Genomic DNA, 49,402 nt, shown 5'->3' on the forward strand with positions numbered 1-49,402 from the left:
GGAGGGCTTCAATTCACGGGCAATTTGTACCACCTCATGGTCATAGAAGTATAGGCCCGGCACGGCGTAGTGGCTCTTCGGTTCGGTCGGTTTCTCTTCAAGGGAGATGGCTCGTCCGTTTTCATCAAATTCGACTACGCCATATGCAGATGGATCTGCGACCCGATACCCGAATACGGCTCCACCGCTGATGTTTTCGAAGCGGCGCAGCTGGGTGCCCATTCCCCGGCCGTAGAATATGTTGTCTCCCAGCACCAGTGCTACAGGTCCATTACCAATGTGACTTGCACCCAATATGAAGGCCTGAGCGAGTCCGTCGGGCGATGGTTGCTGCGTGTAGGTGAGGTTGATGCCAAACCTACTGCCATCCCCCAGCAGTCGCTTGAACTGATCGGCATCGTGGGGTGTCGTAATGATCAGAATATCCCGGATGCCAGCCAACATAAGCGTGGATAGCGGGTAGTAGATCATGGGTTTGTCGTAGACCGGCACCAACTGCTTGCTGATGCCTAGAGTAATTGGATGAAGACGTGAACCGGTTCCCCCGGCGAGGATTATTCCGCGCATTCCCACATTTTCGCTTGCGTTACGAATTCAGCCAAATCGTGCCAGCGTGAAACGATGGGCTGATGCAGAAACTCTTTGTCACCGGCGGCGCCGGCTTTATTGGTTCCAACTTCGTTCACTATGTCCTTGAGAACACGGGTGACCGTGTCACCGTCTTAGACAAGTTGACCTATGCCGGCAACGTCGGATCCCTCAAGGGCCTATCCGAAGACAGGTTCGCATTCGTCCAAGGCGATATCGCCGACGCAGGCCTTGTGGACGGCCTTGTAGCCGAGGCTGATGTTGTGGTTCATTATGCCGCGGAGTCGCACAACGACAACTCACTGCATGATCCCCGGCCGTTCCTGGACACAAACATCATTGGCACGTACACGCTGATTGAGGCGGCCAGGAAACACGGCAAGCGCTCCATCACATCTCTACTGACGAGGTCTACGGCGACCTCGAGCTCGATGACCCGGAGCGGTTCACTGAACAGACCCCGTACAACCCGTCGAGCCCGTACTCCTCGACCAAGGCCGGCTCGGACTTGCTGGTGCGTGCCTGGGTGCGGTCCTTTGGGCTCCAGGCCACCATCAGCAACTGCTCGAACAACTACGGTCCTTACCAGCACGTGGAGAAGTTCATTCCCCGCCAGATCACCAACGTGATCGACGGGATCCGCCCGAAGCTTTACGGTAAGGGCGAAAACGTGCGCGACTGGATTCATGCAAATGACCATTCGTCCGCGGTTCTGGCGATCATTGCCAAGGGCAAAATTGGTGAGACCTATCTGATTGGCGCGGACGGTGAGAAGAACAACAAAGACGTTGTTGAGCTGATCCTCAAGCACATGGGACAGGCCTCTGACGCCTATGATCACGTGGTGGATCGGCCAGGGCATGACCTGCGCTATGCCATTGACTCCAGCAGGCTCCGCACCGAGATCGGCTGGGAACCACAGTTCTCCAATTTTGACGCTGGCATCGAAGACACCATCGCATGGTACCGCGATAACAAGGACTGGTGGAGGCCGCAAAAAGCAGCCACGGAAGCTAAATACAAAGAACAGGGCCATTATGGCCTGGGGAAAGATCAGGGCGTTTAGGCCCGTTCTTGGGCGCGGCTGTCTTGAAGTTTCATCAGGGCGACAGAAGTAAGCATCGCACCAACGGCAGCTCCCGAGGCATTTGTGACGAGGTCTATAGGGCTTGCGAAGCGGTTTTGAAGAAACAGGAGCTGTCCCAGTTCCATACAGCAGGAAGTTAACAGTCCCCAGATACCAATTTGCCACCACCGTTGCTCGGGATAAGCGAGCGAACTCACCATGCCCGGAGGCACAAAAACGGCGACGTTGGCGGCAGCTTCGAAAAAGTTGTAGTTGAACCAGGACGGAATTCCGTGGCGGTGCAGGAATTGAAGGATGGTGGCTAGCTGGCCTTGAACAGCATGGTCGACGGGACTAGGCCAGAACGCGATCAAGGCCAGGGGCACCAGCATCAACGAGAGTACGATCCGCCAGAGCGTGCGGTTGCGAAGGTGCCTCACGTCGGCCTCAAACGGTATGTAGAAGGGTTATCGCTGCTATGCCTAGGTTAGCTGCCGGCAGCAATGTTAACAGGACGTGGCGAGTTACATGAAGACAGGGGAGCGATACGAAGAAATGGAGCGCTCTCCGTGTTCCTCGCCAATGTCCCCTTGTAGCCCTCATACCTACCATATCTGCCGAATTCCGTTGTTCAGCTTGTCGAAAAGTTAAATGCGAAAGGTGGGGGGTTCTCCATTCCTAGAGAACTCCCCACCTTCAGTTGCGCTCGTATGGCGGTGATCTATGCAGCTACCTCGGCCTTGGCGCGCCGGCGAACAACAACTACTGAAGTTGCGCCTGCAGCTAATGCGCCAGCCCCTACCAAGGTCCAGAGAACCAGGCCGGAGTCAGCGCCGGTATTGGCAAGACCGGAACCAGTGTTTGCCAAGGGAGCACCGCCGGCGTTACCGCCTGTGTTGGCCAGGGACACTGCCACGGTAACCGTTACGGGACCAACTGTGTTTCCAGAAAGATTGCCAGTCGCGGTCAGGCTGTATGTGCCTGCCTCGCTGAAAGAGATAGGAAGGGAGAAAGCGCCCTGCGCATTAGCTGTGGTGCTCAGGGTTTGGGGCGCCTGAAAGATGCTGACTTTCGTTGCGACTGACTGGGTCCCGGCTGCCGGCGCCGCTGCGTCGACCGGAGTTACGGTGATGGTAACCGGTTCGCCGGGAGCCATGCCTTGCCCACTGAAGATCAGCTGCTCACCAGGTGCAACTGTGGCGTCAGATACGGTAGCCGAAGGCTCCGGAGAAACGTATGCCTGTGCCGAAACGGCGCCGACCAATGTGATAGATCCTGCGAGTGCGAGTGCTGCGAGTGTTTTTTTCATGTGTCCCCCCGGAGACCTTTAAGTTTCGATGTACCCGATTATTGGGGAGTTTCCCCTCCGCACGAGACCTTGTGCAGAACTACGGATAATTATCCCAAAAAAGACGCTACCATCTTCTCTTCGGTGTGAGCAATCTCAATCAAGTCGGTTTACATAGTGTTAACCTGCTGCATGTGTCCCTTTAGCCGCAGACCATGCTTTTTGTCGGTAAAATCACATCATTGACAGGTTGGACGGTTGGTGTGACCACTAACTCGGGCTCGGTGTGTTGCACGATCTTGCCGAAGGTGAATTCAACTGTCTTAGTTTCCCCGGGTGCCAGTCGGAGGGTAAGGACGGCCACAGGGCGGTTGCTATGGAAGTACGGTGCAAAGTCTGTTCGCTCACCGTTAAGACTTGCAGTCTCCACATGCGCTTGGACGGGGCCATAGGCAATAACGTTAGTTTGGACGGAGCCAGCCGGCACGCCGAAGTTACCGGCACCCGTGACGTATGCCGGTAAGGACGTAGCCGCGTCCAGAGGGGCCGTGTTAGTGCTAGTAATCGATACGGTCGTCTGCCCATAGCCGTCTTGTTGGCATTCCTTTATCATGTGCACCGTGCGCTTGACGTAGTAGTCCATCTTGGCGCCAGTTCCGTCGTTAAAGTAAACGCCAAATTCAGCGGGAGAGACACTCGGTCCTACAACCGAGCCGCTCAAGGGATACTTAGCGATAATGGCCTGTTCCTCGGGCTTTGCCGACCAGACGAGGACTCGTCCTTCTGCCGTTCCGCGTTGCATTCCGTCAAGAAGAACCTTGGCGTCACCGTTTCCGTTAGAGAGCGCAGCGAAAATTTCTTTAGCCACGCCAGCGAAGTAAGCGTCCTGAAGCCCTGGCTCCTCGATCTTGGCGTAAACCTCCGACAACAAGGTAGCCACGACGTTCTTCCCGCTCAATTCTGTTGGCATAACCCCGTTCGTAAGACGGGCTAGCTCAGGACTGCTGATCTTGATTGGCCCCGTCCCGTCCAATACGTATCCCAGAGCCACGGGATCTAATGAGATGACCCCATCGAGTCGCTCGCCAGTCCTTTTCTCCCACATGGCTCGGGCGCTGGCGGCTGCAGTGGGAAAATCGGGCGTGAGGTTGACGTCTTGCATGTATTTGCCGAGTCGATCCGAGTAGATCGCTCTTTGTTCAGTAGGGACGGGCACACTAGGTGATATGACACCGACGTCGCCGGCGCTGCTTTGTGCCGACAGGGTCAATTTACCCTTATCGAGGTTCAGTACGGCGAGGGCGCCCGGGATGCCACCGGAGGCGCGGGCTTCGGCATTATTTTGAATCATCAGCAAGTAATTGCGCGACCCGTCTCCCCCCATCATGCTAGGCGCGACTTGAGACGTGTTGGCTGCAGTGTCCAAGGCTCCGGTGACGCTCGCTAGTTGCTCACGAGCTCGTTCTAAGGGTTCTGCTACCTGCCCCAATAGGCTGCTAGATTCAATGGAATCTAATCGTTCCGCCGATGCCCTAACTGCATGTGCTGCGGCTGAAATATGGGGTGCTGCCGTCCTTAAAGGTTCCAAGTTGGCCCCCGCACTGCTCGGCAGCAGAGCATCCCAATTGAGGGTATCTAGTACTTGCACAAGAGGCATAACGCCCAAGGTGGATACATCATCTGCGGAACGTGTTATTTCAGTTACAGCACTGAAGTTAGCCCCTACAGCCGGGATTGCTGATGCTAGTGTCCAGAGCGGGTCCTCAGCTGCTTCTCGTGCCGCTGCCGTGTGAAGTTGCAGCCGCTCTGCAGATTCCGCAGTTGCCTTGGCATCGTTGTCGCTGGCAGCTTGCATAAGTCGGGCAACTTCGTGGACGGCTGAGGTCAATTCGGACCGGATAGTCGATGCTCGTGTGCCAAGCCAGGCCAAACCTGCTGCCAACGAAAGCGCAGCAACTGCAGTCCATGTAACTCCGACCACAAATCGACGGCGCGGTCGTCTAGGAGTCTGCTTGGTCGGACCACCGTCAACTCTGCTAGTTCGCTTGGAGAAATATTCAGGCATATCTGTCATATTGTGGGCATTCCTCTAATTGGGGCAGGAAAGTGATGAAATCGTCAATACGCCCCCGAGTTGTGAAACACTGCGCGTGCAGTACGGAGGATGATGACAAGATCACTAGCCAACGACCAGTTTTCGACGTAGTAAAGATCTAGCCGTACAGAGTCCTGCCAAGAGAGATTGGAACGTCCGCTAACCTGCCATAGCCCGGTCAAGCCCGGCCTCACAAGCAAGCGACGACGCACCTCGTGCTCGTAAGCCGCGACTTCTTTCGGCAGCGGGGGGCGGGGTCCAACCAGACTCATCGATCCGCTGAGTATATTGAACAGTTGCGGAAGTTCGTCCAGGCTGTATGTCCGTAAAAACTTACCTACGCGAGTTATTCGTGGGTCGTTCTTTATCTTGAATAGAACACCAGCGCCTTCATTCAGGTTCGAGAGACTTTCAAGTCGGTCTTCAGCATCCGATACCATCGATCGAAATTTGAGCATGTGGAAATGCTGGCCTTCAATCCCCACTCGCTCCTGCTTAAAGAGCACCGGCCCGCTGCTATCAAGCTTGACCATCAGAGCGACGACTGCCATGAGGGGTGAGGTGACAAGGATCAGCAACCCAGAGACAACCACATCGAAGAGGCGCTTGGCCACACGCTGGCCTCCTTCAAGTGAAGGAGTTGTCACGTGGATGAGTGGGAGGCCAGCTACCGGCTGCGTGTGGATGCGAGGCCCTGCGATGTCAGTCAGGGCGGGCGCCATAATGAGCCCTACATTCTGCGCTGCAAGTTCCCACCCTAGGAGCCTCAGAGTTTGGGGATGCAGTTGAACACCGGCCGAGATAGCCACAGCGTCCGCTCTGGACGCCCGGATCGCTTCCATAATTGCATGCGTATCAGGGTCGCTTCCTAAGATAGGAAGCCCAGATTTGGGTTCAACCGGTGGTGGATTGGAAACTCCGGGAGTATAGGCTGCGACGGGAAGATAACCTGCTTCCTTAGACCGCTCAAGAGACGCGGCTAAATGCGAAACGGCACTCGGGCCGCCTAGAAGCAGCAGTCTTGACATGCTAGAACCGGCCATGCGAGCAACATGCAAGTGCTGCCGAAGCAACCACCGAGACAGAATTAGTCCGATAAGGCCAACGGGCAGAGCGAAGCCAACAAAACCGCGGGCTGTGTCTATTCTCAGAACGTAGGAAAAGATCGCTATGAGACCGAACAGCCACAAGGAAGCGGCTATCACTCTCTTGTACTCGTCGCTGCCGGCGCCGAGGATCCGACTCTGGCGACTGCTCCACGCCCCCAGCATCAACCACCACACCACAATTAAGCACAATGAAAACAGACGGTAATTAGCTTCGTTGCCTACAATCGTAAAGTCAGGTTCTAAGCCAAACCGCACGACATACGCGCCAACCACTGCCCAAACGATCACAAAGGCATCCACTGCTTTCAACCGGCGCGACGCCCGGAGACGCCAGTCTTCTACTTCCCCCAAAGACGCAGCACCTTTCATATCGAAAAATTTCCTGTAAGCCGTTTACTCATGCTGATCCAAGGCCCAAGCTCTTAGTGAGCCATCATGCCGTAAATCTGGGCTAGTGGGTGCCCGGCCTTGACGTTGGTCATTCCACAAGCTTGGTCACTCGAACCAAGACCAGTTGAAACAGACGGGCTCTTGCCAATAATCACTGGATTCCCCTTGTTCGCCCCCGGGCCAAGGCCAAGCTGATCGGATAGCAGGACTGGGAGAATCAAGGGTCGAGGGCACCCCCGAGGAACACCGCTAGTGAGATATTTCTGCAACCTGAAGCGCCCAGGCTACTGAATTGACCTCAGTTCTGAACTCTTCGCCGCGCTTCTGGGCTTTCACCGTGCAGAAGTGCATCAAATTCTGAGGGCATAGTTTTCGCTGCCCTCGCGGCGGAAACTTTCGGTTTCATTGGGACGGAATCGTAGTTGTAATAGGAATACGCATAGGAGTCTGGCCCCTTTGCCGGGAGCAAGTTGAGTACTGCGCCAAGGACGTTTGCCTCGATCATTTTCAGGGCGGCCATTGACTTCTGGAGATCCTGCGCGCTGACGCGCGACGCACCCACTACTACCACAACTCCACCCACCTGTTGAGCTAGCACTGCCGCGTCCGTCACGGGAAGAAGTGGCGGTGCATCAATGATGACGGCGTCGAATGCTTGTTCAAGGCGCCCTATTAGTGATGCCATCGCTGCGGACCCAAGTAGTTCGCTTGGGTTCGGTGGTATTTGTCCCGAAGTCAACACATAGAGACTCTGTTCGCCCCAAGGCTGTAGGAGATCGTTGACGTCGGCAGCTCCAATTAGAGCTGTCGTTAAGCCGACATTTCTATCCAAGCCCAAGTAGTCGTCGACGCGAGGTCTGCGAAGATCGGCGTCGATAAGCAGAACGGATTGTCCGGCCTCAGCCATTGCAATCGCAATGTTTGTCGCGGTTGTCGTCTTTCCTTCTCCCGGCAGTGACGACGTCACCAAGACTGCCTTCGATTCATGGCTCACATGTGCGAACTGCAGATTGGTTCTGATCTGCCGAAAGGACTCGGCCCTGGGGCTTTGGGTTGGAGCTTGTGTTAACAAGGGCTTCTTAGCGGCGTCAACGTCGTAGGAAATTCCACCAAGAATTGGTACCTCGGTCACCCGGCGTAGGTCCGCCTCGCCGCGCACTTTGGTGTCCATAGTAGAGCGCAGTACGGCTATCCCCACCCCGACGATAAGACCGCTTATAAGTCCAAAGGCTAGGTTCATCTGGGAGTTAGGGGCGGAAGGGGCAGACGGGGCGGTCGCGGGGGTAATCACGGAAAGCTTAACCGGCGACGGGCCGTTCTCAAGTGAACCCTCAAGCTTTTCGATGGCGCTGACGAGGCTGTCGCTCACGGCTTGCGCGATCGCCGCTGCTTGCACCGGCGAGGTATCGACTGCAGCTATGGAGATGATCACGGTGTTGAAGTCTGCGCTTGCTTCAATTTTGCCACTCAATTCCGCAGGCGTGATGTTGAGTCCAAGCTTCTCGATTGCTGGTTGCAGAACGACGGGGGTGCCAACTGTCTCAACGTAGGATTGCACCCGCGCCTGGCTGAATGTGTTTCCCTGTTGGAGTTCAGCAACGGAACCTGAGCTCTGAATAGCAACGAAGAGCTTTGTCTGAGCAGTGTACGTGGGCTTGAGTGCCAGAGACACAGCTCCAGCGACTATAAGGCCGAGGAGGGTGCACGCGACGATAGTTATCCAGTTGCGGCGCAGCACGCGCAAGTAGTCGCTAAGCTCCAAAATTGAGACCTTTCGTATTCTGTTTCTGGGCATCACAAGGAGCCCATTCTTGATTGTATCCCGCAATTGGCTTCCCCCTGACGCTCCGACGAGACGCAGCAACGGCAGATCCCTGCGCGCGTACCAATGCCGCAATAAGGCATCAGTTCTGCGCTTATCGCTTCCGTCCTGTAATAGTCCGCCCTCAGTTTGTTACTTCTGTGGCGCAGGTGCTACGGGCTGCGATCGGAAGATCTTCGTTGCCTGGGGGTCGCGGCAAGTGACCAGTGGTAGGGCCGCCGAGACTTCACCAGCACGGACTATAGTGTGCAAGACGAGTCTTGTGCACTAAGCATCAAGTAACTCTCCGGCGGCGTGCATGCGGTAGTCCTTGCCCCTGGCTCGATAGGCCACGGAAGGCTGGTTCTGACAGCCTTGATACACGATGGCAAAATCAATTATTGAGACCTTAGAAATGAAGGAGTACTCGGGCTGTGGCGCGATCAGTGGCAATAGTGGGAACTCGTGGTTATCCGAGCTATTACGGCGGATTTGAAACGGCTGTACGTCGCTTAGCGCCACACTTGATTGATGCGGGATGGGCGACAACGGTCTACGGGCGGCCTGGGGGAGCTCGCTTAGATGATCCGCTCTGCGATCCGAGAGTCAAATCAGTTGTTACAAAAGGAATCGAAACCAAATCGCTAAGCACCTTATCCTTTGGCCTGACCTCGGCCCTTCATGCTATTTGGACAAAACCGGAAGTAGCTCTCGTGATGAACGTCGCGAACGGATTTTGGTTGCCTCTATTCCGCATGCGCGGTATTCCGACAGTCGTTAATGTCGATGGTATGGAGTGGGAGCGAGCCAAGTGGGGCAGAATCGCTCGCCAGGTCTTCAAGGCCGGAGCGTTGATGACAGCCAGGTTTGCTACCACAATCGTGGCAGACTCCCGCGAAATTCAGCGTCGCTGGAAAGAAGAGTTTGGACGCGACGGGGTTTTTATTCCCTATGGGGGCGATGTTTCGTCCGTGCTCGGGGTAGAAAATGGACTAACACATCGCGGTTATATTCTTCTGGTCGCTAGGTTCGTTGCCGAAAACTCAATACAAGAATTCTTCGACGCGGTACGGCTTATACCGTCGAACTACCAAATTGTTATGGTTGGTTCTTCTGGATACGGTGGACATTTTGACACGGTCGCAGCCGAACTCGCAGATGCGCATGCCAATGTTTCGTGGCTTGGCCACATAAACGATCATGAACGGCTCCTATCTCTCTGGCAGCACGCAGGCGCGTATTTTCATGGGCACAGCGTTGGGGGTACGAATCCTGCACTGGTGCAGGCCATGGCATGCGGCACGCCAGTAGTCGCGCGTGACACTGTTTATAATCGGGAAGTGTTGGCAGATGCGGGAACGTTTACAGGCGTCGATCCCGACCGGATTGCCGCAACGCTGACCCAGATGATGGAAAGTCCTGAGCTTCAAGAACGGCAGAGTCAGGCGGGCATAAGGCGATTCGAGGCGGAATATACCTGGGAGTCTGTGTGCGATAAGTATGTAAAGGAGCTGGAAGTTGCGAGTTCTCTTTGATGCGCACTGGTGGATCGACGGGCCTCCGTCCAACAAGGAGGTCATGCGCAGAGTAATTGAGACTTGGGCGCGACTATTCCCGGAGGACGAGCTGATTGTCGCCTTACGGCGCCAAGATGTGGACGTAGCAGGTAGTCAGATACCTGCGAAAGCAAGAGTAGCCAAGACTTACCTGTCGCTTCAAGGATTGAGTGCCATCCTGGAGTTGCCAGTCCTGGCGCTAAAGCACAAAGTGGACGTCACCATTAGCCACAATTTCACGCCCCTTTTTGGTCCCTCTGCCGTTTTCATACAGGACTTTATGTTCTTGAGCAATCCGGAGTGGTTCACAAGAAAAGAGCGTGCCTATTTCAGCCTCATGCGGTACAGCATGCTTAGCGCGGGTGTGGTCTTCTCTTCCTCGCAGACCGAGGGTAAACGCATTGCGAAGTACGCAATTCGAAAAATTAGTCCTGTTCCCATTGGGCTCGCCGGCAATGCCGAACTTCTACAGGCGCTACCGAAACGCCCGGAAGGAATTGGAGTCGTTGACGGTTTCCTCTTGTCTGTTGGACGCCTCAATGTCAGGAAGAACTTAGAGACCATACTCATTGCTGCGTCAACATCGGGAAAAATATCAGAGCGATTCCCGCTTGTGATAGTAGGTGAGCCGTCGGGAAAAACCGCGGACCTGCCAAAGCGGGTCGCTGATGATGTCGCAAATGGGTCAATAATATTTCTCGGGTTTACCCCGGAAGATGAGCTTGCCTGGCTATACGCCAATACGAATCTTTTCATATTCCTATCGTTGGATGAGGGTTTTGGAATGCCGTCTCTCGAAGCCGCAGCATTCGGTGCCGAACTGCTAGTAAGTGACTTAGAAGTTTTTCGAGAGATACTAGGGGACTCGGCATCGTACGTGGATCCTCTCAACGCGGATGCCGTTTCAGACGCGATTCGCTTGTTAGCACTCCCTAATCGAGAAAAGGGTGCTTTGAGCAGTGAATTGTCAAATCGGTACTCATGGAGGAGCTGCGTGGAGAGAATGAGGGCCGAGGTCGACAATTATGTTGTGGGTCAAAACGCGAGGAGCTTGAGTTGATGATTTCCGTAGTCATCGTAACCTACAATAGTGCACACGTTATAGGTGACTGCCTCAGGGCCCTAGTACCGGCAGCGGAGCTGGAAATCATAGTAGTGGATAACGCTTCTAGGGATGAAACTCTCGACATTGTCAGGGCTGAGTTTCCGGCGGTTATTATCATTAGAAATCGGGAGAATCGCGGGTTTGCTAAGGCCGTCAACTTAGGAGCTGAGTCGGCTTCTGGCGACGTGATACTTCTCTTAAACCCTGACGCTACTATCGCATACGAAAACGTGCTGTCTTTGTCTGCTAGTCTTCTGGCGGATACGGGACTGGCGGTAATCGCTCCGGTCCTCTCGGATGGAGCAGGAGAGTTTCGTACCGTGTCAGCAGGCATGGCTCCAACGCTCCGAAACATGCTCAACCATTCAGCTGGCCTCTCCCGTTTCGGAGGAGTTATTCCACTGTTCCGGGGGCACTACCTTCTTTCTAAAGATCTCCGTGCCGAGTCCGTGGACGTTGATTGGGTCAGCGGTGGATGTCTGATGGTTAAACGGGACGACTGGGAGGCTGTTAACGGACTTACCGAGCGATGGTTTATGTATGCAGAGGACATAGAATTCTGTATGCGCATACGGGAGCGAGGTCGTCGCATACGGATCCAACCGAACTTACTTGCGTCCCACTCAATTGGTGGTAGTTCAAGTAACGTTGACGGACGGGTGAACACCCTCTGGATAGAGAACCTGTTTGACCTCTACTGTTGGCGCCTTTCACGATCAAGATTTGACCGCGAGCTTTGGAGGCTTGTGGTATCCGGGGGCTTCTTTGCGAGGGCAGCCTTCTATAAGTTGCGGTCTTTGCGTCACGGAAGAACGCTACGGGAATCCACTCCAGAGAGTGCGAAATATTTCAAATTTGCATACGCTCTCCTGCGGTCGAAAGCGGCTACTGAGACTGTGGGATCGAGCTCCCCGCGATGATTCATACCGGAAGCTGTAGGCCTGAAATTCACTGAGCGCCGATGCAGGTGCCTGCTGCGGACTCCCTCCATTGTTTGGGCTGGCTGTCGGGGATCTGTTGGTCGTGTTGGGTCGGGTACGCCAAGCGCAAGGGGGCCCTTCGAAATTGAGGGTGCGACATGTTCTGTGTCTTGAAAGCTGAAGGGCTCGTAGCGCTGTGGTGGTGGAAGTTCTATACAAATTCATCAAGTCAGGAGCTACGAGCCTGGATCGAGCATGCTTCTCTGCTCCCCGATGCTGCTACCGCGATTTTCAACCTGCGCGACTAGCGCGTCACGATACTGAAGTCATCGCCTTCGGGCAGCACCAAGTCAATGTCGAAGCATCGCCGAGGCCGGCTGCGAATCGTGGGCTCTCCGTGAGATCACGGGCTCTACCCGGTTCATGGGGAAGCAATTCCCCATGAGTGTCAGGCCGCCGTCCGGGCGGCACTTCTCATGAGCATAGCCGATTTGTAGTTGGCACGGTTCCGATTTTGACTCCGGTGCTGTTTGCTTCGACTTTGCCGGTTGTGGTGCCGGTGACGATGAGGGCCTTCGATCTCGTTCCACCATATGAGGACGGTGCGGTGAGCTTGTTGTTTCCGGTCGTCCTACCCTTTCGGCCAGGGCTTTGAGTTCCTCCTTCCCTTCGGGAGCGCCGGTCGGTGAGCTTGTGCGGAGCAGTTGCCGCAGTAGTTCCTTGACCTTCCGTACGGCTTGCAGCTTGCCGGTAACGTCGCCAGCTGTGAAGATGCCGGCTAGGCGGTGGCGTCGTCCGTGAGGGTGGCACTGGCGCGTAGGAGGAGCAGCCGGTGCACGCTCAGACCTCGTCGATTCCCCGTCCCCGCCGGCCCTTGACCTGCTGGGACTAGTTCTGCCGGGCCTCGCTCACTGTCTGGTTCGCCAGCGAAACCGGATGGAAGTGGTCAGCGGCCACGGCTGTGCGGAGGAGCCATACCCGCAGCGCCTTTCGGCACGCTGCGGACGGGTCGATCGCCACGACTTGGACGCCCAGTCGACAGGCCAAAGGCGGGGCGAAGAGCCAGTCCCCAACACCCTTGTGGTCTCGGCCGTCTGCAACTCCCGGGACTTTGCGGGGCCGAGGTCACCAATGGTGGTCATCCACCGCTCATGGATGACCCACGATCAGGACTGGGCGTCACCGAAATACGGCACCGATCGGAAGCGATGCTCGTCAAATGCGCAGCATCCCCGGCCGAGGCCATCGGCGCCGGGGAGTGTGAGGAGACAGGCTTTGGTCAGCGCTGCCCGGACCATCCACCAGGACACGGCGAAGGCGGCCGCGGTCTCGAACGTGGCACGGCCGGAATTGATGACCGCGTCCACGACTTGGTCCCGGAGCCGGACCGTGGATCCCGGAGCCGGTCCGTGGAGCGGGCTTGGCTCCGGGACTAGGGCGGCGGATTCAAAAATTCGACAGCCGCGCGCACACGGAGTCCTCGCAGAGCCAGCGGTAGTTGGACCAGAGGAGTTCCACGTGACCCGCGACAGGAATGTCCTGGATCCGCTGGAAGCGGCCTTCTTTCCGCCGTGTTGCCAGGACACCGTAGCTCGCGCAGCTGGGCGGTCGGTCAGTGTCAATCACGATCCGGCGACTGCAATCAGAAAGGACGGTCACGGAAATCACAGGGTGACTGGGCAGGTTGAAGATGCTGGTAGCAGGCTCTGTCAAGGCTCGTGGCTCTGTTTCTGGTTTGACTGCTTAGACCCACCATTTCAGCAGGGCCACACGGGCCCTTTTGTCATCTACGACACGAACTCATTTACCCAGTAACGACGAAGAGGCCGATCAACGCGCTGGAATCACTCAGCGCGCCGGTGGACAAGCAAACGAGAATTCTGGTCTACAGCAGCCCGGCTTTCCTGCCTTCGATCTCAAGGTCGTTAGCCACCATGCGTGCAACTATTTCTTCGAAACCCATGGTCGGCTCCCATCCCAACTCCTTGCGCGCTTTAGATGAATCACCGCGCAATTCAGCGGCGTCAACGGGTCGAACAAAGCGAGAGTCAACGGCCGTGTACTTTTCCCACTCGTGCAGCCCTGCAGCCTCGAAGGCACAGGAAACAAACTCAGCGACGGTATGTGATACACCAGTCGCTATCACGAAGTCGTCCGGCAACTCATGTTCGGCCATCAAGACCAAGGCCTCTACATAGTCAGGAGCCCAACCCCAGTCTCGCTTGGCATCGAGGTTTCCCAATAGCAGCTGGGAGTCTATACCGAGAGCGATTCGGGCCACCTGGGAGGTGATCTTTCGAGTAACGAAGGACTGCGGACGCCGGGGAGATTCATGGTTATAAAGGATCGCCGAGGACGCAAAAACACCGCGCCTCCTATAGACCCCGACCATATGGTGAGCTAGGGCCTTCGACGCACCATATGGGGAGATAGGGCAAATGCTGGTTCTTTCAGTTTGAGGAACCTCAGCAGTCCCGCCAAAAAGTTCAGCGCTAGAGGCCTGAATGAATTTGACGGGAGTTCCGGAAATATCCTGAATCCGGGATACAACTTCTAAAAGACCAGTTGTGGCAACTGCATTTGTTGAAAGAACGTCAACAGGGCATTCCCAAGACTTAGCAACCGAGCTCACGCCTGCAAGGTTAAAAAGCGCGTCGGGTTGAACATCCAGGAGGATGTCGGCCATCCGGCGTTGATCAGAAACATCGCTTTCATGTAGCCTCACGGACTGCGGAACACTGATCGGCCCAGGAGTGGATTGCGGCTTTACCAAGGCATGTACGATCCAGCCCTTTTGAAGCAGTCGGTCTACAAGGTAACTTCCGTCCTGCCCCGACGCCCCGGTGATGAATGCCGTTGGCATATCAGCGGACCATCGACGATTGCTCATTCAGATCGTTTTCCACCATCATGCGAACAAGGTCAGAAAACGCTACTTTTGGCTTCCACCCAAGGACCGCTCTTGCTTTGGCGGGATCACCTATTAGCAGGTCCACCTCAGCCGGTCGCATGTACTTCGCATCCTGCTTAACATAGGGAGTCCAATCCTCGATTCCGACGGCTTGGAATGCTGCGTCCAGCAATTCTCGGATGGAGTGCGTCTCACCGGTGGAGATAACGTAGTCGTCGGCTAGAGGCTGCTGCAGCATTAGCCACATGGCCTCGACATAGTCACCAGCGAATCCCCAGTCCCGTTTTGCATCCAAGTTGCCCAGAATGACCTCATCCTGGAGTCCCAATTTGATGCGAGCCACCGCCTGCGAGACTTTTCTAGTAACAAACTCAGGCCCGCGCCGCGGCGATTCGTGATTGAATAAAATACCACTCGAGGCATGCATGCCATACGACTCGCGATAATTGATGGTCATGTAGTGGCCGAAAACTTTAGCGACGCCGTAAGGGGAGCGAGGCCAGAGAAGCGTTGACTCAGTCTGGGGCACCTCTTGTACTTTACCAAACATTTCAGACGATGATGCTTGGTAGAAGCGAACCCTGCCAGGATCATCGCCGGCATAAAGGCGCGTGGCCTCAAGCATATTGAGGACTCCCTTACCGGTTATGTCACTCGTCAGAGATGCATTCTCCCAGGAATATGCAACGTAAGAAATAGCACCGAGGTTGTAGACCTCGTCCGGTTGAGACGCATTTAATACCCGGGTTAGACCAGCGACATCAGATAGGTCACCCGCTAAAAGGCGAGCCTCAGGAATAGTCCTGCGGACCAAGTCCAGCTTCGGATTGTTCTGCCCACGAATGAGCCCGAAGACCTCATAACCCTTGGAGATCAAGAGTTCTGCCAAATACAGACCATCTTGCCCCGTGATACCTGTGATAAGCGCTCTAGGCATTCTTCCCCCTAATATATTGGCTTCGAAACTCACATCCCGGCCACGCTGGGAGTCAGTAGTGTTAGGCAGGCCACTCAGACGCTCTTTGGAGCAGCAACGGTACCTAAAGAACAGGTGAGTCGGTTCCAGGGAATAGGCCCGAAAAATCGACCGCCGCACCGCCAGCGACATCCGCCTCTACGAGATTCTAACTGCCAAGACCTTGCTGAAGGGAATCCAAACTCAAGGTTGCGAGGTTGTATAGGAGAGCCTCGGAGACGCTGGTGAGGTTCCGAGTGCTACTGACACGGCAAGGCGGCCGGAAGGCCCTTGAACAAGAAGACATTAGGCTCAGGTCTGGACTGCAGACGTGGAAGGCACACCCGCTGTGCCCGTTACCCCTCCACGCCATGAAGTAGCCGCAATTCGGGTTTAGGAAGCCTCAGGCCCCGACTTTCGTGGCGCCCCATTACCTTCATCGCGTTCCGGGCCGTGCCCTAAGGGTGTCTTCGTGAACAACCCACGCTGGAAGCGCTAGACTCACTAGGGCGGCTATCGTTACTCCTCCGCTTGAAACTTGCTCAAAAATGTCGAATGGGCGGGAATGCAGCCGAAATTTCGACGTTCACTTCGTGATGCCTGTCAGTATGCGGTCATCCACCAATGACAAAGAACGACAAAACGACATTGAACCTTGCGGAGAAGTTGGTCCCTAACAGCCCGTCGTCGATAATGGTCGGGAGAATCGTCAGCAGCGCCTTGAGTCTGATTAACGCGCCGCTTATTGCGCGCGCCTTAGGCCCGGACGGCCGGGGAGAGACGGCAGCGGCAGTTGCAACTTTTTTCTTGGTGCCAATCGTCCTGAGTGTTGGGCTTCCCTTGGAGGTTCGCCGACTAGCAGCCAAGGGAGATGCGGCATCTGCTTGGCGCGCGGCTAGATTTGTGGCCCTTATGGCAGTCCCATTGGCTTTAGCTCTCAGCTTTCCGCTCAGTGTTCTATTCTTCGGCTCATTGGCTGGCGTCGAGCGTCTGATAGTGATTGTCGGAATTGCGATGGGACCGCTCATGATCGCGTGGATGTGTGACGAAGGGGTTCTCCTTGCGAGGGAGAACTTCAGGTCCGTGGCCATACTGCAATTGACGCAACCTGTTGTCAACACTGGCGCCGTGGTTCTAGGAGCCAGTCTGGGGCTACTGTCTGTTGCTTGGGTTTTAGTGTCATATCTGGCAGGCCTTACGTTGACGACCGTAGTCGGAAATGCGCTCGTGCGCATCTCGTGGTCAGGTCCTCGGTACTCGATCCGCAGGCTGCTAAGGGGTAGCCTCTCGTTCGCCGGCAGTTCCGTTTCGGAGGCCATGGCAAATCGCATAGACCAAGTCATAGTTCTGCCTTTGATAGGGGCATTCCAATCAGGGCTTTACGCGGTTGCCGTTACCATTGGGACCATACCAATTGGTCTTGCGCATGCTTTGGGCGCAAGCGAATTCAGAAAAATTGCACGAAGCGAACCATGCGAACGTAACCGGGCCCAACAAGAGGCAGTACGGTCAGCCGTGGCCGTGGGTGGCGTCTTTTGCTTAGTACTCGCCTTAGGTACTCCACTCGCAGTTGGTATACTCTTCGGCGACAAATTCTCCGAATCCGTTGCATCAGTTTGGATACTTTTATTTGGCAGCATCTTCATGATTGGGAGTTACGTCGCATCCACGGCCCTGGTGGCAGGGAACGCGGGCATACGCATGACCTCCGCGCAGACCGCAGGCGCCGGAGTGGGTGTGGTTGCACTCTTAATATTAGGCCCTCCACTTGGTGCATCCGGTGCGGCGGCAGCTGCCTCAGTCGGGTACGCCACCACCTTCATCTTATTGATTGTCTCCATTGGTGGCCCGTTCACTAGATTCATTCCGTATCCCGCAGATGGCGTACGGGCGGCCAGAGTTTTGTTTGGCAAAAAAATCGCCGATGATAAGGATCTGAATTGAATGTGGATTCCCGCGCCCGCAACTTAGGTTCCCCCACGGAAGCAAATAGTACAGGTCGAAAGCTATCCCTACGCACGCTATTTATCGTAGTGTCGATTCCACTCCTAATGTTTGGAATATTCGGTAGCCTGCCGATGGCTTTCGTCACAGCCTTTGGGTTGATCTGGATCTACTTCGCCGTTCTCATTGAACCTGTTGCATCTAAAGGTCTAAGCGCGGCCCGACTATATGTGCCAATATTCATCATCTATAATGGAATTGCCCTGACCGCCCCAGGCCTACGGCACGGTACTGACATACTATTGATGACGCTGCTTTCGGCCGTTGGCTTCTTGTCCGGTTGGCTAATCGGCCTCCCGAGGCGCTCGAAAATCTGCCCCGCTGGGATTGATGGAACCCGCAGGAATGATACCGTTTTCCGGCGCCCCGTAGTGCTTCTTGCGACATTTGTCACGATTGCTGTCTACGGAGTTTTTCTTGTCAGGGCCGGAACCCTGCCGATCTTTACTGCAAACCCCAATGTGGCACGAGTGGACTTTCTGCCTAACGGATATGTGTCCACCGTTGTCGTCATCGGCCTACATATAATGATTGCCTGCGGTCTTGTAGAAGCTTTTCTTTTACGGTCTAGGCGCGCTAAACTAGTGCCACTCGCACTACTCGTCGTCGGTTCCGCTATGGCTTTTGCAATGGGAAATCGTGGGGTTGCGATCAATCCGATAGTCTTCGCGACTCTTTTCGTACTCTGGCAGAAGAATTTCAGCCTCCGAAAACTAATACCAATTGGTCTTATTGCCGTCTTAGCCCTGAGTATTGCTGGATACTTTAGGAATTTGTCGTCTTGGGGACAGACCTATGTTAGCGACCTCGAAATGCAAGGCTTCTCAGGTGCCGGGGTTTGGTTAGCTCCGGTGATGAACTACGTCTTTGGCACTGCTCAAACATTTGATACCACAATCACCTTTTTTCCTGCTACTATCCCTTTCCAATCGGGCGCTCAGTTCTTCTCACCCTTCCTTCTCGAACAAAGTGCCGACCTTTATCTAAAGCAGGTCTTTGGACTCCGGTTCGACGGCGGTGGACTTGCACTCGGTTCGGTGAACGCTTTCTACCTCGACTGGGGATTCCTAGGGACTTTTCTCGGCCCGGTCATATATGGTTTTGTAGCGGCATGTATTTACCGACGTGCCCTGCTAAGTGCCGATATGAAATGGTCTTTTTTGTATTGCTTCATTTTGATGCAATTGATCTTTAGCGTTTATGGTCATCCTTTCGCATACCTGACCTACTTCATCGAACCGTTTCTTTTCTTTTGGCTGATAGTGCCTGTCCAGGCTTCTCCAGCGAGTGCTTTGGCGTCGACCAAGTTCCATCCGGCGCGGGGTATGCCGTCGATGCGGGGGGGGCGGTAGCCTGCGACGTCCGATTTTCTTGACCGCAGTTTTGTTGGCCTCGACCTTGCAAGTATCGAAAGACGCTCCTTCTCATTCCACGTGGTGAAGTTGTAGAACCAGTTCGTCTTTGGCCCTGGGGCGGCCATGACCATTTTCCCGGGTTTCCCTTTCGCGTCAGCGGCGTCGTTCAGGGAGCCAGTACACAGTAGTGTTCTTAGCTGCCTCCCTGTCTTCCAGGCTGGCCAAGGCCGCGTCACCAACTGGTCCCGGAGCCCCTCCTGGTACAACGGGCACGGCGTGGGACCTCCGGAATGGATCAGAAGAACGACATGCGTCGCCGGCCCTCCGCATTACCATCGGTGTTGGACAAGGGCGCGTCCACCGGGCCGGCGGACAGGAATATCGAGGAGGTGTCCGCGTTCCTTCCGCCCAGAAGCGCTGACAGATCTCCCAGCCGCTGGTCGGACTGTAAGACAACCGCTGGCAGCTGGTAGTAATAGTTATTGAATCGACGGCTCTTGGATGTAGGCGAACACATTTTGGCGGATGCTGGCAGCATAAGCTGCGACCCCGATAGGTTTTGGTCACAGAGACAAGACCGTGCCCGGCCCACGCGCGCCAACTCCGATGCGCCCTGCTCGAAGCCGTTATCGGTGCAGACAGGCCCCGTCATTCGGCCGCTCGTAATGAGCGGTCAAGGAAGCGCTCAACTCGGCCGAGATGACGTTGCGATAGGTCCACACCCTGGGGCTGGCCCATTGAAGACGCGTCGTCACTCTCGGGGGCCATCAGCCAATGGGCCGGGAGACGAAACCGCTCGGGCTTGTTCCGACTCTGATCCACTTCTTGCAGTGCTTTCCTACTCGGTCGCTACTGCTCGACACACATACATTGGGCTCCTCCAGATGTTTCGGGAAGTCATGATCAGGAACATGAAGCGACCCCTTTGGGCAAACGCCACTTTTAAGATTGGTACTCACCGAGATGTGCCGTCTTGACGAAACCTTGTGTTTGGTACAGTGGATTTACGGCTATTACCGGGGGGATCGATGGCCAGTCCGAATGGTCAGTTCACGCAAGCGGCTGCGTCTAGCACTGTGTCACGGGATGGTGTCATTGACATCATTCGCGGTTATTGCATTATAAGTATGGTCACTGCACACGTAGCGGGGCTGTCTCCCCTCGCCTCCGTGGTCCACATTTTTCCAAAGTTCGATGGCGCGTCTGGTTTTGTCCTTCTTAGTGGTCTTGTGCTGGGAATGGTGCAAAGGAGACGTGTTCACAGGTTAGGCCTCGGTGCAGTGCAGCGAAAGAGCTTCCACCGCCTGTTGACCATCTACGCAGCTCAGGTTTGCCTTGCAGTCTTGGGCGTCTTCGCCGCACTACATGGGTGGATTAGTACGAACTTCCCGGATATGGACAAGTTGTCCAAGGGGGACATCGTCGGTCATTCGCTGATGATGACGTTGGCCCCACCAGGCGGTGACGTGCTGCGGCTGTACGTCTTCATGCTTGCCCTCGCCATGGGCGCATATCTGCTGCTTGTCAAAGACCGCTGGGTGGCTGTCATCGCCATATCAGGTACAGTCCACATCGCTGCTCAGGCTTTCCCGTTGTCGACATCCTTTAGCCCCTTTGCGGAGCAGGCAAGGTCGGCGGGGTGGGCGGGGTGGCAGTTCCTGTTTCTCAGTGCGCTTGTCTTGGGGTGGTATTGGAAAGACCTGGGGGCGGCCTCGTGGTTGGACCGATACGCAGCTAAGGTCCTTGCGACCTGTATAGGAATTGTGGCCGCCGCTTCGGGGATTAGCCTTATGGTCCCTTCGGCTGTGGAAGAAGCACTATTTAGCAAGTACACCTTTCCCGTCGGGCGCTTGGTGGTGGCTTATGCTGTTGTGACTGCTCTATACGTGACGCTACGTTGGACTATGCGCAAGGTTCCCGAACAATGGCTTCGTCCATTGGCGATGGTCGGATCCCGCAGCCTCGATTCTTACATTATTCAGGCTGTAGTAGTGGTGCTTGTGTACGGTTTTGCAACCTTGGATTCGAAGTCGCTGCTTGCCCAACTTCTTGCCGTTGTCACATTACTTGCATGCTGGTTGTGGGCAGAGCTTCGGGCGCGGATAGGCCGACTCAACCTGAATGCCATTCGAAGCACGCGTTAGTTATTCACCGAACCTGCCCTACTAGTTTAGGCAGGCTGCCCGGTCGTACGGGTAGTTGCGACATCGCATGGGAGTCTGCCCACGTCTGCAACGGGGACGCATTCAGTACAGCGAACTCTCTCGGCCCTCGGTGCCCTAAGAATGGCGTTCGGACCCCTGTTCCACGCTTGTCCGTCGCAGTTCCGATATGCGAACTGTCGGTGACGGTCGAAAAGTGAGCCATTGTGACGGCTTGGCGTCTAGCGGTCGTTGCAACACCTGAGGAATTAGGATTGCAATTGGCAGAGATGAAAAGACGGAGGAAGTCCCGGGGAGCGCCTCCGAAGAACGCTGCACGTGCTCATTATGATCAGCTGATGAAACAGGGAATGGGCAATTCCGAAGCCTGCAGGATCGTGGGAATCAGCCGTAGTTCGGGCACCCGATGGCGGCATGGCCATACCGTCGTTCTGAAGTCCGGAGACATCAAGAAGTACGCCCCCATCTCGCTCCGGAGGCCACCGGTCATCTCCGCCCGGTTCCTCTCTGAGTCGGAACGGATCACGATCGCAGACCTGTTGCATAGCGGCCGGAGCATCTGTGCCATTGCCAGGGAGCTCGGACGGAGTTCATCGACGGTCAGCAGGGAGATTCGCCGCAACACCCGTGAGCCCTCGGGTAGTTACCGTCCGCGAACTGCTCAGTGGAGTGCCGAGCGCAGACGGAGCCGGCAGCGCACCGGAAAAATCGCCGGCAACCCGGTCCTGCGCGAGTTTGTAAAGGAACACTTGGAGCAACGCTGGAGCCCCCGCCAGATAAGCAACCGTTTACGCACTGACTTCCCCGGACAACCCGAGATGCCCGTCGTGCCTGAGACCGTATATCAGACCCTGTACGGGCGCGGAAGCCTGGATCTGGCGGTGGATCCGGCTATCGCACTCCGAAGCGGACGGACCGGTCGCCGGCCTCGCCGACGGAAGGAGCACCGGACGAAGCGTTTTCCCGACATGGTCATGATCCGGGACAGGCCAGCCGAAGTGATCAGCAGATTACTACCAGGGCATTGGGAGGGGGATCTAATGATTGGAAAAGGTGGCCGATCTGCCATCGGCACGTTAGTCGAACGGACAACCCGCTTTATTGTCCTCGTGCATCTGGCGGGCAACCGCGGCGCCGAAAATCTCCGCGACCGGCTGGCAGCCACAATGGTTCACTTCCGGCCCATCTCCGCCGTTCCCTGACGTGGGACCAGGGCACCGAAATGGCCTGCCATCAAGATTTCACCCGGCGCACACTCATCCCCGTCTACTTCTGCGACCCCGCCACTCCATGGCAGCGAGGGTCGAACGAGAACACCAACGGCCTGCTCCGGCAGTACTTCCCGAAAGGCACAGACTTGAATGTCCACAGTCCAGAACACCTCGCCCAGGTTGCTGCTGAAGTCAACCGGCGCCCACGCGAGATCTTGGGCTGGCAAAGTCCTGTAGAACGACTGGCTAGACTTTCTTCACCTGCGGTAGAACCATAAATTGTTGCAACGACTGCTGGAATCCGCCGCCCGCAAAATGGCTCACTTTTCGACCATCGCTGACACGAACCGGCTCTACTTGGCTGGTGGGGAATTAAGGGCGTGTCCTTGAAGACAACGGGCCCGTAGGCCCTGCTGGGATGTGTGTATCCAGAAATCCAGAATTCAACCTGGAACAGGACCACGTGCCTTGATCGAGCCGACCGAGACTGCAGCTGATGCTGCCCCCATTATCTTCAACCTGCCTGTCTAGCACGTCATTTCCACTACCATCGCTGCCGCCGTCGGCAGGTCATTATCGAAACCGACCAGCCGCCCGGCTGTCCAGCTGCGGGGTCACCTCCTTCCGCCGAGAAGAGCGCCGCTTCGGCGACTCCGCAACATCCCGTCGCCGGACCAGTGGAGGTGTTCTGGTCCAAGTACCGCTGGTACTGCGAAGGGACTGCGTGTGACCGCCTTTCATTCTTCAATCCACGCCGCAGGTGCCGCGCCATGCCCACGCCACTTGCCAACTGCCGGACCATCTTGTGGACGCGGTCAGCCGATGCGTCAGAGCCGCGGCCGAAACAGGTGCCGGCTTCGCCGTGTCGAGGTGATGGTGCGGGCCGCGGTAACCGAGGCCTGCCTGCTGGAGCTGCCCGACGTGGACAACCTCAGTTCCCGGATGCTCGCATCGACGAAGACCGGTTCCGGTCCGTTCGCTACTTTTCATGACTCGACAACAAATGCGTGGACAAGGTTCGAGCCGTGGATGACGACGGTCCGTGACCGGGACACCGGCTAGTTCCTGGGCGTCGATGGCCGCGATCACGAGGTGTCTGCGACTGTCTGTGGCCCGGTTCTGGAGTCGCGACTGGCCCCGTGCAGGTCGTCGCAATCGATCCTCGGCGGCGTTCCGTAAAAACGTTGCGGATGGGGCTGGCCGCACCGCGGTCGCTGTCGATCATTTCCACCTGGCCTCGCTGGCCAAGCAGGCCATGACCGTGACCCGGCAGAAGCTTTCCCAACAGGTCAAGGGCCGCCATGGCCGGGTCATCGAAAGGCTTGAGCGCACCGCATGCTCCTGCTGCGCGGCGGCGACAACCTCAGCTGCCGGCCAGCCTTCCGGCTCAAGGAAGTGTTTGCCCTGGACGATCCGACAGGGACCGCCAGGCTGCATGAAAGGTCAAGGAACAGCTCCGGATCCTTTCCGCACCGGCTCTCCAGAAGACGCCGCGGAGGTCAGGAAGGCACTCGAAGATTTGGTCCTGGCAGCCGCACGACCGGAAACCAACAGGCTCTACCGAAAGGTGTGCAAATAGTGGCATGAGATCAAGGTGCTGCTCATCACCAGCGCCACGACCGGCAATGACGAGGCCAACAACATGTCAACAAGAAAATCAAACAAACCGCTCGTACCGCAACACCGCCAATTGCAAATCGGTTGTTTTCGTGACAAGTGCCGTAAGGACGTCGCCACGACGCTCATGCCAGGGATCCATGACGCCACGAACGGTGAGGAGCCTACAATCGCCTGGCGCCTGGCGCCTGGTGTCTGGTGTCTGGTGTCTGGCATTGGTTAGGCGGTCCAACGGCTAGATGGGCACACGAATTGAGCCTTGCCCATACTGGGCACGCTGCGAGAGGTGCCTTCCAAACCTCACGCAAGGCACCTCCAGATACCTGTGCAGCAACCACGCGGCCAGTAGAGCAACAGCGGTAGCAGGAGCGACCATCCAGATATGGGCCGGTCCAAAATGGTTCACCCACTCAAACACGGACACGTGCACAAGGTAAAGGGCGTAACTTATGGAGCCAAGCCACAATGCGAATTGCGGGAAAGCCTTTTTGCGCATCCAGTAGAAGCCCGCGAACAACATGATGCCCCCGATATAAGACCCTGCAAAGGCTACAGGAGTCCACCCCCCGCTGGCCCCAGGATGCGATAAAAGGATCGCTCCTAACAGCGGAACCAGGAAGACTGCTGTCGCTGCCAGCCCGAAGCAGTGCCGATTACGGTTCTTGTCCCACAGAAATACACTGAACCCAAGCGAGGAAGTGAACAGCATTAGGGCGCTCACGCCGCTGAAATCACTATTGGTGAACGCATTCAGAATAGCGAAGCCCGCAAATATAGCCAGCCAGACATATCCGAGCCAGACGGATTTCTCGAACATTCGGGCAGTTTTTCCTGCCGCGGACTGGATATAGAAGACCAACTCGGCACCTAACGTCCACGCAGGTGTTAAAAGACTGGCCATCGAAAAAAAACCCTGAATCATAGTCACATTCATTGCTATGACCAAGAGACCGTAGTCCGCCGCCCAACTCCCGGTCGCCAAGGAAGTTATTACATATAACCCAGTCGTGAGCCAATAAATAGGGTATAGACGCCAGAACCGTCTAATGGCGAAGGTGCGGACAGTCTGCCTGCTCAGGGTTAACCCAATGACATATCCGCTAACTACAAAAAAAGCTGTGATGCCAAGTCGTCCCACATTGAAGTACTGGGTCGACCAGAAGAGGTAGCCAGGCCACCAAAATTCGAGTCCGTGCCCTATAGTGACAAGCAGAGCCGCTACTCCACGAATAGCATCGAGGAAGTCGATCCGCTGAAACTCCCCTTGACCTTTGTGTGCAGGGCTGTAGGTACTGCTGTTCATGCGTTCCCCAAAAGTTGATGCTTCAAGTCTGGAGCAGTTTACCTGATGTTTGACTCCGATCCGCACGGTCGCTTCGAGGCTGGACATGGGTCTTCCCGAAGATTTTAGTCAAACCGGACGAAGAAGCTAGCAGAGATGCGACTTGGCTCATTCGATTCCTGAGTTGAGGCCGTCCACGCCCTTCGGCTCCAGTGCGGACCATCTGGGCTGGCGGCGGGTTGTCCCCGGGGGCGGTCTTCATTAACTACGCGGCGGTCCCGGGATCAGTTTGAAGCTCTTTGAACTGTCACAGGCACGACATAGCTCCCGCACGGGGGGCCACGGGGAGCCGCGGGGCGCGGGAGCGCTGGAGAGCCCATCAGCGGTGCAAAGCCTCAGTGATGGACCTCGAGTAGAGCAACGTCCTTGGCACCCTGTGCGGGGCAATCCTGTGCACCAGCAGCGTCCCCAGCGCGGCGGGGCGTGGTCTCAGGACCAGCCCGTGGGCGCAGCGCATCCAGAATCTGCTACTTCGCCGCCCGTTTGACCTGCCGCAACGGGTGGCGGCTACCTTCGTGACAGCCCCTCGTTCACTCATCGGAAGTGCATAGCTCACGGTGCCAGGGGCGGACGCAACTCTGGCGGACACGCGCCGTTACACGAGCATTTCCCAAATCCTTCGAATGCCTCTCCGCTCATCCTTTTTGATGAGGGATCCCGTCCGCGAGAAATTTGAAGAGACCGCATGCAAGATGCAAGTTACACACCAACCAGAGACAGTTGGGCTGGCCGTGAATTGGGGCGGTGATATTGTCTCTGGCATCGAAAAGGGAACGAGGATTGTCATCGGAGAGTGGGAAGCGAGTAAGGCCTGTCGCGTAACAAAGAGTATGACTTGATCAAACCTTGAGGCTGTGTTTCTAGCATTTCAGCATGGGCAAATACGGCGGCACTTACGGTGTACGATACTCACGCCGAGAGTTTCGGCAGCGCAGGGTGAGGCTACTGTTACTTGTTTTGTTGGCAGGTCTGGCTGCTGCGACGGCGGCGGTGGTGCTCATAGCTCTGCAGCGTTAGCCGCCCGCAAAGTAGATGCCGGATGTCGACACGATTTGTCATCCGATTGGTCACGTGCTTAGGTCAAGGGCATTGGGATCCCTGACCGATGGAGGCTCTTGTGGCTTTATCCGACTTTGCCCTGGCGCTGTCCGCGCTGCTTGGCACCTTGTTGGTTCCGTTTTTTGTGCTTCACCAGATGCTCCGTTCCAAGCGTCGTGCTATCCGTGTCCCTGACCGCAGTACATCGCGGGGTAGGCAGCGCTAGTCATGCCCTACGTTGACATCAATCCACATAAGGGTCGCCCAAAGTGGCAAGGCTACGCCGTTCTCACTGTACTTCTGATTGCCACCGCGGCCGTAGTTGCCGCTCTAACCCGCCTTTGATCAGAAACGTCCGCAAACCCCTAGACTTGCTGTTTGAACAGTGCTGCAGAACTTTTCGCCGAACGTCAGGGGGGACATATATATGCCCGATCCAGCGGACCAGAGTGCACGCGCCCGTGCAGAAGACCCAGAGCAGCCGCAGGCGCTCCGACGCCGCGACTTACGTCGCCCCGACGGTGAACTGACGGATGCCCGGACAGGAATCATGCCCGCCCTAACGTCAATCCATTTTAGCGAGCCCACCGCGGATGCGACACAGGTGACGCGTCGTACTTCGTGGGCGGAGGCAGCCGCTGCAGCCGACGCGGCGAATCCCGGGGCACGTGCGGCGGCACCGGCACGATCGCCAGCTTCCGCTCGTCCGGCAGGGCCGGGTACAACACCCACAGTGGAAGGCGCTGCGGCCGAAGTTGCGCCAGTTACAGCGGACGCCGATTCCGAGACTCTTGTTTTTAGGCGTACTAGGCCAACTACCGCAAACGCAATTGCTGACACTCCCTTGCCGGACTTTATTAGCTCGCCTGGTCTGTTTGTTAAGGAACAGAGACCGCGACCCGTCGGCGGCGTCCGCGGTGCCATCTACAACATGACCGGAGGCGCATGGAACATGGGGCCCGGGCCGAAACAACGGCAAGAAGACGAGTTGGCCCGCCGAATCTCGCGCCAGCTGCAGGGAAGTTACAATACGGCAGTCTTGAGCCTCAAGGGCGGCATCGGCAAGACATCCACCACAGTGGGCGTAGGCTTGACACTTGCTGAATACCGCGGTGATGCGCCATGCGCAATCGACGCGAACCCGGATTCCGGGGATCTGGTGGAGCGTGCTTTGGGTGAGGGAATCTACCAGCAGGCTAGCCCGCGCACCATCACAGACCTGCTCAACAACATCGAATCCATCAATTCCCTCACTTCACTTGCTCGGTATATGCACCACGCCGGGCGGTTGCACCTGATCGCGGGGGAGCAGGACCCAGAGGTTTCGGACTCCCTGACAGCCGCCGAGTACTTGCGGATCCGTCAGCTCGTGTCCAGCTACTATTCAGTAGCTCTTACCGATTGCGGTACAGGCGTTACGCACAATGCGATGAGTGGAATCCTTCAGTCAGCGGATAATTTAGTGATCGCTGCCGGCTACGCAGTAAGCGGCGCAAAACGTGCCCGCAGCACGCTGCACTGGTTGGCTAGCCACGGGTACGAGGGACTGGCGCGGAACGCGATTGTGGTGATCACCGACAAGGATGAGGTTTCCTCGCGCGTAGACAAAGACGCCATCGAGGAACACCTCTCTGGCATCTGCCGCGAACTCATTGCCGTTCCGCATGACCGCGGCGTAGCTGACGGTGATCTGGTCACCCTGGACGTGCTGAAGTCTGATACCCGGCGGGCTTATAAGGAGATTGCTGCTGCCATCGTGGACGGGTACCGGGAGTAGCTCCGCCGTTAGGAAATAGCGCATAGGCTATCTTTGAACGAAATCGGTTTGTCACACTCCAATAGCAGCCATTCCCTGGATGTCCACGAGCTCCACAGGAATGGTGTACGTCTTGATCTCCAGTAGCGGGCGCTAGACCAGTGGACGGAAGCATCGGCCGTGAATCTTGCGACTCGCGTTCGTGTTGCCGTACTACCGTTGGTGGAAGTTGCTGAATCTGTAACGGGGTCAAGCACAGTTGCCAGGTGGGCATTACGGATAACGCGTGGGCGGTGAGATCCGGCAACGAGACTACTGCAGTTCTTGGGACGTCTAACAAATCTTGTTTTCCGGTGCAGCAGGCTCAGGGGATGTTAGCGGCGAAGTTGTCCCAGGTGTGTATGGTGCTTACCGCTGACCGGATGCCCACGAACGTGTTACCCAAGATGTTACTAACGCCCGCCGTGTCTGTCGCATCTAACTTGTGCTCGATGGCTTTGGTTCCGTTGACGTAGGCCGTTATGGTTGACCCAATGCCTCGGACGCGGACGATGTTGGCGCCGCTCTTGAAGAGTGCAGTATTGATCTCCACTGCGCGCTGGGCATTGGTTGCCCCGTATTTGCACCAGATCGCGATTTTCCCATTCGGAAGGTCGAAGAACGCCCCTACGCGCGACGTGTCCGCCACGGCCCGCCCAAACAGCCCGAAAGAAAGACCATCGGACTGTAATGCTACGACGGTGGTTACGTCGAAGTCAGAGAATCCGCTGTCAATTACGACGGTTCCACCCGACGTAGCGCGCAGTCTTCCCGATTCGATAGCCCACGCGCCGGACGCTACGGACCATTCCTGCCCCGTGAGCGACGTCCCCGGCGGTGTGGTGTCGGCGCGGTTGAAGTAATCCAGCACCAGTTGGAGGCCGCCACTTGGCGGCGCCGGTGCGGGGGCAATTGGGGTAGTTGCGGTGTTCAGCCCAAGGCCCCGCAAAATCAGCATTGCCATGAGATAGTGGCCGGCGTCAGTCTGATGTAATCCGTCCGGACCGATCAGGTTCAGCGGGTCCGCGCCCGGGACGCCAGCTGCATAGAACGGTGCAGACACGTCAAGGTAGGCGACGTTGTCGGGGTCTGCGTGCGCGATCTCATTGAGGGCTTGACCGTACTCCGCCCAGGCATGCTCGGTGCCGTCCAAGACCGCAGCATCGAACCGCTCAAAGGGCTGAAGGAGGATTTGAACCAAAGGGGCTGTCGCATTAGCTTTGAGCCTGTTCACGCGTTCCAGGACGTTAGCCTTGTAGGTTGGAATGGGCTGGTTTCCGGCGAAGTCGTTGGAGCCCACCATGTGGAACACGGCCAGAGGGGCGATGGCATTGATACTGTCCACTTCCGTGTCAGTGAGGTAGGTCGATGAAATCTTGCCGCCTTCACCGGCGTTGTAGCCATGGACGCCGCCAGTTGCAGAAAGCGCCCCGAAATTAGCGGAGTTGGACATGATCATGTTAACTTCCACGCCAGCCGTTGCCGGGAACTGCGCTTGTATACGGCGAAGCATGATGTCTGCGTAACGTGCCTCGGCCGTCGTGGCACCTTGCCCTTGTGTAGTTGATGACCCTGTGAATACCAGCCGTGCCGGGGTGGAAAGCCGGGCCGCAAGTCCGGCATGCAGCCGACCCAATGCGCGGGAAACCACTCGGGGCGAGATTAAGTCGCTGGTCGAAATAGCTGTCGCAATCTGTGTAGCACTGGTGGCAGCTGAGTCGGGAAGTTGCGAGGGAAGGATCTTGGCATTCACATCCAGGCTAGCCACGCCCGAAGGTGAACCCTTTTCCGCCATGGCGATGTAAGTGTTTCGCAGGGTTTCACCGCGGGGACCGGCTTGCGCTTGGGCGCTGGTGACACCTGCAGCCGACATTGCCGACGCACCTGTAAGTGCCGTTATCAGGGTTCCCAAGCGGAAAAAGGCTCGCCGCCTTACTTCTGTATTGCTTTGTGATGCAACCGGGTTACAACGATTTTCTCTAGCCACAATCAGCAAACTATTGCGCCCGGAATCGCACAACCACCGTAGAAGGTACGCGTTCTATCACTCAGCGATTACGCGGTGCGCCGCCTGCTACTCGCATCTGGCCTAAAAGCGGTGGTCACGCTGGCTTAGAAAAGCACGGGATGAGCAGCTGGTTATCCGTGCCGCCCCGGATGTTCAGGGGACGGGCACGGAGGTCCGCAATGGGTAAAACAGCAAGGGTAATTGTTCACCTAATGGGTACGACGCCACCGAGGACTTCCTCGGCGCATTCTTTTGTGAGCTCATCGCGTCCCTCGTGCCAGATCCAGCGTCACGTCGTCCATGCCGGCACGCGTCATCAATAAAAACGCGACTCGCTACATGGAGATTACTGCCGCGATGCTGATTGGGATTGTCGAGGTAGTTATGTCCCGTCCGCGGGGTCCATACAGTCATGACCAGATAGATTCAGATAAGTAGAGTTCAGGAAAGTGCTGTATGGAGGTTTTCGTTTCCAAAGCTCCGCGCTCATTTTGGCTATAATGATAGTGGGGACGGTTGCTACATGACAGCGACTCGGCATCAGTAGCTAGTTCGGCATGTATCGACCCATGCAGCCTCTAAGGAGGCACACGCAGAACTGTGCTTGGACCTAGGGGCTGGGCCAGTGCCGGAGATTAGAAAAATGAGTAGCCGCTACTCGGGCGCTTGCCGCGACGGGCTTTTACCCTCAAAGCATGATGAATCACATGGACATCTGGCGCCGTCACGGACGGCCGAAGGAAGACGCTTTGGGGGACCTGGCACTAACCGCCTTGTCCATTACCGGCGCTGTCATTTTGCTACCCACCATCGGACTTATGGCATTCGCATCATCTAGTCGATGGTCCAAGAACGTTATTGCAAAGCGCGAGGAGCGGGAACACTACTACCTAATTACTTAGGGTCTAAATGAGATGATTCGGCTGGCCTCGCACCTACTGCAGCAGACGCGCAGCACCCTGCGCTGTGGTTTCAGGGAGAAAAGTGTAAGGTCCTCCGGTCAGCGGTTCCCAGTGCGCAGCCCAGCTGGAGGAGGGCGAAAATTTGGTTTCTAGAGTCGTTGTCCCCAGGAGCGGCGTTGACGATTTTCTCAGCAACGTTGCCCAACTTACTGGATTCGCTGCCTCGACATTCCAGAAGCAAGTTCGCCCCCGTGGGCGACCGCGGAGGGGTGCTGATCTGCGCCTGATCACTCTGCACAGGTAGCGCTAGGAGATGGGGTACCGAGCACGGCTCACACTCAGGGGGAAGGACATTGTTGCCCCATCGCTAAATGCTCGCGGGGGCAACAGTCGTGCAGTTCTGCACCGCGTCAAATGCCCATCTTCGCTTCCGGGTGATGTTCACCATCTTATGTCTGGCGTGGACTGGCGCCGAGCCGCATCGACCGGGGACAAGGTCCCTTCGAAAGAGCGCTACCTCGTATCCAGGTCCTCAAACACCAGGAACGTCTGGGTATCGAGCACTCCCGGCATGGACTGCAGCTGGTCGAAGATGACCCGGCGCAGGTCGATGTTGTCCACGGCGCGGACCAGCAGGATCACGTCGAAGTCGCCGCCCACCAGGGCCACGTGGTGCACTTCCGGGATAGCGCCGAGCTGGTCGCGCAGTTCGCGCCAGGCATCCTGCTTCAGCTTCAGGGTCACGTAGGCGGAGGAGCGCAGCCCGGCTTTGATCGGGTCCACGAGCGCCGTGAACCTGGACAGCACGCCTTCATTCGTGAGTCGGCCGATCCGTGTGTACGCATGCGCCCGGGAAATGTGGACGTTCTCGGCCACTTGCGTGACGGACATGCGGCCGTCCCGGGTCAGCTCCGAAATGATCTTCCGGTCGATGTCATCCAGCGGAACGGGTTCCGTCCCGGCATCCCTGCTTGCCATTGTCCACAACGCCTGTCAGTCAGCGAGCCCACATCTACAAATCGTCTTTCAGTGTAGATGAAACTGTTCGAGCGTCCACGAGATCAACCCAAGCGGCATACAAACGCTCGCGCAGATAGGCGCAGGGTTTGCAGAGTGGCTTCGAAGGCGCGGTCAGCAGGCGATCCCCGGGAAGCGCGGGTTCACCAGGGCAGGCCGGCAAGAACCTGGAACCAGGCCGCCGCCCAACGAGTTAGACGCGCGGCGACGAGGACTCGGTGCGGAGGGCATCATGCCGTTCCGCTTCCCTGCGGATGAAGTCGCAGTCGCTGGGGGAGAGGACGGTTTCACCGTGCCGGTCCTGTTCGAGCTCGGCTCCGGTGGCCTTCGTAATCGCTGCCACCACGGCCCGGGGCAGGATCACGCACCCGGGATTATCGACGAACCATTGCCGCGTTTCCGCATCCAGCCGGTCCCACAGCTTCTCAATTCCCATGCCGGTAACTCCCAGCCATTTGTGATGCCCGTATATGAAAATGCCGCCCCCGGCCCCGATGCCCGGGACACTTGCTGGTGCCTCGCCCCCGTCCGCAGGCACTGGGCCGCGCACAGGATGACGAGGCGGAGGAGACCACGCTGTCCCCTCCGCGTCCATCCCCGCACCACGAGCCCCCAAAGGGAAATCCCTGCCACCTGGTCCGGAGCCTCTTCCCTGTACCAGCGGAAAAGGAACTACAGCTGATTGACGAATAGACGTTTTCGTCAATTCCACGCCATACGAGTGTGGTCCTTGGACAGGCGGAGGTCAACGCAATTTTTATCAAGGCCCAACATGACGCGGCAGAAGGACGGGCGTAGGCATCTGTTCCCGGGAAACAGCCAGGCCCGGCCGCCTGCAGGCGTCAGGCGTCGCTGCTTGCCTCTTCACCGCGCAGTTCTTCCAAGGCGGCGTCGAGAAGCGTGATTTTGCAGGTGCGCGCCGTCATGATGAGCCGTCCGGCCGCCGCCTCGGGGCTGCAGCCGGTCCGGGCAGCGATCGCCTGGCACGCGTCCGCTATCACCGAGCGCGATACCAGCGCTGCCTCTGGGGCCGAGTACCGCTCTCTCCAGAGCGGCGTGAACGGCTCCTCCTCCGGCATGGGAGGCAGGGAACTGACGGCGGCCGCCGTGCGGGCATGGAGTACTGACCGGGCAGCGGCCAGCAGTTCGCCGGCTTCCGGGAACCCCAGCTTGTAGACCAGCCGGCCTCCGGACCGCACGCACTTAATAAGATGTTGCCCGCGCATCTGGGCCAAGTGCCGGGACAGGTGCGATGGCTTCAGCCCCGTGCCGTCGCACAGCTCCGGGATGGTGCACTCACCCCGGATAAGCAATTCCAGGATCTGCGCACGGACCGGATGGGCCACGGCCTTGAACAGCTCCGCCGCAGAATACATCGACGGTCCCACGTGCCCGTCCAGGACCGGTTGGTCCGTCAGGGTCCCGTACCCCTTAACTTCAGTGTTCTGGCTGCTCATGGCTTGGCTCCTTTCGGGCTTAGCAGCAATTATCCTCCCACCTCCGGCCTGCCGTCGGGAAAAATATCACCCCTATATATGGGGCACATCCGCAGCCCGGGGAGCAACTTGTCCACACGGGGTGGCCATGCTGGCGGCTTACGATCGCTCGTCGTCGGCCGCGTCAACGACCAGAATTCGCCAGTGGTCCGACAGGGCCGCATGGCCCTGTAGCGTCCAACCGCGGCCAGGAAACCTGACAGGTGGCCGTGGCCGTGGGCCGTGATGAACCGCGGCGAGAACCCCGAGGTGCTGGTCATCGCGCGAGCAAAACCGCGATAGCAGCGTCAGTTCACGGACTATGGTCCGGGTGTGTGCGGGGACGTGAGGCTGTGCACGGTCCTACTGCTGCATTGATTGATTGCTTCGAGAAATGTTGCTGCTTGCTGCGGCAGCGCAATATTCAGGTTTGCCAGCGTGGCATCGCTGCGTAATTCGGCCTCCAGCGTCATGGCCAGCAATGCCAGCTGCTCTGCGCCCACCATCTGGCTGGACGTTTTCAAGCTCAGCACCGCGTCGAAGGAACCTTCCCAGTCCCCGGTGGTCAGAGTCAGGCGTAAGCGTTCGATTCTGCGGGGGAGGCAAGCGATGAAGTTGGTAACGAAAACGCTGGTATACCCTTCGCCGCCGTCGTCCAGTTCTTCTTCTAACCGCTCCAGCACCAACCGGTCAACCAATGGCGGCACCGCATCAGCAGGGCGGGTGATCCCTGTCTTTTCCGGCGGTGTCTTCGAACCACGGAACGGGGACGTTATGGGGGTCATGCTTGCTACCTCGGGTTAAGTCTGGCTTTGCAGCACAGAAGGTCGAAAAAAGAATTAGGGAATCTTTGGGATGAACGGTGGCTTTTGGCCTTAGGATCAGTCCAAAGCGCCGCTTTGGGGTAGCGGCATTTGGAGTTCCTGGTCTCATGGCGTTGTTACTACTTGGTCTTATTGGTGCTTGTCACCGCGTCTCAGGGGGAAGTGCAATTGAATACATTGGGGTATCGTTCGCGCGGTAAAAAGCAGGGGAATCGGCTTTTCATCGCTGCGCTTGTCTCGTGCCTGATAGCCGGGGTGTTGTTGGTAGTCCCCTCAACCTCCACCGTTCCTGCGGCGGAGGCCGCAGACCCCCCGGGGGAGTGGGTGTCCCTGCCGGCTGGTCCTGCTCCTGCGAGTAATCCTTTGGCGGGTTTCGTTCCTTATGCGGGCAGTTACAACGGGGTGCCCCATTCGATGGAGTGGTTTTACGTCCCGGTTAACTCCGTTGTTGTACGCCCCGGTACGTATAACTGGTCCAGTTTTGATTCGCAGTTGAACGCGATAGCCGCCCGCGGTCACCAGGCAGTTTTCAGGTTTTATTTGGATTACCCGGGAAGGTCCTCCGGTATTCCCGCGTATCTTTTGAACTCCGGACTCGCCACTCACACATATGCGGACTATGACAACGGTGGCGCGAGTGTCTCCCCGAATTATGATGACCCACGCCTTTTGGACGCCCTGGACGGCTTCATCGCGGCATTGGGATCCCGGTATGACGGAGACCCGCGGATCGGGTTCATCCAGATGGGGCTCCTGGGGTTTTGGGGCGAATGGCACACCTACCCGTATGACGGATGGGCGAGCCCCGAGAACTGGCTCGCATCAGCGGCCTCCCAGCAGCGGGTGCTCCAGGCCTACACCAAGGCTTTTACGCGAACGAAGCTTCAGGTGAGGTACCCGGACGCGGCGAACAGCAGCTTGAACGTCGGCTACCACGACGACTCGTTCGCGGTAGGAACCCTGCCGGGGACCGGCTGGCATTTCATGGACAAAATGGCCCAGGCCGGTGCCGCCGAAAAGTGGCTCTCCCAGCCGGTGGGAGGAGAACTGCGGCCCGAGATCCAGCACTGTATCTTCAACGCGCCAATGAACTGCCCCGTCATTGAAGCTGGCGCCGACAACGACTTTGCAGGCAGTGTGAAAGCGACGCACGCCTCCTGGCTGCTGAATCAGCATGCATTCAACCCCGGATACTCCGGGCAGGCACTCAGCAATGCTGCGACCGCTTCCCAATCGCTGGGCTACCGGTTCCAAGCGACGGCCTTCGCCGCCACCCGGGGAACCCTGAGCCGGCAGACTGATGTCAGTGTTATGGTCCGCAACGTGGGGGTGGCACCTTTCTATTACGACTGGCCTGTGCAGATCGCTGCAGTCGATAACGCGGGAAAAATCGCCCGGACCTGGGCGACTTCGTGGAAGCTCACTGCGGTGAAGCCGGGGATGTCGGTCCAGTGGAAAACAGCCGCCAGCACCAGCGGACTGGCTCCCGGGTATTACACCCTCCTTCTGAGGCCTGTTAACCCCCTGGCTAACGGAATGCCCCTGCGCTTTGCCAATGCTTCCCAGGACCAGACCAAAGCCGGGTGGCTGACCCTTGGCCGCAAATACCTGCCGGCCCTCTGACGCCGTAGTTACGCTGATTGTGTTTCGACCCGGTAGCCGTCGGGGTTGTTTTGTTGCCAGCGCCAAGCATCTGCGCACATACTCTCCAGCGTCTCTGACGCTTTCCACCCCAGATCGTGGAGGGCCCGGGAAGGATCGGCCAGGCTGACGGGGGCGTCTCCCGGGCGCCGGTCCACAAACTCGTACGGGACGGTGGTGCCCGATGCAGCTTCGAAGGCCTGGATAATTTCTAAGACAGAGTAGCCCCGGCCGGTTCCCAGATTCCATGTGTGCAGCCCCTGGTGTTCGGCCAGGTAGTCCAGTGCAGCGGCGTGCCCGGCTGCAAGGTCCATAACGTGAATGTAGTCGCGGACCCCTGTTCCGTCAGGAGTGGGGTAATCGTTGCCGAAAACGCTCACTTTGTCTCTGCGGCCCACGGCCACCTGGGTCACGAAGGGGAAGAGATTATTGGGCGGGCCCTGAGGGTCTTCGCCGATCAGGCCGGAATAGTGGGCGCCTACGGGGTTGAAGTAACGCAGGAGCGCTATCCGCCACCGCTCGTCAGCGGCGTGGAGATCGGTCAGGATCTCTTCGATGTGCTGTTTGGTCCTGCCGTAGGGATTTGTTGCCCGTAACGGAAAGTCCTCTTTCAGCGGCATGTCAGGGTTTACCCCGTAGACCGTGGCCGATGAACTGAACACGAGGTTCCGGATGCCGTAGGCGTCCATGGTCTCCAGGAGGTTCAACGTTCCGCTGACATTGTTGCCGTAATAGCGCAACGGCTGGCTGACGGACTCACCGACGGCCTTGAAACCGGCAAAGTGAATAACCGCCCCAAAATCCTCCTGATCGAAGATCCTCTGCAGGCAAGCCGTGTCCGCGATGTCTCCTTCGACGAAGGCCACATCGCGTCCGGTGAGTTTCTCCACCCGCAGCAGGGACTCTGACAGGGAGTTGCTGAGGTTATCGATGACAGTGACGTCGTGTCCGCCCTCGAGTAAACGAAGGATGGTGTGCGATCCGATGTACCCGCAGCCGCCGGTGATGAGTATCTTAATGGTTCTGCCCTCGCTGATAGATAACGCCCCGCTGTGCCGGTAAGACCAGGGATGACGGAGCCGGGTTTCCTGCCGCGTCTGCCAAGCCGGCAGGAACGCTGATCCGGCGCCTGCGGCGGCCGTCTTTGTTGAAGTTCACAGCGGCCCATCCGTCGCTGAATTCGCGGTACCAGACGTGGTGCCGGCCTTTCGGTTTTCCCTGCGGGCTGCCCAGCGCCCAGTCAAGTTCCGGGATGTGTTGGGTGCGGCTGTAATCGTCGTGTGCTGTAGCCGAGAAGGAACCCCGGCCGGCCCCGAAGATCCAGAACGCTGCCAGGCCGTAGGTGAAATTGGGGTGGTTGTCGTCGCCGTCGGTCGGCACACGCAGTATCGACAGGCCAGGGCCCTCCGCCTGCGGAAGCTGTGCTTCGGCTGTGTGCGGGTCAAAAAGGTTTGCCGGTCCGTAGCCGAGCCAAACCTCTTCGAATCCTCCCCCGTAGGCGGCATGGGAGGCCCATCGCCCCGGCAACCGACGTGATTCGGCAATGTTGGGTACGAGGAGTTTGCCGACGCCGTTCAAGCCCGAGCCGGCTGCATGAACCAGAAGATCCAGCCCGTCGCGGAGATCAGCCATCGATGCGGCGTCCCGGATCGGCAGGTTCAGCTGGTAGTAGTCTTCGAAAACATCGTTATCAGCCATCACGCCGTCGAAAGGCGAACCGGACAGTTCCGCGGTGACATTCTGGACCCAGCGTGTACGGTATTCGGGATCCCGGACGTTCATCTGCCAGTGCCCGCCGTATCCATTCCACTCGATACGTGAACCGTCCAGACGCGTTGCGAACCATTGCCCGCCGGCGTCTTCCGCCTCCGCATAGGAGACCCCGGAGCTGAAAGTGGGTCCTGGTTCGTAATCCCGGGTTGAGGACAGGCATTTGTAGCAAAGGACGGTCATGTCCGGGCGGAGCCGCTTGAGCTCGGTTGCCGCTTCCAGCTCCCAGGGCTGCAAAATCGCAGCCCTGTAGTGGTTGGCAGCGAAGGCTAACTGATCTGAAGTTACCGGATCGCCGTAACGGATCCAGGCGCCAACTCCGCTCACAGATCTGCCGGTTCCAGTACTGGCAAGAGGACCGTGGCGGTTTCCTCGATCACCGGAAGGTCGCCCAGAGCCCGGTAGATCTGGTTGTACGAGGACATGACTTCGTGCATCTGGAAGAGTTCCTGGACGCGGGTGCGTGCGTTGGCCGCGTACCCGGCGTAGGCATCAAGGTTGCCAATCACAGCCTGGATGCCATCCGCCATTTGATGTACATCGCCGGGGGTGACCGTTTCCCCGCAGGGACCTATGGCGCGCCCGTCAGCTGTGATGAGGTCATCGGCGATCTGCTGGGCGACGCCCCCGACGTCGGAGCCCACAGTGGGGATGCCGGCGGCCATCGCTTCGAGGATGACGATGGGCTGGCCTTCGTTGTAGCTCGGAAGGACCAGGAGGTCGAACTGGTCAAGCATGTCCCGCACGTTGACCGTCCCGTGGATCGTAACGTGGTCCTGGAGGCCGAGGGCATCAATCTTCGCCAGGCAGGCTTCGTAGTATTCGGGGACATGCTCTGTGGGGCCAAGGACGTCCAGATGCAGGTTGGGGTACCCGCGGTCCCGCAGAATCTCCAGGCTCGACAACAGATCCAGGAGCCCCTTGATGGGTACCACCCGTGCGATGTAGACAAGGTGCCAGACGTAGTCTGCGCCTTCCTCCTCCATTGTCGCCAGCGCCTGCCGGCGGGCGCGATACTTGTCGTCGAATTCCGCGATCACCATGCCGTTGGGCACCACCACCGATTTGTCGATGTCAGATCCCAGGCGGGCCGCTTCCGTGATGGCACTGGGATAGAGATACGTGATCAGCCGTGCACTGGGGTAGCAGAAACGGCCCATTTCCGTCCACCACGCCATCCAGGCGCGCTCTTCGGCAGTCACATCGAAGGTACGGTAATCGTCCTCCGTGATGGACAAGGCCATGTTGCGGTCCAGCAGGGTATTGACCGTGTCGCGGACGTATAGGTTGTGCTCGGTCAGCAGGAACGAGGTGTTATGGTCCCGCGCCGCCGCTGCTCCGAGCAGTGACGCGTAGCCGGTGGTGTGGGCGTGGTAGACCCTGGCCCGTGGCATGGTTTCACCGAGCACGGCAAACGCCAGTGAGAAGAAGTTGCGCAGTGTCCAGAACGAGTTCGCCAGGGACAGGTTCAGCTGCGGCATGCGGTCCTGCAGGGTTTGCATGAATTCCCGCGAGCCGAGCACGGCCCACAGGGGGTAGCTGCGGGTGCGCTCGTTCAGGCCTTCGTCGATCAGTTGCCAGAGGTCCTCAACTTCGCCGTGTTCGGACAGTGCGTAGAGGGCGTCGAACAGGCGGTGCGAGAGTTCCTCACGCTGCTGGCCGGTCATGCCCAGGTCTTTGGCTGTCACGGAAAGGAAGTTGTGGCGGTGCTCTTCCATGCTGAGGAACACGGTGCGGACCCAGCGCACATTAGGGGGCATTCCATACAGGTCTGTCATTGGCGACTCTGAGTCCCAGGTGATGTGGATGATGCCGTAGCTCAGATCGGGGTTGTGGGTCACGATGTCGTGCACCACTGCGGAGACCCCTCCCTTGAGGTACGGGTAGGTGGACTCCATCACGATGGCCACATCGACGTCTTCATACACAGGCTTAGCCGGGGCTTCCAGAGCGGAGGGCCGCAGTGGCAGCACATCCTTGCGTTGTGTGGTCCAGTGCTTCACAGTCGAGTACAAGATGTTCCCCTTAGTCATTTTGAGCATTTGGTCATAGCGATTGGCGGGGCGAAGAGTCTTCGCCATGTCTTGCGTGCGGCGGGCTACCAGGTGGTGGCGTGGCGCCAGAAGAGTGTGTATTCCGGTTGGCTCCAGTGGTGCTTGTAGAGCATCCAGGCGATGCCGATGAGGACGAGGTCCACGGCGCCCAACAGCACGTAACTTCCGGCCGCGCCGGTGAGGGGGCCGAACAGTCCCCCGGCAGCAAAAGCCAGGATGCAGACTGTGAGGTGCACTGCTCCAAGAATCTGTGGCGTGGTCTTCTCGCCGATGAAATCCAGTTCGTAGCTCAGCAGCGTGAGGATCATGAATCCCCACGATGCTGTGGCAGCTGCCACCGCCAGGAGCGTGTGCAACGGATCCACGCCGGCCATGACCAGGGACACTGAAAGTGTCAGCAGAGCCGCTATGGCGCCAGTGAGCACCACTGATCGGTCGACAACACGGGTGAGACGCCTGGAGCTGCCCCGAAGGGAGCTGATAGGGGCTTCGGCGATGTCCCGGTGCAGGCCGTGCAGCTCCCTGTCCACGCCAGGGGCCAGGTGGACGAAGTAGAAATTGTAGGCAACAACGGCCGGCAGCATGGCAGCGAATACAGCAACGACCTGGAAGTCACCCCGGGTCACCAGGAACAAGGCGAACTTGTCAGCCCAGAGGACTGCGCCCATGAGGAGCCCCCGGACCAGGTCGAGGCCGAAGACCCGCATGCTAAGGCGCCGGGCAAAACCCAGGTAACGAAGGCCCGAACGCATGGCCAGGAGTTGTGTGGCCGTACCGACGAGGGGCGGAAGCCACCACACGGTAGGAGCAACGAAAAGCGCGGCAGCGTACCCCGACCAGGCGATGGCCCACAGTCCGCGGCGGTTTGCCACATTGGCCAGGACGAGTGACTGGACAAAGAGCAGATGAAGAATGCAGAGGACTGCGTAATCGAGCATTACTGTCGCAGACCACCCCGTCGCCAGCCACATGGGCACAGCAAACACGGCAATCAGGGGCAGGGACTGCACAAAGATCATGGGCCAGAACTGGCAGAACCTTCGCGTGATCTCGTCGAGATTCCGATCGGCCATGAGATCTCCGAGTACCCGGTAGATGGGCAGGCATGCCGCTTGCGCCATCCAGGGCACGGTGATGGAGGACGCCAGTACCACTAGTGTCAGCGGCACCCCATCAATATCGACGGCAGCCATTGAAGGGCTGACCAACGGGTACACGACGTTCAGCAGGAGTACGGGGGAGAGGTACAGCAGGAGCGCGGCCCCCAACCGTTCAGGTGCAGACGTATCGCCCCCGCGGTCCGGCCCGGCAATACCCGGCTTGATGATCAGTGCGAGGGCCAGCAGGAAGGGCAGTGCAGCCGCGGCGAGAACAGGAAGGTTTGCGCCGCCGTTGGGAAAGAGTTGAACGGCAAGAGGCACAAGAGCCGACAACACTAGTCCTACGACAATGACCATGGACATCTGACGGGTGTACGAATCTTGCAACAAAGACTTCAAGAGATGTGGTTCTTTCCTCTAAGACAAGCTGTGGCGGTGGGCTGGCAGGGCTGGGAACCCTCAGCTGAACCACGGATCGGTCTGCCTGCGGGCATGGAAACGCCCACCGGTCTCTCTTCAGTGATTGAGACGCGGCAGGCGCTGGTCGTGTAAATCGAATTGGACGGACATCAGAGGCGGACAAGGTAGAGGAGTCGAGTCCGGACTAGGAACCCGGCCCGACTCAGGAGCCTAGCTTTCGCCATCGACTCCGGTTGGTGCCGGCCCCGCGAAGAAAGCCGAAACCATCAAAACTAATTACATGTAAGGCAAGGAGAGGACGCACGAGTAGTGAGTACCTTATTTTTCCCAAGGGCGGTACTTGCTTTACTCCAGGACCTGGCTGGTCCCCAGATACGGCCTTATCAGAGCGGGATGCGAGGTTGGAAAGAATCGTTCAAACTTCGCGCCATTTTCCAGTCACCGAACAGCGATAAATCCAGCTAATCAGCGAATTCTCAGAATTTTCTTGGCTCTTCATCAAGACTTGGTCAAATCCGGCGCTTCTTCTCAGGATTTCCTCAGGATGATGGAGTCTTGGAACCTAAGGACGGATCATCGCAGGTCAGATGCGTTCACGTGCTCATGGTGCGGGCAGGAGAGATTGGTGAGGGTAGTACATAAAAGGCCAGGAAGGAGAATTCAGTTTGGCGATTCGGTGTGACCGACATCTCCCCGTTATGAAATTGTGGTGGGGCCGAAAATTGCATCAGGGTCCTCTAATCACTGCGTTCGGCGATGGATCGGACAATGAAAAGCAGCCGTCGCAGAGTTGCGGGTGTTGCCAATGTGAAAATTGTCATCTTGGTTTTTCTTCGTTAAATTGTCAGGCCCCTACATTCTTTTGTAGGGTGCACCAATGACTATGGGGAAAACTGTTACCAAAGCCGTCATTCCTGCTGCCGGATTGGGAACTCGCTTCCTGCCCGCCACCAAGGCAATGCCGAAGGAAATGTTGCCGGTGGTTGACCGACCGGCCATCCAGTACGTAGTGGAGGAGGCCGTGAAGTCGGGCCTCAACGACGTCCTGATGATCACGGGGCGCAGCAAGCGCGCGCTTGAGGACCACTTCGATCGTGCTCCCGGCCTGGAACGCGTGCTGGAGGAGAAGGGCGACAAGGGCCGCCTGGAGTCCATCCGTTACGCCTCCGAGCTCGGTCCCATCCACTACGTCCGCCAGGGCGAGGCCAAAGGCCTGGGGCACGCAGTGCTCTGTGCCAAGCAGCACGTGGGGGAAGAGCCCTTCGCGGTGCTGCTGGGCGACGACCTCATTGACGAGGCCGAGTCCCTGCTGACCACCATGATCGAGGTGCAGCAGAAAACGGGAGGGTCTGTCATAGCGCTCATCGAGGTCGACCCCTCCCAGATCAGCGCCTACGGCTGCGCTGACATCACCGCGGTTGAGGGTGAAGACTACGTCCGCGTCAACAGCCTGGTCGAAAAGCCGTCCGTGGCGGATGCACCGTCCAACCTTGCCGTGATCGGCCGGTACGTGCTGCACCCGTCCGTCTTCGGCGTTTTGGAAAACACGGAGCCGGGCCGGGGCAATGAAATCCAGCTGACAGACGCGCTGCAAACGCTGGCGGCCGACGAGGGCGAAGGCTCCGGCGTATACGGAGTGGTATTCAAAGGCCGTCGCTTCGACACCGGCGACAAGCTGAGCTACCTCAAGGCGGTCATCACTTTGGCGTCCGAGCGGGTGGAGTTCGGCGAGGACCTGAAGGCATGGATCAAAGATTTCATCAACTGAGACTTCTAAAGCCGCGACCATCCACAGCACGCGCCGCGCCGAATGCGCAAGGAAGAGTGTGCAGCTGGTCCCGGCTTTTTGCCAACTCGGCTGCTCCTGCCAGCGGCCACACGCGGGTGGTAGACGCAGATTGAATCAGAGCCATAGCCGGGGCTCGATGATATAGGGGGAAAGCGATGGGGGCGCGCGGCGTGGCGGTGGTGATCGAAGACAACGATGATGTGCGGGCGGCGCTGGCGGAGGTCTTCCGGCAGTCTGGCTTTGCCGTGCACCCAGCGTCATCGGGGTCTGAGGGCCTTGCCAGGGTGGTCGAGCACACACCTGACATTGTGACGATTGACATCGGCCTGCCCGACTTTGACGGGCTTGAAGCCTCCCGGCGCATCAGGACGTTCAGTGACGCTTACGTGATCATAATCAGCGGCCGGACAGATGAAGCGGATGCGCTCATGGGGTTTGAAGCGGGAGCTGACGACTACCTCACCAAACCCTTCCGCTCCCGGGAACTGAAAGCCCGCATAAAAGCGATGTTCCGCAGACCGAGACGCATCGACCGTGGATTCGGTGAACATCCTTCCCCTGTTCTCCATGGACGCGGTCACGCAACGCATGATCGCGAAGATGCAGACATGTTGACCGCCCCTCGCGTGGCGGTTGATGCGCATGCGTTGCCTGCCGTGCAAGCCGACGGCTCCGCGTTCGCACATAAAGGACTGACCCTTCACGAGGGCACGCGACAAGCTGCGATTGATGGTGTTCCCGTCGGCCTGACGCGTAGTCAGTTCGACATCCTCCTGGTCCTGATGGAGAGCGGACGGACGATCCAGACCAAGGCTGATCTGGTGCGACGGCTGCGCAATGAGCCGTACAACACAGGCTCCTTTGTCAGCGCTAAGGAAGAGCGGGCTATGGAGGTACACATCAGCAATCTCCGCAAGCGACTCGGCGAAAACCCCAGACGACCCCGTTGGGTGGAGACAGTACATGGCGTCGGATACCGCATGACTCCCTAGTTACATTCGGCGAAAGTGGCTCAGACTACCGCGGTCCGTCCCGCATCTGCCGATTCTTCCTGTGGCCGCGCGACTTTACGTTCTGTTCGAATTGATGCGCTCTGCAACTCTCGCGAGGTGCTCCGATGGTTCTATGCCCAACTCGACGCCCAAGTGGGTCCGGAAAGCCTGGAAAGTGCGCAAAGCACGAGCTCGGTTTCCGGACTTCAGCTCAGCGTTGATGAGCAGCGCAACGGCGCTTTCATTCAACGGCTCCAGCTCGAGGGCGCCCTCGGCCGCCTCGACGGCTTTGTGAACGTTCCCCTCGTCAATCCAGCGGCGAGCCAGCGTAAGGAATGCCCGCAGACGAAGGTTCCGCAGCCGCTGCTGCTCCAGGAACACCCAGTCGTCGTACCAGCCCGGCAACAGCTCTCCGCAGTTCAGGCACGCCAAGCAAGTATCGTCCGATAACTCCGAACCGAACTCGCCGAGACGCCTGACTTTACTGACCACATCGTGCAAATCAACGCTGACGTGATCTGACAGAGACAGCACTTGGCCGTCGTTTACCAGCAGCCCCGGAACTTGGCTGGATGTTAAGTAGACCGACGTTCGCAGGCTTTCCATAGCGCGTGCTTCTGGTCTGTCCGGCCATAACAGGCCGCTATAGTAGCGACGGGGCCGGGGGCCATTGATAGCCAACGCAGCTATCAGGCGTTGCTGCCGCGATGCGACGCGGATTTCGGTTCTGTCCTGCCACAACTGGAAGCATCGAAAAAGGTTCAGCTTAAACTGGGTGTCATTGTCCTGCGCCATTCCGTCCCCCAATAAGGGCTTGTCCACGGGGTCATAAGAAGTCCGCGTGAGTCCGCGTTCCCTGCGGCTCCCCCAGTTGACGCCGGCGCTGGTGAGCTTTTTCTCAACCCATCAGTCTTGCGCACTCGTACTGCCGTCGTTGGCAGTCAAAGCGACGCTTCTAGTCCGTCCTTCTGCTCTTTGCTGACAAAGTACCTCATAAGCAAACTGATGGAAATGGTGCCCTTTGACATTTCTGAAACCGTGGAAAGGGTTACAACTCCTGTTACGCGGGTGTGGCAGGGGAGCCAGCATCTTCAGGTTCACGCGATTAGACTTGATGTGAGGGGTTCTTAACCGACACGGGGACTTTGAAACAGTGCTCGTACTTTCGACGAGCAGGAGCGGCTTTGACGGACGAATCAGCTTCTGAGGCGTCAAACGGCGACCTGGTTTCCAGAAGCCTAGGCACTCTGGTAATCAATGTGTGGCGTGAAGCCGAGCACCCGATGCCGCTCCGTGCCCGCCTTTCCTCCCGAACTGAGGATGACTCCGAGGCGACAACGAGCTATGCCTCTGACCTGGACACCGTCCTTGCGCAAGTGACCGATTGGTACCAGGGACTGGCCGAGGCGCAGGAGTAGTAACACGTAGCCCTGAGCTTTCCCTGCAGATTGCCCTGCCTGTTTTAGGACGCTCCAGCCGGTTAGAACTCCAGCCGGCGATCACGCCTCAGTCACGCATGGGTCACGCCACCGGAACTTAGCTGTACAAATCTCAAGCCGTTGGTGATTTGGAGGCAGACCGTGTTCCTTTTTCTTCTTTTCAGAGGGCCAGCCGGAGCAGTGGGGTCCGCCGTCCCCGCCCGCGAAGCAGTGGCGGAGGTGTGAACCGGATGCCCATGGGCATTCTCACATCGGCGGAGGCCGCACAGTCGGCGCTCCACCTGGGGGGACGATTCCTGCTCACGATCTCGATGACGTTGTTTCTGGCCTACGTGCTCTTCATAATCGGGGCCGTCCTGATGTCAAGCCTTCTGAGCACGGCTCGCTCCGCCCGCCGGCGCCTCGCGCATAACAGTCCGGCCAAGTCGAGCGCTTCGCAGTCCGCGGCGCCGATGTGGCAGGTCAACTCCCCGGCCGACCGCCACGGAGCACAGGCGTAGGGAACAACGACCATGATGATCCTGTACGGTCAGCGCATCGACTTCGTCCTGATCCTGGCCGTGAGCCTGGTGCTCCTGTCGGTTCTGTACAGTGTGCTGATGCTCGTGCTGTCCCGGTTCGAACCGGCGTACGCGCGACGTCGAGCGGTGACCTCCCCCGCAGCCGCGGCCGAAAGAACCGTTATTTTCGTGGTGCCCTGTCTCAACGAGGAGCGGGTCCTCGCCGCAAGTCTCGATCGGCTCGTGGAGATGGATCACCCGCGGATGCAGGTCCTGGTGATCGATGACGGCTCGAACGACGGCACAGCTGCCATCGTGCGAGCCCGATCCGATCCCCGGGTCAGCCTGCTGCAGCGACGGCTGCCGACTGCCCGGCAGGGCAAGGGCGAAGCGCTGAATGCGGCGATCCGGCACATCCGCTCCGGGGCGCTCGGCGCCTACACCGACGCCTCGGACGTCGTTGTCTGTGTCGTGGACGCTGACGGGAGGATGGAGCCGCAGGCCCTGGACGAAGTGATGCCGCTCTTCGCGGATCCCCGCCTGGGCGCCGTACAGATCGGCGTCCGAATCAACAACCGCCACCAGAACCTGCTGGCCCGGATGCAGGACATCGAGTTCGTACTCTACACCGAGGTCTTCCAACGCGGTCGTCGGCACCTGGGAAGCGTGGGGCTGGGTGGCAACGGGCAGTTCGTGCGGCTTTCGGCCCTCATCAGCCTCGGCCCCGCACCTTGGTCCAGGAGCCTCTCCGAGGACCTCGACCTCGGCGTGCGACTGCTGATCAGGGGGTGGAACATGGAGTTCTGCTCCACCTCGGCCGTGCACCAGCAAGGTCTCGTGGACGTCCGGCGCTGGGTCAAACAAAGGACCAGGTGGTTTCAGGGTCACCTGCAGTCCTGGACGCTTGTCCCGTCGGTACTGCGGGACCTGACCGGCGCGCGCCGCGTGGACCTGCTCTACCACCTGACCAGCCCTTGCCTCCTCCTGCTCGCCTCCTTTCTCAGCGCCGCCTTCCTGCTGTGGATCGTCAGCATCGTCATCGGCGTCTTCACGTGGTCCCTGGATTTCTCGTGGTGGTGGGTCTCGGCGTATGCCGGGGCGTTTGGACCCGCGTTGATGTTTGGAGCCGTCTACTGGCGCCAAGAACGGGATCACGGCTTCGTGCCGCTGACCGCCCTCGTTGTCCTGCACGTCTACGTTGGCTACGCCTTCCTCTGGTACGTCGCCGGATGGAAAGCTGCTTTTCGCTCCCTCGCGGGGCGGAACTCTTGGGCGAAGACGGATCGGACCACGGACGACCAGGACTCGGCCGCAGAGGAGTTGGACCACCCGTTGACAGCGCCGGCATGAGGACAGCACTGTTGCTCGGGGCCACGATCCTGCTCGTGGGTTCTATCGCCGTCACCATCGGTCTGAGCCAGCGTGAGACCGGCCCTTGGTCGGACGGGGAGGTCATCGGACGGTGGACCGTGATGTACACCGGTTATGGCGAGGCCTCGGGCAATGACGACGAGGTCGTGCTCCATCCCAAGTCGGCCGCCTCCGCGGACATCACTCACGGCGGTCTCGTGCACACCACCCGCTCCTACATGGACCCCACCTTCGAGGTGACGGTGCATACCGAGCTCCAGGTGCGGAACGGTCCCCCGAACAACTGGGAAGTGGGCTGGGTGCTGTGGAATCTCAGCGACGACGAGCACTTCTACGCCGTTGCACTCAAGCCCAACGGGTGGGAGATCTCCAAGCAGGACCCCGCCTACCCTGGCAACCAGCGGTTCATCGCCAGCGGTCTGGAACCGCAGTTCCCCATTGGCCAGGACTACCGCGTGCGCGTGGAGCACGACTGGCCCCGCATGACCGTGAGCGTCGGCGGGCGGGAGCTCGCGACCATCACCGACGAAGAAAGACCGTACCGCGGCGGAACCATCGGCCTGTACACCGAGGACGCGAGAGTCCGCTTCACCGACCTGGACATCCTCGATGCCGCCCCCGACTGACCAGGGCCTTCGGGCTCCCACCAGACACCCAACGCACAGGAGCAATCCCATGTCTCACTCGTTCCACAGAGCGCCCGTCTCCGTCATGGCGATCTACGGCACACGGCCCGAGGCCATCAAGATGGCCCCTCTCGTAATCGCACTGCGCGACGACCCGCGCTTCGAGGTCCGCGTGGTCGTCACGGGCCAGCACCGCGAGATGCTGGACCAGGTCAATCAGTCCTTCGGCATCGTCCCGGACCGGGACCTGAACATCCATGCCGCTGGTCAGACGCTGACCGAGATCACGACACGGACGTTGCATGGATTGGCTCAGGTATTCGACGACGACCGACCGGATGCGGTTCTGGTGCAGGGCGACACGACGACCACCTTCGCCGCGTCCCTGGCGGCCTTCTACGCCGCCGTCACGGTAGTGCACACCGAGGCGGGACTGCGGACGGGCAACAAATACTCGCCCTACCCAGAAGAGATCAACCGGCGGCTCACCGGCCAGATGGCCTCCCTCCATCTGGCTCCAACGTGGGCCGCGCGGGACAACCTGCTGCACGAGAACGTCCCTTCCGACTCGATCGTGGTGACGGGCAACTCGGTCATCGACGCCCTGTTATTCACTGTCGCCTCCCGGCCGAGGATCGAGGACCCGGCACTGGGCGCGCGGCTGGCGGCGGGGCGTCCGGTGGTGCTCGTGACGGCACACCGCCGTGAATCGTGGGGAGAACCGCTGCGTCAGGTCGGCCGGGCGATCGCCCGGCTGGCTGCAGCGCATCCGGACCACGACTTCGTCTTCCCGGCGCACCGCAATCCCCTGGTGCGCGAGGCGATCCTGCCTGCTGTGCAGCATTGCCCCAACGTCCTGATTACGGAACCCCTGCCCTACGCACAGTTCTGCGCACTGCTGGAGCGCTCCTTCATCATCCTGACCGACAGCGGCGGAGTGCAGGAGGAGGGGCCCTCGCTGGGCAAACCGGTGCTGGTCATGCGGGATACGACCGAACGGCCGGAAGCGGTGGCCGTGGGCGCCGTGCAACTGGTGGGCACGGACGAGGAGACGATCGTGGACGCGGTGTCTATCCTCATCAAGGACGAACGGATCTACCGGCGCATGGCGAGGGCGCTCAATCCCTACGGCGACGGCCACGCCGCCGAGCGGACAGTCCGGGCTC

37 protein-coding genes and 3 pseudogenes are annotated in these 49,402 nt (G+C 58.3%); 18 read left to right on the top strand and 22 right to left on the bottom strand.

Annotated elements, in window-relative coordinates; all coding sequences use genetic code 11:
- The coding region (locus tag ARTSIC4J27_RS04565) for a sugar nucleotidyltransferase (protein WP_152683776.1) at positions 1 to 567 on the bottom strand (567 nt) is incomplete at its 3' end.
- Positions 555 to 686, bottom strand: a complete 132-nt coding sequence (locus ARTSIC4J27_RS23380) for a hypothetical protein (protein WP_268794378.1) — start codon at positions 684 to 686, stop codon at positions 555 to 557. The genes ARTSIC4J27_RS23380 and ARTSIC4J27_RS04565, both read right to left, overlap by 13 nt.
- On the opposite strand from ARTSIC4J27_RS23380, the pseudogene rfbB reads away from it, so the two are divergent.
- Positions 630 to 1,654, top strand: a pseudogene (gene rfbB, locus ARTSIC4J27_RS04570) (dTDP-glucose 4,6-dehydratase). The gene ARTSIC4J27_RS23380 and the pseudogene rfbB overlap by 57 nt on opposite strands.
- On the opposite strand, the gene ARTSIC4J27_RS04575 reads toward rfbB, so the two are convergent.
- The 5 genes from ARTSIC4J27_RS04575 to ARTSIC4J27_RS04595 all read right to left on the bottom strand — a co-directional run bounded on the left by ARTSIC4J27_RS04575 (position 1,651) and on the right by ARTSIC4J27_RS04595 (position 8,298).
- Positions 1,651 to 2,046, bottom strand: a complete 396-nt coding sequence (locus tag ARTSIC4J27_RS04575) for a VanZ family protein (protein WP_083435321.1) — start codon at positions 2,044 to 2,046, stop codon at positions 1,651 to 1,653. The pseudogene rfbB and the gene ARTSIC4J27_RS04575 overlap by 4 nt on opposite strands.
- 329 nt (positions 2,047 to 2,375) lie before the next feature.
- Positions 2,376 to 2,963, bottom strand: coding sequence for an LPXTG cell wall anchor domain-containing protein (locus tag ARTSIC4J27_RS04580; protein ID WP_050054046.1), 588 nt, complete (start codon positions 2,961 to 2,963; stop codon positions 2,376 to 2,378).
- Between the two features lie 181 nt (positions 2,964 to 3,144).
- The gene (locus ARTSIC4J27_RS23115; protein WP_268794377.1) at positions 3,145 to 4,329 is read right to left on the bottom strand and encodes a DUF4012 domain-containing protein; all 1,185 of its coding nucleotides are present in this window, start codon (positions 4,327 to 4,329) and stop codon (positions 3,145 to 3,147) included.
- Positions 4,330 to 5,060: 731 nt separating this feature from the next.
- Entirely contained in the window at positions 5,061 to 6,515 is a 1,455-nt protein-coding gene (locus tag ARTSIC4J27_RS04590; protein ID WP_083435310.1) for a sugar transferase, read from the bottom strand.
- A gap of 319 nt (positions 6,516 to 6,834) precedes the next feature.
- Positions 6,835 to 8,298, bottom strand: coding sequence for a polysaccharide biosynthesis tyrosine autokinase (locus ARTSIC4J27_RS04595; protein WP_152683777.1), 1,464 nt, complete (start codon positions 8,296 to 8,298; stop codon positions 6,835 to 6,837).
- A gap of 473 nt (positions 8,299 to 8,771) precedes the next feature.
- On the opposite strand from ARTSIC4J27_RS04595, the gene ARTSIC4J27_RS04600 reads away from it, so the two are divergent.
- The 3 genes from ARTSIC4J27_RS04600 to ARTSIC4J27_RS22045 are packed head-to-tail and all read left to right on the top strand — an operon-like array spanning position 8,772 to position 11,918.
- Positions 8,772 to 9,872 carry a glycosyltransferase gene (locus ARTSIC4J27_RS04600; protein ID WP_050054047.1) on the top strand — a complete coding sequence of 367 codons (1,101 nt, stop codon included), beginning with the start codon at positions 8,772 to 8,774 and terminating at the stop codon, positions 9,870 to 9,872.
- 43 nt (positions 9,873 to 9,915) lie between these two features.
- Positions 9,916 to 10,953, top strand: coding sequence for a glycosyltransferase family 4 protein (locus ARTSIC4J27_RS04605; protein WP_050054048.1), 1,038 nt, complete (start codon positions 9,916 to 9,918; stop codon positions 10,951 to 10,953).
- A complete protein-coding gene (locus tag ARTSIC4J27_RS22045; RefSeq protein ID WP_161799537.1) occupies positions 10,953 to 11,918 on the top strand; it encodes a glycosyltransferase in 966 nt (321 codons plus the stop codon). The genes ARTSIC4J27_RS04605 and ARTSIC4J27_RS22045 overlap by 1 nt, the downstream gene beginning before the upstream one ends.
- An 888-nt stretch (positions 11,919 to 12,806) precedes the next feature.
- Here the strand turns inward: ARTSIC4J27_RS22045 and ARTSIC4J27_RS23520 are convergent.
- The 4 genes and pseudogenes from ARTSIC4J27_RS23520 to ARTSIC4J27_RS04625 all read right to left on the bottom strand — a co-directional run.
- Positions 12,807 to 12,974 (bottom strand): annotated as a pseudogene (locus ARTSIC4J27_RS23520) (transposase); the annotation flags it as partial.
- 110 nt (positions 12,975 to 13,084) lie between these two features.
- Positions 13,085 to 13,285 carry a hypothetical protein gene (locus ARTSIC4J27_RS04610; protein ID WP_050054049.1) on the bottom strand — a complete coding sequence of 67 codons (201 nt, stop codon included), beginning with the start codon at positions 13,283 to 13,285 and terminating at the stop codon, positions 13,085 to 13,087.
- A gap of 518 nt (positions 13,286 to 13,803) precedes the next feature.
- Entirely contained in the window at positions 13,804 to 14,808 is a 1,005-nt protein-coding gene (locus ARTSIC4J27_RS22055; RefSeq protein WP_083435313.1) for a GDP-mannose 4,6-dehydratase, read from the bottom strand.
- On the bottom strand, positions 14,783 to 15,766 hold the full coding sequence (locus ARTSIC4J27_RS04625) for a GDP-mannose 4,6-dehydratase (protein ID WP_050054052.1): 984 nt from the start codon (positions 15,764 to 15,766) through the stop codon (positions 14,783 to 14,785). Before ARTSIC4J27_RS04625 ends, ARTSIC4J27_RS22055 begins: the two co-directional genes overlap by 26 nt.
- A 642-nt stretch (positions 15,767 to 16,408) precedes the next feature.
- Here ARTSIC4J27_RS04625 and ARTSIC4J27_RS22060 point away from each other — a divergent pair.
- The 6 genes and pseudogenes from ARTSIC4J27_RS22060 to ARTSIC4J27_RS22445 all read left to right on the top strand — a co-directional run bounded on the left by ARTSIC4J27_RS22060 (position 16,409) and on the right by ARTSIC4J27_RS22445 (position 24,356).
- Complete coding sequence (locus ARTSIC4J27_RS22060) at positions 16,409 to 17,728, top strand: lipopolysaccharide biosynthesis protein (protein ID WP_083435314.1); 1,320 nt, start codon at positions 16,409 to 16,411, stop codon at positions 17,726 to 17,728.
- A 2-nt stretch (positions 17,729 to 17,730) separates the two neighbouring features.
- Positions 17,731 to 19,140 carry an O-antigen polymerase gene (locus tag ARTSIC4J27_RS04630; protein WP_235436542.1) on the top strand — a complete coding sequence of 470 codons (1,410 nt, stop codon included), beginning with the start codon at positions 17,731 to 17,733 and terminating at the stop codon, positions 19,138 to 19,140.
- A gap of 1,031 nt (positions 19,141 to 20,171) precedes the next feature.
- Positions 20,172 to 21,287 carry an OpgC domain-containing protein gene (opgC, locus tag ARTSIC4J27_RS04635; RefSeq protein WP_083435315.1) on the top strand — a complete coding sequence of 372 codons (1,116 nt, stop codon included), beginning with the start codon at positions 20,172 to 20,174 and terminating at the stop codon, positions 21,285 to 21,287.
- Positions 21,288 to 21,655: 368 nt separating this feature from the next.
- A pseudogene (locus ARTSIC4J27_RS04640) lies at positions 21,656 to 22,794 on the top strand (IS30 family transposase).
- A 544-nt stretch (positions 22,795 to 23,338) separates the two neighbouring features.
- The gene (locus ARTSIC4J27_RS04645; RefSeq protein WP_050054055.1) at positions 23,339 to 23,578 is read left to right on the top strand and encodes a hypothetical protein; all 240 of its coding nucleotides are present in this window, start codon (positions 23,339 to 23,341) and stop codon (positions 23,576 to 23,578) included.
- A 532-nt stretch (positions 23,579 to 24,110) separates the two neighbouring features.
- Positions 24,111 to 24,356 carry a hypothetical protein gene (locus tag ARTSIC4J27_RS22445; RefSeq protein WP_152683779.1) on the top strand — a complete coding sequence of 82 codons (246 nt, stop codon included), beginning with the start codon at positions 24,111 to 24,113 and terminating at the stop codon, positions 24,354 to 24,356.
- 12 nt (positions 24,357 to 24,368) lie between these two features.
- On the opposite strand, the gene ARTSIC4J27_RS04655 is transcribed toward ARTSIC4J27_RS22445, so the two are convergent.
- The gene (locus ARTSIC4J27_RS04655; protein ID WP_083435316.1) at positions 24,369 to 25,523 is read right to left on the bottom strand and encodes an acyltransferase family protein; all 1,155 of its coding nucleotides are present in this window, start codon (positions 25,521 to 25,523) and stop codon (positions 24,369 to 24,371) included.
- A gap of 1,921 nt (positions 25,524 to 27,444) precedes the next feature.
- Between ARTSIC4J27_RS04655 and ARTSIC4J27_RS23120 the strand changes: the two genes are divergently transcribed.
- Positions 27,445 to 28,290, top strand: coding sequence for a MinD/ParA family ATP-binding protein (locus tag ARTSIC4J27_RS23120; protein WP_235436536.1), 846 nt, complete (start codon positions 27,445 to 27,447; stop codon positions 28,288 to 28,290).
- A 343-nt stretch (positions 28,291 to 28,633) separates the two neighbouring features.
- On the opposite strand, the gene ARTSIC4J27_RS04665 is transcribed toward ARTSIC4J27_RS23120, so the two are convergent.
- The 5 genes from ARTSIC4J27_RS04665 to ARTSIC4J27_RS04685 form a co-directional block, all read right to left on the bottom strand.
- Complete coding sequence (locus ARTSIC4J27_RS04665) at positions 28,634 to 30,103, bottom strand: SGNH/GDSL hydrolase family protein (protein ID WP_161799539.1); 1,470 nt, start codon at positions 30,101 to 30,103, stop codon at positions 28,634 to 28,636.
- A gap of 1,628 nt (positions 30,104 to 31,731) precedes the next feature.
- Positions 31,732 to 32,196 (bottom strand): Lrp/AsnC family transcriptional regulator, encoded by a 465-nt coding sequence (locus ARTSIC4J27_RS04670; RefSeq protein ID WP_050054059.1) that lies wholly within the window; start codon positions 32,194 to 32,196, stop codon positions 31,732 to 31,734.
- Between the two features lie 232 nt (positions 32,197 to 32,428).
- Positions 32,429 to 32,671 (bottom strand): hypothetical protein, encoded by a 243-nt coding sequence (locus ARTSIC4J27_RS04675; RefSeq protein WP_050054060.1) that lies wholly within the window; start codon positions 32,669 to 32,671, stop codon positions 32,429 to 32,431.
- A gap of 406 nt (positions 32,672 to 33,077) precedes the next feature.
- Positions 33,078 to 33,692, bottom strand: a complete 615-nt coding sequence (locus tag ARTSIC4J27_RS04680) for an ArsR/SmtB family transcription factor (RefSeq protein WP_050054061.1) — start codon at positions 33,690 to 33,692, stop codon at positions 33,078 to 33,080.
- 338 nt (positions 33,693 to 34,030) lie between these two features.
- Positions 34,031 to 34,495, bottom strand: a complete 465-nt coding sequence (locus ARTSIC4J27_RS04685) for an Hpt domain-containing protein (RefSeq protein WP_083435318.1) — start codon at positions 34,493 to 34,495, stop codon at positions 34,031 to 34,033.
- Between the two features lie 708 nt (positions 34,496 to 35,203).
- Between ARTSIC4J27_RS04685 and ARTSIC4J27_RS04690 the strand changes: the two genes are divergently transcribed.
- Positions 35,204 to 36,157, top strand: coding sequence for a DUF4832 domain-containing protein (locus ARTSIC4J27_RS04690; RefSeq protein ID WP_235436537.1), 954 nt, complete (start codon positions 35,204 to 35,206; stop codon positions 36,155 to 36,157).
- A gap of 8 nt (positions 36,158 to 36,165) precedes the next feature.
- On the opposite strand, the gene galE is transcribed toward ARTSIC4J27_RS04690, so the two are convergent.
- The 4 genes from galE to ARTSIC4J27_RS04710 all read right to left on the bottom strand — a co-directional run bounded on the left by galE (position 36,166) and on the right by ARTSIC4J27_RS04710 (position 41,435).
- Positions 36,166 to 37,194, bottom strand: a complete 1,029-nt coding sequence (galE, locus tag ARTSIC4J27_RS04695; RefSeq protein WP_050054063.1) for a UDP-glucose 4-epimerase GalE — start codon at positions 37,192 to 37,194, stop codon at positions 36,166 to 36,168.
- The gene (locus ARTSIC4J27_RS04700; RefSeq protein WP_050054064.1) at positions 37,190 to 38,272 is read right to left on the bottom strand and encodes a putative glycoside hydrolase; all 1,083 of its coding nucleotides are present in this window, start codon (positions 38,270 to 38,272) and stop codon (positions 37,190 to 37,192) included. The genes galE and ARTSIC4J27_RS04700 overlap by 5 nt, the downstream gene beginning before the upstream one ends.
- Entirely contained in the window at positions 38,269 to 39,978 is a 1,710-nt protein-coding gene (gene pelF / locus ARTSIC4J27_RS04705) for a GT4 family glycosyltransferase PelF (RefSeq protein ID WP_407681116.1), read from the bottom strand. Before pelF ends, ARTSIC4J27_RS04700 begins: the two co-directional genes overlap by 4 nt.
- A 65-nt stretch (positions 39,979 to 40,043) precedes the next feature.
- On the bottom strand, positions 40,044 to 41,435 hold the full coding sequence (locus ARTSIC4J27_RS04710) for a hypothetical protein (protein WP_235436544.1): 1,392 nt from the start codon (positions 41,433 to 41,435) through the stop codon (positions 40,044 to 40,046).
- A 961-nt stretch (positions 41,436 to 42,396) separates the two neighbouring features.
- Between ARTSIC4J27_RS04710 and galU the strand changes: the two genes are divergently transcribed.
- Positions 42,397 to 43,287, top strand: coding sequence for a UTP--glucose-1-phosphate uridylyltransferase GalU (galU, locus tag ARTSIC4J27_RS04715; protein ID WP_050054067.1), 891 nt, complete (start codon positions 42,397 to 42,399; stop codon positions 43,285 to 43,287).
- 176 nt (positions 43,288 to 43,463) lie between these two features.
- The gene (locus ARTSIC4J27_RS04720) at positions 43,464 to 44,300 is read left to right on the top strand and encodes a response regulator transcription factor (protein WP_050054068.1); all 837 of its coding nucleotides are present in this window, start codon (positions 43,464 to 43,466) and stop codon (positions 44,298 to 44,300) included.
- Between the two features lie 75 nt (positions 44,301 to 44,375).
- Here the strand turns inward: ARTSIC4J27_RS04720 and ARTSIC4J27_RS04725 are convergent, their stop codons facing one another.
- A complete protein-coding gene (locus ARTSIC4J27_RS04725) occupies positions 44,376 to 45,122 on the bottom strand; it encodes an AfsR/SARP family transcriptional regulator (RefSeq protein ID WP_083435319.1) in 747 nt (248 codons plus the stop codon).
- A 362-nt stretch (positions 45,123 to 45,484) separates the two neighbouring features.
- On the opposite strand from ARTSIC4J27_RS04725, the gene ARTSIC4J27_RS04730 reads away from it, so the two are divergent.
- The 4 genes from ARTSIC4J27_RS04730 to wecB form a co-directional block, all read left to right on the top strand.
- Complete coding sequence (locus ARTSIC4J27_RS04730) at positions 45,485 to 45,718, top strand: hypothetical protein (protein WP_050054069.1); 234 nt, start codon at positions 45,485 to 45,487, stop codon at positions 45,716 to 45,718.
- Between the two features lie 533 nt (positions 45,719 to 46,251).
- Positions 46,252 to 47,589, top strand: a complete 1,338-nt coding sequence (locus tag ARTSIC4J27_RS04740; RefSeq protein ID WP_083435320.1) for a glycosyltransferase family 2 protein — start codon at positions 46,252 to 46,254, stop codon at positions 47,587 to 47,589.
- Complete coding sequence (locus ARTSIC4J27_RS04745) at positions 47,586 to 48,236, top strand: YfiR family protein (protein ID WP_235436540.1); 651 nt, start codon at positions 47,586 to 47,588, stop codon at positions 48,234 to 48,236. The genes ARTSIC4J27_RS04740 and ARTSIC4J27_RS04745 overlap by 4 nt, the downstream gene beginning before the upstream one ends.
- 121 nt (positions 48,237 to 48,357) lie before the next feature.
- A partial coding sequence (gene wecB, locus ARTSIC4J27_RS04750; RefSeq protein WP_327077636.1) for a non-hydrolyzing UDP-N-acetylglucosamine 2-epimerase occupies positions 48,358 to 49,402 on the top strand: 1,045 nt, incomplete at its 3' end.

This window comes from Pseudarthrobacter siccitolerans, assembly GCF_001046895.1.
Taxonomy (GTDB): domain Bacteria; phylum Actinomycetota; class Actinomycetes; order Actinomycetales; family Micrococcaceae; genus Arthrobacter; species Arthrobacter siccitolerans.

Excerpts from the sequence above, each read along its gene's own strand:
- ARTSIC4J27_RS04675 (WP_050054060.1), bottom strand. The coding sequence starts at position 32,671 with ATGGGAATTGAGAAGCTGTGGGACCGGCTGGATGCGGAAACGCGGCAA.
- pelF (WP_407681116.1), bottom strand. The coding sequence starts at position 39,978 with ATGACTAAGGGGAACATCTTGTACTCGACTGTGAAGCACTGGACCACA.
- ARTSIC4J27_RS04575 (WP_083435321.1), bottom strand. The coding sequence starts at position 2,046 with ATGCTGGTGCCCCTGGCCTTGATCGCGTTCTGGCCTAGTCCCGTCGAC.
- opgC (WP_083435315.1), top strand. The coding sequence starts at position 20,172 with ATGGCCAGTCCGAATGGTCAGTTCACGCAAGCGGCTGCGTCTAGCACT.
- ARTSIC4J27_RS04655 (WP_083435316.1), bottom strand. The coding sequence starts at position 25,523 with ATGTCCAGCCTCGAAGCGACCGTGCGGATCGGAGTCAAACATCAGGTA.
- ARTSIC4J27_RS04665 (WP_161799539.1), bottom strand. The coding sequence starts at position 30,103 with ATGGCGGAAAAGGGTTCACCTTCGGGCGTGGCTAGCCTGGATGTGAAT.
- ARTSIC4J27_RS22060 (WP_083435314.1), top strand. The coding sequence starts at position 16,409 with ATGACAAAGAACGACAAAACGACATTGAACCTTGCGGAGAAGTTGGTC.
- ARTSIC4J27_RS22055 (WP_083435313.1), bottom strand. The coding sequence starts at position 14,808 with ATGAGCAATCGTCGATGGTCCGCTGATATGCCAACGGCATTCATCACC.
- ARTSIC4J27_RS04580 (WP_050054046.1), bottom strand. The coding sequence starts at position 2,963 with ATGAAAAAAACACTCGCAGCACTCGCACTCGCAGGATCTATCACATTG.
- ARTSIC4J27_RS04685 (WP_083435318.1), bottom strand. The coding sequence starts at position 34,495 with ATGACCCCCATAACGTCCCCGTTCCGTGGTTCGAAGACACCGCCGGAA.
- ARTSIC4J27_RS04590 (WP_083435310.1), bottom strand. The coding sequence starts at position 6,515 with ATGAAAGGTGCTGCGTCTTTGGGGGAAGTAGAAGACTGGCGTCTCCGG.
- ARTSIC4J27_RS04670 (WP_050054059.1), bottom strand. The coding sequence starts at position 32,196 with ATGGCAAGCAGGGATGCCGGGACGGAACCCGTTCCGCTGGATGACATC.
- ARTSIC4J27_RS04720 (WP_050054068.1), top strand. The coding sequence starts at position 43,464 with ATGGGGGCGCGCGGCGTGGCGGTGGTGATCGAAGACAACGATGATGTG.
- ARTSIC4J27_RS04605 (WP_050054048.1), top strand. The coding sequence starts at position 9,916 with ATGCGCAGAGTAATTGAGACTTGGGCGCGACTATTCCCGGAGGACGAG.
- ARTSIC4J27_RS23115 (WP_268794377.1), bottom strand. The coding sequence starts at position 4,329 with ATGATGGGGGGAGACGGGTCGCGCAATTACTTGCTGATGATTCAAAAT.
- ARTSIC4J27_RS22045 (WP_161799537.1), top strand. The coding sequence starts at position 10,953 with ATGATTTCCGTAGTCATCGTAACCTACAATAGTGCACACGTTATAGGT.
- ARTSIC4J27_RS04740 (WP_083435320.1), top strand. The coding sequence starts at position 46,252 with ATGATGATCCTGTACGGTCAGCGCATCGACTTCGTCCTGATCCTGGCC.
- ARTSIC4J27_RS23120 (WP_235436536.1), top strand. The coding sequence starts at position 27,445 with ATGACCGGAGGCGCATGGAACATGGGGCCCGGGCCGAAACAACGGCAA.
- ARTSIC4J27_RS04745 (WP_235436540.1), top strand. The coding sequence starts at position 47,586 with ATGAGGACAGCACTGTTGCTCGGGGCCACGATCCTGCTCGTGGGTTCT.
- ARTSIC4J27_RS04625 (WP_050054052.1), bottom strand. The coding sequence starts at position 15,766 with ATGCCTAGAGCGCTTATCACAGGTATCACGGGGCAAGATGGTCTGTAT.
- ARTSIC4J27_RS04680 (WP_050054061.1), bottom strand. The coding sequence starts at position 33,692 with ATGAGCAGCCAGAACACTGAAGTTAAGGGGTACGGGACCCTGACGGAC.
- ARTSIC4J27_RS04645 (WP_050054055.1), top strand. The coding sequence starts at position 23,339 with ATGCGTCAGAGCCGCGGCCGAAACAGGTGCCGGCTTCGCCGTGTCGAG.
- galU (WP_050054067.1), top strand. The coding sequence starts at position 42,397 with ATGACTATGGGGAAAACTGTTACCAAAGCCGTCATTCCTGCTGCCGGA.